Annotated in this window: 47 protein-coding genes (2 of these 47 only partly in view); 17 read left to right on the top strand and 30 right to left on the bottom strand. The window is 68.7% G+C overall.

Annotated features, from left to right (window positions below):
• Positions 1-330, top strand: partial view of a barstar family protein gene (locus ISN75_RS07480; RefSeq protein ID WP_167255672.1) — the 3' portion only. It extends 108 nt beyond the left edge of the window; only the last 330 of its 438 coding nucleotides appear in the window; its start codon lies off the left edge, out of view; its stop codon occupies positions 328-330.
• Positions 330-557, top strand: coding sequence for an RNA-binding S4 domain-containing protein (locus ISN75_RS07475; protein WP_167255674.1), 228 nt, complete (start codon positions 330-332; stop codon positions 555-557). Before ISN75_RS07480 ends, ISN75_RS07475 begins: the two co-directional genes overlap by 1 nt.
• A gap of 425 nt (positions 558-982) precedes the next feature.
• Here ISN75_RS07475 and ISN75_RS07470 read toward each other — a convergent pair whose 3' ends face one another.
• On the bottom strand, positions 983-1,819 hold the full coding sequence (locus ISN75_RS07470; protein ID WP_343818945.1) for an arylamine N-acetyltransferase: 837 nt from the start codon (positions 1,817-1,819) through the stop codon (positions 983-985).
• Positions 1,820-1,961: 142 nt separating this feature from the next.
• Here ISN75_RS07470 and msrA point away from each other — a divergent pair, with 142 nt between their 5' ends.
• Entirely contained in the window at positions 1,962-2,666 is a 705-nt protein-coding gene (gene msrA, locus ISN75_RS07465) for a peptide-methionine (S)-S-oxide reductase MsrA (protein ID WP_167255678.1), read from the top strand.
• 114 nt (positions 2,667-2,780) lie between these two features.
• On the opposite strand, the gene ISN75_RS07460 is transcribed toward msrA, so the two are convergent.
• From ISN75_RS07460 to hutU, 3 genes are all read right to left on the bottom strand, one after another.
• Positions 2,781-5,489, bottom strand: coding sequence for a putative bifunctional diguanylate cyclase/phosphodiesterase (locus ISN75_RS07460; RefSeq protein ID WP_343203596.1), 2,709 nt, complete (start codon positions 5,487-5,489; stop codon positions 2,781-2,783).
• Positions 5,490-5,592: 103 nt separating this feature from the next.
• A complete protein-coding gene (locus ISN75_RS07455; protein ID WP_167255682.1) occupies positions 5,593-6,366 on the bottom strand; it encodes a TenA family transcriptional regulator in 774 nt (257 codons plus the stop codon).
• Positions 6,367-6,617: 251 nt separating this feature from the next.
• Positions 6,618-8,288 (bottom strand): urocanate hydratase, encoded by a 1,671-nt coding sequence (gene hutU / locus ISN75_RS07450; RefSeq protein ID WP_167255684.1) that lies wholly within the window; start codon positions 8,286-8,288, stop codon positions 6,618-6,620.
• Positions 8,289-8,465: 177 nt separating this feature from the next.
• Here hutU and ISN75_RS07445 point away from each other — a divergent pair, with 177 nt between their 5' ends.
• The 3 genes from ISN75_RS07445 (at position 8,466) to ISN75_RS07435 (ending at position 11,290) form a co-directional block, all read left to right on the top strand.
• On the top strand, positions 8,466-9,041 hold the full coding sequence (locus ISN75_RS07445) for a hypothetical protein (protein ID WP_167255686.1): 576 nt from the start codon (positions 8,466-8,468) through the stop codon (positions 9,039-9,041).
• Between the two features lie 234 nt (positions 9,042-9,275).
• Entirely contained in the window at positions 9,276-10,784 is a 1,509-nt protein-coding gene (locus ISN75_RS07440) for a DNA-3-methyladenine glycosylase 2 (protein ID WP_168648600.1), read from the top strand.
• On the top strand, positions 10,781-11,290 hold the full coding sequence (locus ISN75_RS07435) for a methylated-DNA--[protein]-cysteine S-methyltransferase (RefSeq protein ID WP_167255689.1): 510 nt from the start codon (positions 10,781-10,783) through the stop codon (positions 11,288-11,290). Before ISN75_RS07440 ends, ISN75_RS07435 begins: the two co-directional genes overlap by 4 nt.
• Before the next feature lie 103 nt (positions 11,291-11,393).
• On the opposite strand, the gene ISN75_RS07430 is transcribed toward ISN75_RS07435, so the two are convergent.
• Positions 11,394-11,894 (bottom strand): hypothetical protein, encoded by a 501-nt coding sequence (locus ISN75_RS07430; RefSeq protein ID WP_168648599.1) that lies wholly within the window; start codon positions 11,892-11,894, stop codon positions 11,394-11,396.
• A 51-nt stretch (positions 11,895-11,945) separates the two neighbouring features.
• Between ISN75_RS07430 and ISN75_RS07425 the strand changes: the two genes are divergently transcribed.
• Positions 11,946-13,208, top strand: coding sequence for an ectonucleotide pyrophosphatase/phosphodiesterase (locus tag ISN75_RS07425; protein ID WP_168648598.1), 1,263 nt, complete (start codon positions 11,946-11,948; stop codon positions 13,206-13,208).
• A gap of 175 nt (positions 13,209-13,383) precedes the next feature.
• Here the strand turns inward: ISN75_RS07425 and ISN75_RS07420 are convergent, their stop codons facing one another.
• The 7 genes from ISN75_RS07420 to ISN75_RS07390 form a co-directional block, all read right to left on the bottom strand.
• The gene (locus ISN75_RS07420; protein WP_168648597.1) at positions 13,384-14,646 is read right to left on the bottom strand and encodes an MFS transporter; all 1,263 of its coding nucleotides are present in this window, start codon (positions 14,644-14,646) and stop codon (positions 13,384-13,386) included.
• A gap of 77 nt (positions 14,647-14,723) precedes the next feature.
• Positions 14,724-17,732, bottom strand: a complete 3,009-nt coding sequence (locus ISN75_RS07415) for a glycoside hydrolase domain-containing protein (RefSeq protein WP_168648596.1) — start codon at positions 17,730-17,732, stop codon at positions 14,724-14,726.
• Positions 17,733-17,819: 87 nt separating this feature from the next.
• On the bottom strand, positions 17,820-18,806 hold the full coding sequence (locus ISN75_RS07410; RefSeq protein WP_167255703.1) for a multidrug resistance efflux transporter family protein: 987 nt from the start codon (positions 18,804-18,806) through the stop codon (positions 17,820-17,822).
• Between the two features lie 62 nt (positions 18,807-18,868).
• Positions 18,869-19,360, bottom strand: coding sequence for a GNAT family N-acetyltransferase (locus tag ISN75_RS07405; protein ID WP_168648595.1), 492 nt, complete (start codon positions 19,358-19,360; stop codon positions 18,869-18,871).
• Positions 19,357-19,647 carry a DUF1778 domain-containing protein gene (locus ISN75_RS07400; RefSeq protein ID WP_168648594.1) on the bottom strand — a complete coding sequence of 97 codons (291 nt, stop codon included), beginning with the start codon at positions 19,645-19,647 and terminating at the stop codon, positions 19,357-19,359. Before ISN75_RS07400 ends, ISN75_RS07405 begins: the two co-directional genes overlap by 4 nt.
• A gap of 71 nt (positions 19,648-19,718) precedes the next feature.
• Positions 19,719-21,071, bottom strand: a complete 1,353-nt coding sequence (locus ISN75_RS07395) for a sensor histidine kinase (RefSeq protein ID WP_168648593.1) — start codon at positions 21,069-21,071, stop codon at positions 19,719-19,721.
• On the bottom strand, positions 21,068-21,754 hold the full coding sequence (locus ISN75_RS07390) for a response regulator (RefSeq protein ID WP_343818937.1): 687 nt from the start codon (positions 21,752-21,754) through the stop codon (positions 21,068-21,070). Before ISN75_RS07390 ends, ISN75_RS07395 begins: the two co-directional genes overlap by 4 nt.
• 150 nt (positions 21,755-21,904) lie before the next feature.
• On the opposite strand from ISN75_RS07390, the gene ISN75_RS07385 reads away from it, so the two are divergent.
• Entirely contained in the window at positions 21,905-22,402 is a 498-nt protein-coding gene (locus ISN75_RS07385) for a Spy/CpxP family protein refolding chaperone (protein WP_167255714.1), read from the top strand.
• 65 nt (positions 22,403-22,467) lie between these two features.
• Here the strand turns inward: ISN75_RS07385 and ISN75_RS07380 are convergent, their stop codons facing one another.
• The 4 genes from ISN75_RS07380 to ISN75_RS07365 are packed head-to-tail and all read right to left on the bottom strand — an operon-like array spanning position 22,468 to position 25,984.
• Complete coding sequence (locus ISN75_RS07380; protein ID WP_167255716.1) at positions 22,468-22,890, bottom strand: GlcG/HbpS family heme-binding protein; 423 nt, start codon at positions 22,888-22,890, stop codon at positions 22,468-22,470.
• Positions 22,887-23,738: an alpha/beta fold hydrolase gene (locus ISN75_RS07375; protein ID WP_168648592.1), complete on the bottom strand. Its 852-nt coding sequence runs from the start codon at positions 23,736-23,738 to the stop codon at positions 22,887-22,889. Before ISN75_RS07375 ends, ISN75_RS07380 begins: the two co-directional genes overlap by 4 nt.
• Before the next feature lie 12 nt (positions 23,739-23,750).
• The gene (locus tag ISN75_RS07370) at positions 23,751-24,869 is read right to left on the bottom strand and encodes an aldo/keto reductase (RefSeq protein ID WP_168648591.1); all 1,119 of its coding nucleotides are present in this window, start codon (positions 24,867-24,869) and stop codon (positions 23,751-23,753) included.
• A gap of 47 nt (positions 24,870-24,916) precedes the next feature.
• Entirely contained in the window at positions 24,917-25,984 is a 1,068-nt protein-coding gene (locus ISN75_RS07365) for an aldo/keto reductase (RefSeq protein ID WP_168648590.1), read from the bottom strand.
• A 97-nt stretch (positions 25,985-26,081) separates the two neighbouring features.
• Between ISN75_RS07365 and ISN75_RS07360 the strand changes: the two genes are divergently transcribed.
• Positions 26,082-26,984: a LysR family transcriptional regulator gene (locus tag ISN75_RS07360; RefSeq protein WP_167255723.1), complete on the top strand. Its 903-nt coding sequence runs from the start codon at positions 26,082-26,084 to the stop codon at positions 26,982-26,984.
• Here the strand turns inward: ISN75_RS07360 and ISN75_RS07355 are convergent.
• The 3 genes from ISN75_RS07355 to ISN75_RS07345 form a co-directional block, all read right to left on the bottom strand.
• Complete coding sequence (locus ISN75_RS07355; protein WP_168648589.1) at positions 26,975-27,130, bottom strand: hypothetical protein; 156 nt, start codon at positions 27,128-27,130, stop codon at positions 26,975-26,977. The two genes, ISN75_RS07360 and ISN75_RS07355, sit on opposite strands and share 10 nt — an antisense overlap.
• A gap of 228 nt (positions 27,131-27,358) precedes the next feature.
• Positions 27,359-27,766: a DoxX family protein gene (locus ISN75_RS07350; RefSeq protein ID WP_167255727.1), complete on the bottom strand. Its 408-nt coding sequence runs from the start codon at positions 27,764-27,766 to the stop codon at positions 27,359-27,361.
• A gap of 52 nt (positions 27,767-27,818) precedes the next feature.
• The gene (locus tag ISN75_RS07345) at positions 27,819-29,195 is read right to left on the bottom strand and encodes a formimidoylglutamate deiminase (protein ID WP_168648588.1); all 1,377 of its coding nucleotides are present in this window, start codon (positions 29,193-29,195) and stop codon (positions 27,819-27,821) included.
• Between the two features lie 71 nt (positions 29,196-29,266).
• On the opposite strand from ISN75_RS07345, the gene ISN75_RS07340 reads away from it, so the two are divergent.
• From ISN75_RS07340 to ISN75_RS07325, 4 genes are all read left to right on the top strand, one after another.
• Positions 29,267-30,838, top strand: a complete 1,572-nt coding sequence (locus ISN75_RS07340; RefSeq protein ID WP_168648587.1) for a bifunctional GNAT family N-acetyltransferase/carbon-nitrogen hydrolase family protein — start codon at positions 29,267-29,269, stop codon at positions 30,836-30,838.
• Positions 30,835-32,268 carry a chloride channel protein gene (locus ISN75_RS07335; RefSeq protein ID WP_168648586.1) on the top strand — a complete coding sequence of 478 codons (1,434 nt, stop codon included), beginning with the start codon at positions 30,835-30,837 and terminating at the stop codon, positions 32,266-32,268. Before ISN75_RS07340 ends, ISN75_RS07335 begins: the two co-directional genes overlap by 4 nt.
• Positions 32,265-33,488 carry an imidazolonepropionase gene (hutI, locus tag ISN75_RS07330; protein ID WP_343818932.1) on the top strand — a complete coding sequence of 408 codons (1,224 nt, stop codon included), beginning with the start codon at positions 32,265-32,267 and terminating at the stop codon, positions 33,486-33,488. Before ISN75_RS07335 ends, hutI begins: the two co-directional genes overlap by 4 nt.
• A gap of 382 nt (positions 33,489-33,870) precedes the next feature.
• Positions 33,871-34,968 (top strand): hypothetical protein, encoded by a 1,098-nt coding sequence (locus ISN75_RS07325; RefSeq protein WP_168648584.1) that lies wholly within the window; start codon positions 33,871-33,873, stop codon positions 34,966-34,968.
• Between the two features lie 93 nt (positions 34,969-35,061).
• Here the strand turns inward: ISN75_RS07325 and ISN75_RS07320 are convergent, their stop codons facing one another.
• From ISN75_RS07320 to ISN75_RS07310, 3 genes are all read right to left on the bottom strand, one after another.
• Complete coding sequence (locus ISN75_RS07320; protein ID WP_090450405.1) at positions 35,062-35,223, bottom strand: 30S ribosomal protein THX; 162 nt, start codon at positions 35,221-35,223, stop codon at positions 35,062-35,064.
• A 95-nt stretch (positions 35,224-35,318) separates the two neighbouring features.
• Positions 35,319-36,296, bottom strand: coding sequence for a cation diffusion facilitator family transporter (locus ISN75_RS07315; RefSeq protein ID WP_168648583.1), 978 nt, complete (start codon positions 36,294-36,296; stop codon positions 35,319-35,321).
• A 49-nt stretch (positions 36,297-36,345) separates the two neighbouring features.
• On the bottom strand, positions 36,346-36,768 hold the full coding sequence (locus ISN75_RS07310) for a MerC domain-containing protein (protein ID WP_168648582.1): 423 nt from the start codon (positions 36,766-36,768) through the stop codon (positions 36,346-36,348).
• Positions 36,769-36,875: 107 nt separating this feature from the next.
• On the opposite strand from ISN75_RS07310, the gene ISN75_RS07305 reads away from it, so the two are divergent.
• Positions 36,876-38,876, top strand: a complete 2,001-nt coding sequence (locus tag ISN75_RS07305; protein ID WP_343818927.1) for a TonB-dependent receptor domain-containing protein — start codon at positions 36,876-36,878, stop codon at positions 38,874-38,876.
• A gap of 119 nt (positions 38,877-38,995) precedes the next feature.
• Here ISN75_RS07305 and ISN75_RS07300 read toward each other — a convergent pair whose 3' ends face one another.
• From ISN75_RS07300 to gltX, 3 genes are read right to left on the bottom strand one after another with little or no spacing between them, the layout of a single operon-like run.
• Positions 38,996-39,478: a transcriptional repressor gene (locus ISN75_RS07300; protein ID WP_167255744.1), complete on the bottom strand. Its 483-nt coding sequence runs from the start codon at positions 39,476-39,478 to the stop codon at positions 38,996-38,998.
• 59 nt (positions 39,479-39,537) lie between these two features.
• A complete protein-coding gene (locus ISN75_RS07295) occupies positions 39,538-39,816 on the bottom strand; it encodes a hypothetical protein (protein WP_168648580.1) in 279 nt (92 codons plus the stop codon).
• Between the two features lie 15 nt (positions 39,817-39,831).
• Positions 39,832-41,232 (bottom strand): glutamate--tRNA ligase, encoded by a 1,401-nt coding sequence (gltX, locus tag ISN75_RS07290; protein WP_168648579.1) that lies wholly within the window; start codon positions 41,230-41,232, stop codon positions 39,832-39,834.
• Between the two features lie 244 nt (positions 41,233-41,476).
• Between gltX and ISN75_RS07285 the strand changes: the two genes are divergently transcribed.
• A complete protein-coding gene (locus ISN75_RS07285; RefSeq protein WP_343818924.1) occupies positions 41,477-42,031 on the top strand; it encodes a transporter in 555 nt (184 codons plus the stop codon).
• A gap of 128 nt (positions 42,032-42,159) precedes the next feature.
• Here ISN75_RS07285 and ISN75_RS07280 read toward each other — a convergent pair whose 3' ends face one another.
• A complete protein-coding gene (locus ISN75_RS07280) occupies positions 42,160-42,594 on the bottom strand; it encodes a DUF4399 domain-containing protein (protein WP_343818922.1) in 435 nt (144 codons plus the stop codon).
• Between the two features lie 169 nt (positions 42,595-42,763).
• Between ISN75_RS07280 and ISN75_RS07275 the strand changes: the two genes are divergently transcribed.
• Together ISN75_RS07275 and ISN75_RS07270 are read left to right on the top strand one after the other, a co-directional pair.
• Positions 42,764-43,924, top strand: a complete 1,161-nt coding sequence (locus tag ISN75_RS07275) for a glycosyltransferase family 4 protein (protein WP_167255754.1) — start codon at positions 42,764-42,766, stop codon at positions 43,922-43,924.
• Positions 43,893-44,465 (top strand): phosphatase PAP2 family protein, encoded by a 573-nt coding sequence (locus ISN75_RS07270; protein WP_167255756.1) that lies wholly within the window; start codon positions 43,893-43,895, stop codon positions 44,463-44,465. Before ISN75_RS07275 ends, ISN75_RS07270 begins: the two co-directional genes overlap by 32 nt.
• A 4-nt stretch (positions 44,466-44,469) precedes the next feature.
• Here the strand turns inward: ISN75_RS07270 and ISN75_RS07265 are convergent, their stop codons facing one another.
• From ISN75_RS07265 to ISN75_RS07250, 4 genes are all read right to left on the bottom strand, one after another.
• Positions 44,470-45,168 (bottom strand): 4'-phosphopantetheinyl transferase family protein, encoded by a 699-nt coding sequence (locus ISN75_RS07265; RefSeq protein ID WP_343818919.1) that lies wholly within the window; start codon positions 45,166-45,168, stop codon positions 44,470-44,472.
• A 227-nt stretch (positions 45,169-45,395) separates the two neighbouring features.
• Positions 45,396-46,790, bottom strand: a complete 1,395-nt coding sequence (locus ISN75_RS07260) for an MATE family efflux transporter (RefSeq protein WP_208399755.1) — start codon at positions 46,788-46,790, stop codon at positions 45,396-45,398.
• A complete protein-coding gene (locus ISN75_RS07255; RefSeq protein ID WP_343818916.1) occupies positions 46,787-48,271 on the bottom strand; it encodes a cytochrome P450 in 1,485 nt (494 codons plus the stop codon). Before ISN75_RS07255 ends, ISN75_RS07260 begins: the two co-directional genes overlap by 4 nt.
• Before the next feature lie 20 nt (positions 48,272-48,291).
• On the bottom strand, positions 48,292-57,195 hold the end of the coding sequence (locus ISN75_RS07250) for an amino acid adenylation domain-containing protein (RefSeq protein ID WP_343818915.1). The gene runs 22,887 nt beyond the window's last position; only the last 8,904 of its 31,791 coding nucleotides appear in the window; its start codon lies off the right edge, out of view; the stop codon is at positions 48,292-48,294.

The following is a 57,195-nucleotide window of genomic DNA, read 5'->3' as shown; positions in this document are numbered from 1 at the left end:
GGCCTGTTCGTCGCCCGCACCAGCCTCAAGGGCTGCACCGGCAAGGACGAACTGCTGCGCCGCCTGAAAGCCTCCTGGCGCCTGCCCGCCGAATTCGGCGACAACTGGGACGCCCTGGCCGACGCCGTCAACGACCTGGACTGGCTCGAAGGCACCGGCTACCTGCTGCTGTTCGACCACGCCGACGACCTGCGCGAAGCCAGCGAAGAAGACTTCGACATCCTGCTGGACATCCTCGACGAAGCCGCCGAGACCTGGCAGGAAGACAGCAAACCGTTCTTCGCTTTCTTCGCCATGCCCGAAAGCGCCTTCAACGACCCGGATTTCTGATGCAGTCCATCGATTTCGACCTCGACGACCGCCACGAGCACGTCGAACTCAACCAGCTCCTGAAACTGACCGGCCTGTGCGACAGCGGCGGCGCCGGCAAGGCGATCGTGGCCAGCGGCGCGGTATACGTCGACGGGCAGCAGGAACTGCGCAAGACCTGCAAGATCCACGCGGGCCAGGTCGTCGAGATCGACGACATCCGCATTCGCGTGAAGCGCGCGCCGTAAAGCACGCCCGAACAAACTCCGCCGCGAGCCCCGCCCCCTCACCCTGCCCTCTCCCCGGAGGGGAGAGGGGTGATGGCGTGAGGTAAGCAGGAACGAAGAACAAAAGCTGGCCTCAGTCCCTGAACATCCTCTTCGCCACGGCACGTTGAAGCACCCGCTACGTAAACGCACTGCCGTTTCGTGTAGACCCAGGTTAATCAGACTACCGCAGCCGCCCACTGCTCCTTCTAGTCGCGTCGCGAGCCGTTGCTCTAAGGCTATTTCTCTTTGGTTACTTTCTCTTTGAGCCAGCAAAGAGAAAGTGACCCGGGCGCCGGCAGGCGTCCGGAATGCCCGCTGCATAAGCGGCCCATTCGCGATAACGCGAAAACCAAGCGATACAGTTACTGGATCCCGGCCTACGCCGGGATGACGAGCAAAGAGGCCTACGCCGACACGCCAGGCGAAGGAAGCGGCATCGCATCAATCCGCGCCCGCAGATGCGTCACCTGCGGCACCCGCAACAGAAACTCGCGCTCCAGAACCTCAAGGATCTCCTCCGTATCGGTAAGCGTGCGCCGCACAGTCTCCCCACCCAACGTATGCACAGCGAAATCGCGACCACGCAAAGTCAACCTCCGCCCCGCCTCAGTACGCGCAACATTCAACCCATGCAAAAAATGCGACTCCGGAAACGTCGACGTATAGTGATTAGCCACCACATAATCGACATCATCCTTCGCCTGCAGATCGAAGCGATACAGCGTCTGCCACACCCCCCGCACCAGCGCCTGCATGCGCCAAATGCCCCCCTGCTCCAGCAGCCGATACGGCTCATGCGTACTCGCCTGCTCCACCAGCGGCACCAGCCTCAACGCCCCCGGCAACACCATCCCCCCGAACCCCACATCGGCCAGCCAGCTCTCGCCATCGATCTCGATGCGCAGCAGCATATGGCTCTGCGCGGTGACGTCATCGTCGTCACGCTGCCATAGCACGCGGGCGATCAGCCCCTGCACCGCATAGCCGATCGCACGCAGCACTTCGCGGAACACGAAATTCTGCTCGAAGCAGTACCCGCCGCGCCCGAACTCGACCAGCTTGCGCTCCAGCCGCCGCCGCTCCAGCACCACCGGAATACCCAGGAACGGATCGAGATTCTCGAACGGAATCGCCGCCACGTGCGCCACCGCCAGGGCACGCAAGGTCGCCGCATCGGGCTTCGCCTCCCCCTGGAAACCGATGCGCCGCAGATAGGCCGGCAGGTCGATGGCGTAGCTCATGGAAAACACCTTGGGGGGGTAGGCTGGGGAGGCGGCACCATAGCACCGCGGCCGGAGGTAACCCCGTGCCATTCGTGGGCGAAAACAGTTCGAACGGCGCCGCCCCGCGCGCCGCCCCTTTCGATCGATGGAGCCTCGCACCATGCGTACCCGCCTGCCCCGCCTCCGCCTGCTCGCCGGCCTGATGCTGGCCGCCGGCACCACCGCCTGCGGCGTCGTTGCCGCCGACAGCGCACCCGTCGCCGCACCGGCGCCCACCGTCGATGCCGCGCCCGCCCAGGGCGAGCAGATCGCCGTATTCGCCGGCGGCTGTTTCTGGGGCGTCGAATCGGTGTTCGAGCACGTCAAGGGCGTGAAGAAGGTCTGGTCCGGCTATGCCGGCGGCCAGGCCGCCACGGCCAGCTACGAGCAGGTCTCCGGCGGCAACACCGGCCATGCCGAATCGGTCAAGGTGGTGTACGACCCGGCCAAGGTCAGCTACGGCAAGCTGCTGCAGGTGTTCTTCTCGGTCGCCACCGACCCGACCCAGCTCAACCGCCAGGGCCCGGACACCGGCACGCAGTACCGCTCGGTGATCTTCTACGGCAACGACGAGCAGAAGCGCGTAGCCAGCGCCTATATCGCCCAGCTCGACCAGGCCCACGTGTTCCGCGCCCCCATCGTCACCCAGGTCGCGCCGCTGAAGGCCTTCTACATGGCCGAGGCCTACCACCAGGATTTCGCGCGGCTGCATCCGGACTATCCGTACATCGTGATCAACGATGCGCCGAAGGTGCGCCACCTGAAGGAGCTGTTCCCGGCGGAGTACAAGCCGGACGAAAGCGTCGTGGACGTGCAGTTGCACTGAGACGGACGGCGTGGCGGCGTAGGATGGGGTGAGCCGCAGGCGAACCCCAACGTTGCCGCACAGTTGGGGTTCGCCTGCGGCTCACCCCAACCTACGCACTACGCACAGGCATCCTCAACGCTGCTTCGGCGGCACCAGCCGCAGCTTCGCGGGCTTCGGGCTGCGCACCAGCTGGCGTGCGATCTCCTCGGCCGCTTCGGGGCGCGAGTAATAAAAGCCCTGGCCTTCGGCGCAGCCGGCCTTGAGCAGGAACTCGTGCTGCTCCTTGGTCTCGATGCCTTCGGCGATGGGCCGCAGGCCCAGGCTGCGCGCGATGGCGAGCATCGCCTCGGTGATCGCGGCGTTGTTGGAATCCTGCGGCAGGCCGTTGATGAAGGAGCGGTCGATCTTCAAAAAGGCGATGGCCGACAGCTTCAGATAGGCCAGCGACGAATAGCCGGTGCCGAAGTCGTCGATCGCCACACCCACGCCCAGCGCGTGCAAGGCGTGCATGGTGCGGTCGGTCTGTTCGCCCAGTCGCAGGATCGCGCTCTCGGTGATCTCTACCAGCAGGCGCTTGCCGTCCAGCTGTTCGGCATCCAGCGCCGCGCTGAGGCGCTCGATGAAAGTGCGGTGGCCGAAGGTGCTGGCCGAGACGTTGATCGCCATGCGCAGCGGCGGCAGGTGCGCCTGGTCCCAGCGGCGCACCTGGGCGCAGGCTTCGCGCATCACCCATTCGTCGATCTGGCGGATGAGACCCAGGCTTTCCGCCATCGGGATGAATTCGTCCGGCAGCAGCACGCCGCGTTCCGGATGGCGCCAGCGCAGCAGCGCCTCCACCGCCACGATGCGGCTGGTGCGCAGCTCCACGTTCGGCTGGTAGACCAGGTACAGCTCGCCGCGCACCAGGGCCTGGCGCAGGTCCACGCCCAGCATCAGGCGGCGGCGCGCGTCGGCATGCATCAGCGGCGTGTAGAAGCGGAACGCATTGCGCTCCTCGGTCTTGGCCACGTACATGGCTGCGTCGGCATTGGTGATCAGGGTGATCGGGTCGCCGCCGTCCAGCGGGAAGCCGGCGATGCCGATGCTGGCGCTGAGCGCGATCTCGTAGTCGCCCACCAGCACCGGCTCGGCCAGCGAGGACAGCAGGCGCGTGGCCATGGTGCGCGCGTCTTCGCGGGTGGGCAGGCGGCCCAGCAGCACGGTGAACTCGTCGCCGCCGATGCGCCCGGCCACGTCGTGCGGACCCAGCGCGCGGTCGATGCGCTCGGCCACCTTCACCAGCAGGCTGTCGCCGATCGCGTGGCTGTAGCTGTCGTTGACTACCTTGAAGGCGTCCAGGTCCACGAACAGCACCGCCACCGCATTGCGGCCGTGGGTGGCGCCGAGGATGGCGTGCTCGCACAGGCGCTCGAACTCGGCGCGGTTGACCAGGCCGGTGAGCGGGTCGTGCGTGGCCAGGTGTTCCAGGCGCAGGCGGTCGGCCTTGATCGCGGTGATGTCGGTCAGCACCGCCACGTAGTGCTGCACGCGGCCGTAGGTGTCGCGGATGGCGCTGATGCTGAGCAGTTCCGGATAGCTGCTGCCGTCCTGCCGCCGGCTGGACACTTCGCCCTTCCAGTTGCCGCCGTTGGCGACGGTGTCCCAGATCGAAGCCGGCAGCGGCGAGCCGTCGAGCTGGGTGCGCGTCTCGTCGAAGCGCCGCGTGCGCACGGCATCGGCGTCATAGCCGGTGATGCGGGTAAAGGCAGTGTTGACCGTGGTGATGCGGCGCTCGGCGTCGGCGATCACCACGCCCTCGGCGATGCCGGCCAGCGCTTCGGAGGCGATGCGCCGCTCGTGCTCCATCGACAGCCGCTCGGACACGTCGCTGATGATCGCCTGCCGCACGAAGCGCTCGCCCCACAGCGCCAGCGCGCTCTGCGTTTCCACCGGGCGCGCCTCGCCGGCGGCATCGCGCAGCAGGGCGACGTTGCTGTCCTGCGGCGCCTCGCCGGAGGCGAACAGGCGCGCGAACGACTCGCCCAGCAGTTCGTCCGGGCCGCGCCCGGTCCAGCGCGCGGCGGTGCGGTTGGCGTCGAGGATCTGCCCGGAGGACTCGTCCACCATCACGATGGCCGAGGCGGCGCTGTCGAACAGCAGCCGGTAGCGTTCCTCGGTGCCGCGGATGCCGGCCAGGATGCGGCGCGCCATGCGCAGCCACAGCAGTCCGGCCACCAGGGTGATCAGGGCCACGCTGGCGAACAGCACCCGGCCCATCCAGGTGGCGCCGTTGGCGATGTGCAGCGAGAAGCTGCTGCTGCGCGGCTCGATGAAATCGTTGAGCTGGTGGATGCGGTCGCGCTGCCGCGCCAGCTCGGCCGGGGCCAGCGCGCCGGCGGCGTAACTGCGTTCGAGTTCGCCGGCGATCACGTTCAGTTCGGCGATCTGGCCGTCCACCGAATGCCAGTCGGCGAGCGCCTCGCGCATATGCGGGGCGGCGGAGAAATACTGCAGGATGAAAACCATGCCGGGGATCGCCGAGGGGATCACCCCGCCGCGGCGGAAGGCCTCGATCACTTCGGCCCGGTCGAAGTCGCCGCTGTCGATCTTGTCGCGCGCATAGCGGTCGGTCACCAGCACCGCGTAGTTGCGGCGGAAACCCTGCAGGTAGACCGGATCGCCCTTGGTGGCGTAGTTCTCCAGGTCCACCACCGCCTGCTTCTGCGCCTTGGACCAAAGACTCTCGCCGTTGAGAAAACCGGCGAGAGTCACCTGGAGCTGCAAGGCTCCCCATGTAAGGGCGAGGACCAGCCCGAGCATTGCCGCCAGTGCGTAGGCCAGCGGCAGCAGCCTTTGCAGCAATGGTCTTCGCAAGCCAGTACGAGCGTTACGCATAGCGTCCCGTGTCCTCATTCAAGCCGACATCCACTGCCTGCGATGCGTCCCGCCCGGCAAACGCGTTGCGTCAGGCTGCGGCTTCACTGACTGACCACGGATCCTGGCGCACGTCCAGGCAGCGGTCCAAGGTGATCTGCATGCTGACGTAGCTGCGTCGCACGCATTCCCCCAGATAAGCCACCTCGGCCGGCGTCGGCGCCGTCCCCATTAGCGTACACACAATTTCGAGCGCTTCCCAAGGATGAGTATCGTCGTAGGCCGCGTGAAGTTGGAGCCAACGCAAACCCTTGCCCCGGGTCTCGGTCGCAAAGGCCTCCTTGTAGGGACTCTCGAACACCTTCTGGGACCACTCCCCGGTTGCACCTTCCACCGCGTAATTGGTGGCGATCATGCCGGCGGCGAGGGAAGCCTTGGTGCTCACCTGTTCGCACCAGTCGGGCAAGGCTCCCGTGCCATGGGGCGGCAACCCGTGCAGGACCTCGTCGCGGCTGATCCCCGCGGCTTCGGCCCAATCCAGCCAGTACTCGGCGTGGTTCTGCTCCACGCGGATGTTCCGCACCAGCCAGCGCCGGGCCAGGTTGTCGCCCTGGGTCCGGCCGTACTGGGTCTTCAGCAGGTTCAGCGCCATGTAGGCCGGGAAACGCTCGATGACGGGCCAGATCCCCACCATGAAGTCTCGCGTGGAGGCAGCGTGAAGACGACTGTTCATCATCAGCTCCCATACCTCGTGGTCCACCACCGTGCGCTTGGTCTCCTCGGCAGCGTGGACGATGTCCTGCGCCCAGTGCGGATAGCTGCTCAGCTCGGTCAGCGCGCCAGTGCGTTCGAATTGCGTAGTCATGATGCGATCTCCAGTGTTTTGACTGACGTCGGCCGAATGGCCGACGCCCCGGCGCCAGAAAGGTGCCGGAGATCACATAATCTTCGGACTGGAGGTGGCAGGACATGGAAAATCGTCCGGCCCTTCGGGGTAGGGCTATTGGCCGGGTGACGATTGGGGGGACGGGGAACAGGGAACAGGGAACGTGCGGGTTGTAGTGGAAGCGAAGCTTGCGATCCTTCCCCCCGTTCCCCGTTCCCCGTTCCCCGCTCTCAAAGCATCGGCAGCTTCAGCCCCTGCTCCTTCGCGCACTGCACGGCGATGTCGTAGCCGGCGTCCGCATGGCGCATCACGCCGGTGCCGGGGTCGTTCCACAGCACGCGGGCGAGGCGCCGGTCCGCCGCCTCGCTGCCGTCGCACACGATCACCACGCCGGAATGCTGCGAATAGCCCATGCCCACGCCGCCGCCATGGTGCAGCGACACCCAGGTGGCGCCGCCGGCTACGTTGAGCATGGCGTTGAGCAGCGGCCAGTCGGACACGGCATCGCTGCCGTCGCGCATGGCTTCGGTCTCGCGGTTGGGGCTGGCGACCGAGCCGGAGTCCAGGTGATCGCGGCCGATCACCACCGGCGCCTTCAGCTCGCCCTTGCGCACCATCTCGTTGAAGGCCAGGCCCAGCTTGTGGCGCAGGCCCAGGCCGACCCAGCAGATGCGCGCCGGCAGGCCCTGGAAGCTGATGCGCTCGCGCGCCATGTCCAGCCAGCGGTGCAGGTGCGGATCGTCCGGAATCAGTTCCTTCACCTTGGCGTCGGTCTTGTAGATGTCTTCCGGATCGCCCGACAGCGCCACCCAGCGGAACGGACCCACGCCGCGGCAGAACAGCGGGCGCACATAGGCCGGCACGAAGCCGGGGAATTCGAAGGCGTCGGCGCAGCCTTCGTCCTTGGCCATCTGGCGGATGTTGTTGCCGTAGTCGAAGGTGGGAATGCCGGCGCGCTGGAACGCCAGCATCGCTTCCACGTGCGTGCGCATGGAGTGCTTGGCCGCCTTGGCGGTGCCGGCCGGATCGCTCTTGCGGCGCTCGAACCACTGCTCCACCGTCCAGCCGCTGGGCAGATAGCCATTGACCGGGTCGTGCGCGCTGGTCTGGTCGGTGACCGCGTCCGGCTTCACGCCGCGGCGCACCAGTTCCGGCAATACGTCGGCCGCATTGCCGAGCAGCGCGATCGACTTCGCTTCGCCGGCGGCGGTGTACTTCGCGATGCGCGCCAGCGCGTCGTCCAGGTCGGTGGCCTGCTCGTCCACGTAGCGCGTCTTCAGGCGGAAATCGATGCGGCTCTGCTGGCACTCGATATTCAGCGAACATGCGCCGGCGAGCGACGCCGCCAGCGGCTGCGCGCCGCCCATGCCGCCCAGGCCCGCGGTGAGGATCCACTTGCCCTTGAGGCTGCCGCCGTAGTGCTGGCGGCCCATCTCCACGAAGGTCTCGTAGGTGCCCTGCACGATGCCCTGCGAGCCGATGTAGATCCACGAGCCGGCGGTCATCTGGCCGTACATCATCAAGCCCTTCTTATCGAGCTCGTTGAAGTGCTCCCAGTTCGCCCAGGCCGGCACCAGGTTGGAATTGGCCAGCAGCACGCGCGGCGCATCCGGGTGGCTGGGGAACACGCCGACCGGCTTGCCGGACTGGATCAGCAAGGTCTCGTCGTCGTTCAGTTCGCGCAGCGCGCGCAGGATCGCGTCGAAGCATTCCCAGTTGCGCGCGGCGCGGCCGATGCCGCCGTACACCACCAGCTCGGCCGGGTTTTCCGCCACCTCCGGGTCGAGGTTGTTTTGCAGCATGCGGAACGGCGCCTCGGTGAGCCAGCTCTTGCAGCTCAGCTCGCCGCCGCGCGGCGCGCGGATGGTGCGGGTGGTGTCGATACGCGTCGGGGCGTTCATGGGAAATCCTGGCCTGCGGGGGGAAACGTCGATTATGGGCGCGGGTTTTCGGGACCGCCAACTGCACTGCGGCAAAACCGTCCGTTTGGCCGATTGTGGCGGTATCCGCGGCGGGACCAGACTTTGCGCGGGGGAAGCCGGGCCATGGCCGCGTCGCGGCTCGAACGGGAGGGTCCCATGTACGCGACACGCACCATCTACCTCGCGGCGCTGATCGCCGCCCTGCTGGTCACGGCAAGCGCGAATGCCGCCGACAAGGCCGCGCCGAAGAAGGCGCCAAGCGATGCGGAACTGATCGCCAGCGCGATGCGCGCCGCGCCGCCGGGCGTGGCCAAGGGCGCCACCATCATCGCGATGAACGCGGACGGCAGCGCGCGCATGCTGCGCAAGGGCACGAACGACTACACCTGCATGCCGGACAACCCGGAAACGCCTGGGCCGGATCCGATGTGCATGGACAAGAACGCGATGGAATGGGCGCAGGCGTGGATGAGCCACAAGCCGCCGCCGGCCGGCAAGATGGGCGTGATGTACATGCTGTCGGGCGGCACGGATGCGAGCAACACGGATCCGTATGCGACGAAACCCGACGCGAGCAACCACTGGATCAAGACCGGCCCGCACATCATGGTGGTGGGCGCGGACGCGGCGTTCTACGACGCGTATCCGAAAGGCGCGGATCCGGATACGTCGGCGCCGTATGTGATGTGGGCGGGGACGCCGTATCAGCATCTGATGGCGCCGGTGAAATAGCTCCGCTTTGCCCCCTCTCCCCTCCGGGGAGAGGGCCGGGGTGAGGGGGACCTACGGAGCAGTGAAGCGGAAGCATAGAAGCGCGCGACGCTTCGTCGAACGTCCACCGCGAGCACCCGCCCCTCATCTGCCTGCCGGCATCTTCTCCCCGAAGGGGAGAAGAGTTTTCATAGCCGCTCTATTGATGTCCGAAAACGGCGAGTCCCCCGCCGCCCGCGGTGCTAGCCTGCATGCATGGCCACCGTCCCCGCCCCCAGCGCGCCCCTCCCCGACCGCCTCTGCGAACAAGCCCGCCTCAGCCGCGATGCGCGCTTCGACGGGCTGTTCTTCACCGCCGTCACCAGCACGCGCATCTATTGCCGCCCGGTCTGCCCGGCGCCGTCGCCGAAACCGGAGAACATCCGCTACTACGCCAGCGCCGCGGCGGCGGAAGCGGCCGGTTTCCGCCCCTGCCTGCGCTGCCGGCCGGAGCTGGCGCCGGGCAACGACAGCTGGCAGCGCGGCGACCACGTGATCGCACGCGCGCTGAAGCTGATGGAACAAGGCGTGCTGGAAGACGATTCGCTGGAAGACATGGCGCAGCGATTGGGCGTGGGCGCGCGCCAGCTGCGCCGCGTATTCGTCGAGCGCCTGGGCGCGCCGCCGATCAGCGTGCACACCACGCGCCGCCTGCTGTTCGCGAAGCAGCTGCTGACCGAGACCGACCTTCCGGTAACCGACGTCGCGCTCGCATCCGGCTTCCGCAGCCTGCGCCGCTTCAACGCAGCGTTCCAGCAGGCGAACCGGATGCCGCCGCGCGAACTGCGCCGCCATCCGGCGAAGGCGGCGGACGGCGGCCTGGCGCTGCGCCTCAACTACCGGCCGCCGTACGACTTCGAGGCGATCCTGGCGTTCCTGCGCACGCGTGCGCTGCCGGGTGTGGAGCAGGTGGACGAGCGCAGCTATGCGCGCGTGTTCGGTCCGGCGGATGCGCCCGGCTGGCTGCGCCTGAGCGCGTGGCCGAACGGCGAGCACGCGCTGAAACTGGAACTGCAGTGCCCGCAGCCGGCGCGCATGCTCGGCGTGGTGTCGAAGCTGCGGCGCATGTTCGACCTGGATGCGGACCCGCAGGCGATCGGCGCGGTGATGCATGCCGGCGGCGTGCTGAAGCCGCTGCACCAGCGCCGCCCCGGCCTGCGCCTGCCGGGCGGCTGGGACGGTTTCGAGATCGCGGTGCGGGCGATTCTCGGCCAGCAGGTGAGCGTGGCGGCGGCGCGCACGCTGGCTACGCGCATCGTGCAGCGCTGGGGCACGCCGGTGGCGGGCATCGTGGCGCCGGGGCTGGAGCGCCTGTTTCCGGGGCCGGAGATCCTGGTCGACGTGGACCTGCGCGAAGTGGGCCTCACTACGGCGCGCGCCAATACCGTACAAGGCGTGGCGCGCGCGCTGCTGGACGGGCGCATCGATTTCCGCAGCGAACAGCCGCTGGATGCGTTCGTGGCGAGCTGGGTGGAGCTGGCCGGCATCGGCGAATGGACCGCGCACTACATGGCGATGCGCGCGCTCAGCCATCCGGATGCGTTCCCCGCCGCGGACCTGATCCTGCGCCGCGCCGCCGCCGGCGACGGCGCGGAACTGAGCACGAAAGCGCTCACCGCGCTGGCCGAAGACTGGCGCCCCTGGCGCGCCTATGCGGTGATGCATCTGTGGCGCGCCGCCACCGACGCGGCCGAACGTGCCAGACCGAAGGCAAAGAACGCATGAGCGAGACGATCTGGTACGACGTGCTGCCCACCCCGATCGGCCAGCTGCTGCTGGTGGCGGATGCGCAGGGGTTGCGCGAGGTGTGGTTCGAGACCGGCCGGCAGCGCAAGTCGCCGCAGCCGGCATGGGTGCATGCCGCCAGGCCGCTGGCCCAGGCGCGCCGCCAGCTGGAGGAATACTTCGCCGGCGAACGCACGTCCTTCGAACTGAAGCTGCATCCCGTCGGCACGCCGTTCCAGCTCGCGGTGTGGGAAGAACTGGGGCGCATCCCCTATGGCGTGACGATCAGCTACGCGGAACTGGCACGGCGCATCGGCCAGCCCGCGGCAATGCGCGCGGTGGGCGCGGCGAACGGGCGCAATCCGATCCCGATCATCCTGCCCTGCCACCGCGTGATCGGCAGCAACGGCAGCCTCACCGGCTTCGGCGGCGGGCTGCCGACCAAGCGTTTCCTGCTGTCGATGGAAGACCGCGTTGCGCACGGTGACCTGTTCGCGCTGCCGTAGGCTGGGGTGAGCGCCAGCGAACCCCAACGGGCACCGCACGACATGGCCAGGCACTTTAGCGTTGGGGTTCGCTGGCGCTCACCCCAAGCTACGCGCTGCGCGCTCAGCGCTGCGGCTGGTTCTGCGGCTGCGCCTGCGGCGCGGGATGCAGCTGATCGAGCGCGGACGGCGGCGGCTTCTTCGCCGTCGACGACGGCCGCACCGGCTGCGGCAGCACCAGCGGCGCGCTGGACGACGCGGCGCGGTACTGGTCCACGGCCGCGCGCTGGCGCGCATCGAAGCGGTCCTGCTGGGCCTGGCTGGACAAGTCCAGCCCCTGCGCCGCGGCGGGGTTGTTCGCCTGCGCCTGGCGCACCGCCGCCGCATTGAGCTGGCGCTGCTGCTCCTGCAGCTGGCTGGTGCGCAGCTTGTCCTGCAGGATCGCCTGCTGGTTCGCCTGCTGCGCATTGATGGCGTTGTAGTTGGGCTGGTAAGTGGGCTGCTGCGCCTGCTGGCGCTGCTGCTGTTGCTGTTGCGCGGCGGCCGGCGCCGCGGCGGCCAGCACCGCCAGTCCGAGCAGGGCCGGCCGGACAAGACGCTGTATGGACAGAGATGTAATGGTCATACGAGTGCGCCATCATGGTGGGATTGCCTGGAACATCGTATGGACTCGCGTATGAAAATCCTGTTTCGCCTGCTGCTCTGCTCCGTTGCCGCATTCAGCGCCGGGTGTGCCACCCATCCCCCGGCTAAACCCGCGCCGGTGGTCAAGGCCGCGCCGGCCCCGCTGCTGCTGATCTCGATCGACGGCTTCCGCGCCGACTACATCCAGCGCGGCCTCAGCCCCACCCTCGCCGCGCTGGCCCACGAAGGCGTGCGCGCCCAGGCGATGCAGCCGTCGTTTCCGTCGCTGACCTTCCCGAACCACTACACCATCGTCACCGGCCTGCGCCCGGACCATCACGGCATGGTCAACAACACCATGTTCGACCCGGAGCTGGGCGAGTTCTCGCTGAGCAACCGCGCCGCCGGCGCCGACGGCCGCTGGTGGGCCCAGGGCACGCCGATCTGGGAAACCGCCGGCCGCCAGGGCCTGAAGACCGCCACCATGTTCTGGCCCGGCAGCGAAGCGCCGATCCACGACTACCGCCCCGACCACTGGCTGCCCTACGACGGCGCCATGTCGCCGGAGCAGCGCGTGGACACCGTGCTGAGCTGGCTGGACCTGCCGGCCGGCGAGCGCCCGACCTTCCTCACCCTGTACTTCGACGACGTCGACCATGCCGGCCACGGCTACGGCCCGGATTCGAAGCAGGTGAACGAATCCATCGCCAAGGTCGACGGCGCGCTCGCCCACCTGGTCGACGGCCTGAAACAGCGCGGCCTGCTCGACCGCATCAATATGATCGTGGTGTCCGACCACGGCATGGCCAGCGTGCCGGCCAAGCACAACGTGATGGTGGACAAGCTGGTGCCGCTGAACCAGGTGCAGGTGGTGAGCCTGGGCGTGCTGGCCGGCTTCAACGCCAAGCCGGGCCATGACTTCGCCAAGATCGAGGCGAAGCTGGAGAAGCCGCAGCAGCACATGCAGTGCTGGGACAAGACCCGCATCCCCGCGCGCCTGGCCTACGGCAAGAACCCGCGCGTGCCGCAGCTGGTGTGCCTGGCCGACGTAGGCTGGCGCGTGACCACCAGCGACTACGTGGCCAAGAAGCTCAAGAAGGGCGACAAGCTGAGCCTGGGCGAGCACGGCTACGACAATGCCGACCCGACCATGCAGGCGCTGTTCGTCGCGCGCGGCCCGGCGTTCCGCCAGGACACCGTGCTGCCGGCGATCTCGAACGTGGACGTGTATCCGCTGATGACGCAGCTGCTGGGTGTGACGCCGGTGCAGAACGACGGCGATGCGCAGGCGCTGAAGGCTGCGCTGAAGCCATAACGCCTGTCGTAGGTTGGGGTGAGCCGCAGGCAAACCCCAACATCAAGGCCTCGCACTGTTGGGGTTACTGGCTGCATCAGCAGCCAGCCCTTTGGGCCATCCGCTACGCGGATGTTCGCTACGGCATCCTGCCTTCGCAGTCGCCTGCGGCTCACCCCAACCTGCGCCAAAGCGATCAAAGCTCCGCCAGCGGCGGCTCGTCGCCCTTCGACGGCGGCCCCGGCAACGGCGCCAGATGGCGCAGCCGCCACGCGATCAGCAGCCCCGCCAGCACCAGCGCGCCGACAAAGGCCGCCACGCCGTTCCAGCCATGGGACGCATAGAACAGCCCGCCGCCCGCACCGGCCACGCTGGAACCCATGTAGTAGGCGAACAGATACATCGACGACGCCTGCGCCTTGGCCAGGCCCGCGCGGCGCCCCACCCAGCTGCTGGCGATCGAGTGCCCGCCGAAGAAACCGAAGGTAATCGCCACGATGCCCAGCACGATCAGCGCCAGCGGCGCGGCCAGGGTCAGCAGCACGCCGGCCAGCATCAGCGCGAAGGCGGTCCACAGCACTTTGCGCCGCCCCAGCTTGCCGGCCAGGTGTCCCATCCAGGCCGAGCTGAACGTACCGATCAGATAGACGCTGAAAATCAGCCCTACTACCGCCTGGCTCAGCCCGTACGGCGGCGCCAGCAAGCGATAGCCGATGAAGTTGTAGACAGTGACGAACGCGCCCAGCAGCAAAAAGCCCTCGGCGAACAGCCACGGCAGGCCCGCGTCGCGGAATGCGCCGGCAAAGCGCTGCCGCAGGGCTTTCCAGTGAAACGGCTGCACCGTGAAATGCCGCGACGGCGGCAGGCTGCGCCAGAACACCAACCCCGCCAGCAGGCCGATCGCGCCGACCGCGCCGACGCCCGCGCGCCAGCCGACGAAGTCGGCCATCACGCCGGCCACCAGGCGTCCGCCCATGCCGCCGAGCGCATTGCCGCTGATGTACAGGCCCATCCCCAGGCCGATCGAATCCGGATGCATCTCTTCGCTGAGATACGTCATCGCCACCGCGGGCAGTCCGCTAAGAGTGAGCCCGAGCAAGGTGCGCAGCACCAGCAGCATGGGCCAGTCGCGCACCATCGCGGTGGCGATGACCAGCAGCGAGGAGGTGAGCAGCGACACCGTCATCACCGACTTGCGGCCCCAGGCATCGGACACCGCGCCGGCCACCAGCATCGCGACCGCCAGCACGCCGGTGGTGACCGACAGCGACAGCGCCGCGCCGGCCGCGCTCACGCCGAAGTCCTTGCTGAACTCCGGCATCAGCGGCTGCACGCAATACAGCAGGCCGAAGGTGGCGATGCCCGCGGCGAACAGGGCGAAATTGGTGCGCCGGAACAGCGGCGTGCCGTGGCGGATGAACTCCTCGCCCGCGCGGTTCGCGGCGGCCTGGGCTTGCATAAAGATCCTTGGCGGCGCACCGGGGGACTGGTGCGTCCGTCAAGGATAGAGCCATCGTGCGGTGCGATCGACCGGACTTATTCCAGCCGCAGCAGCCAGCCCTTGCCCGGCTCGACCGGAATCGCGTCGCCCGGCTTGAACGTCGCCGCCGGCTGGAAACCCGGGATCGCCGGCGCCACCAGTTTCGCCTTGGCCGGATTCAGGCCCAGCGCCTTCCAGTCGATGGCGAGCTTCGCCTCGGTCCGCTCCGGCGCCCACGAGGCCAGCGCCACCAGGGTGCCCTGCCCTTTGCGCACGTAGCTGGTGGCGAGCACGTCGTCGCGGCCGGTCTTGACCGGCGCATCGTGCACCCACCAGCCGATCATCTCCGCCTTGGCGATGCCGACGTCGTCCCACAGCTTCCACAGCGGACGCGGATCGCTCTTGGGCGACCAGCCCAGCCGGCTGGTCATGCCGAACACCATGCCGCGCCACGGGTTGCCGTCGTTCTGCAGCATCTCGCCCATCAGGCCGTAGGGAATGCCGGAGATCTCGGTCAGCCAGTACGCCGGCGTGCTCTTCTCGTAGTCGAAGTATTCGCCGAACCACAGGCGGTCGATGTAGGGGAACAGCTCCATGTACAGCAGCGAGCTGTTGATATAGCCGTCGCGCGGGTTGTACTGGTTGGCCGAATGCAGGTCGATCAGCGGATCCTGCCGGCGTGCCTGCAGCACCTTGCGCACGCGCTTCATGGTGGTGCGGTCGTAGGCGACGTCGTCCAGATACAGCCCGTCGATGCCTTCGTTGCGCGCCAGCCAGTCCAGGCCCTCGATGTAGTAGTTGTGCCAGCGGCTCTGTCCGGCATTGATCACCGCCGCGTCGCGGTTTTCCGGCACGTGCCAGGCGGGGATGTAATCGCCGTCCAGGTGTTCCTGCAGCCAGGAGAAGCCGCCGCCCTTGCCGGCGCTGATCACCTCGTGGCCCAGCGATTCGAGCATGGGCAGCTCGGGCGCGCGGTCGGACAGCTCGCGGATGGTGTCGTAGATCTTCACCCGCATGCCGCGCTGGTGGGCCGCATCGATGTATCTGCGCATCGCCTCGGCTTCCAGGAACGGATAGTTGATCCACGGATTGATCGGCGTGGCGTGATGGATGTTCACCACGTTCGCGCCGTCGGCCTTGATCGCGTCGAGGTCGCCGTACTTGTGGAAGAAGCGCTCGCCGAACTGCTGGGCCGGCTGGATGGTCTTGAACGGCGTCACGCGCAGGACCACGTCGTAGCGCAGCGTCTGCCCCGCCTTGAGCGTGCGCGAGCCGCTGAAGGCGCGCACCAGGTAGCGCTCCTTGCCGCGCTCCAGGTCGATGCCGCCCTGCCCGCCATTGTCCCAGGACTGCGGAATGCGCAGCGGCTGCTGCTGGTAGAAGTTGGTGTTGAGCGGGCGCAGGTAGTGCTCGTCGCGCAGGTGGAATTCCAGGCCGGCGTTGACCGCGCCGATCCACGCGCCGTCCTGGTTGTTGCGCACGTTCCAGTGCCAGCTGAAACCGGCCGGCGCTTCGCCGCCCTGCTGGCCGAGGCCGAGCTGGTAATGGGCCACCTCGTTGCGCAGCGGCATTTCCAGGCGGATGTCGCCGACCTGGGTTTCCCGGTCGGCCTGCAGCTCGATCGCGTACTGCAGGGTGCCGTCCGCTTCCAGCGAGGCCTTCACTTCACCGCGCAGCGGGCCGGCGTTGCCGGTCACCGTCCAGTGCACCTTGCCGGGTCCGTCGGTCTCCACTTTCGGCATGCCCTTGCCGGCCAGCGCATGCACGCCCGAGCCGTCTTCCACCAGCAACTGCATCGGCGCCTGCAGCAGTGCCTGCGGCTGCCTGGCGAAGCCGGTCATGCGCTCGTCGAAGCGGCTCTGGATCTGTGCGGGCAGGCCGCTGTCGGCGAGCGCGATGTCGCGGCCGAGAATGTCCAGCGTCGCGCCCTTCACGGCGATGGGCGTGAACGGCTTCACTACGGCGTCGTCCTGCGCCAGGGTGGAATCGAGCCAGCGCAGGCGGGTGAGCTTGAACGGATCGTCGTCGCCATGCGCAACCGCCACACCGTCGCCTACCGTGATGGAAAGCGGCACGCGCTGCGCATCCACGCCATCGGCGCCGATGCTCACTTCGCCCTGGTACACGCCGGGCTTGGCGTCCGCGGGAATATCCACGCCCATCCACAAGGGCTGCACGCGGCCCTTCGCCACATCCACGCGCGTGCCGAACGGCTGGCCGGTGTAGTCGATGCCGCGCAGATTGAAGCAGGTCAGCGCGGTGGCGGGGATGACCGCGCCGTCGGGACCGTGCAGGTCGCCGAAGGCCACGCGCACCGCGTTTGCCGGCGCGCGCGCTGCCCACAGGCCGATCTGGAAGCTGAGGTATTCGCCGCGCAGTGCGCTGTCGCTCAAGTCGCCGCCGGGGCCGCGCTGCGCCCACGAAGCCGGCAGCGTGTCGAACATGCGCACGGGATTGGCGCGCGTTTCCGGAAACAGCAGCAGCGGCCCTTCATGCTTCGCCAGCAGCGCGTCGAGTTCGGCCGGCGTGGCGGTGCGTTCCATCTCGGTATATGCATCGAAATCGTCCACCGCTTCGTAGCGCAGCACCTGCGCCTGCGGCAGGCGGTTCCAGGCCGAGGCCTTGCCGAGCTTGCCGGCCCAGGCCGAGTCGGCGATGTCGCGCGCCGCGGCGTAAGTGACCACCGGGTAATTGCTGCGGCCGCCGCCGACATAAGGCTGGTAGTACACCGCGTAGGTGCCGGCCTTCGCAGCCTGGAACACCAGTTCGCCGGATGCGCGGTCGATCTTGCCGGTGACGAGGTTGGCCACCGGCGCACCGTCGGGATCGGCCACGATCACCGCCAGCTTCTCCGGATGCGCATCGCGCCGGCGCCAGGGAATCACTACGTGCACGGCCTCGGCCGGCGCGTCGACCTGCACGAGATAGCGATGATTGCCCAGCTTGGCAGGATCCCAGCGCAGCACGGGCGCGCCGTGTTCGTCCGCATTGGCCACCGGTGCCAGCGCCAGCGACGCTCCCGCCATCATGCAGGCCAGCACTGCCCGCGCGTAGAACTGCCGCATCGTCCACCTCGCCCATGCTGCCAAACGGAAGTGTTTAACCCGATGCATGCGGGCGAGGCAAGTTCCGGACGTCTGGACGGCCGCGATTCAAGCGCCGCGGTCGGTGCGCAATGTGCGCAGTTCCTCATCGTGGCCGGCCGCGCCGCGGCCGCTGATCCAGCCGAACAAGGCGATGCCCGCGACGATCAGCACCGCGCCGCAGGCGGCATAGCCATGCGGCCAGGCCTCGCCCAGCAGCAGGCCGCCGAGCAAGGTGGCGAACAGCAGCTCGGCCGCCTGCATTGCCTCCACCGCGGCCAGCGCGGTGGGTTCGCTGCGCACCATGTCGGTGGCGCGGAAAAACAGCACGGTGGCGATCACACCGGAGGACAGCGCCACGCCGCCGGCCAGCAGCACGTCGCGCCACGACGGCGGGCCGACCGTGGCCCACGCGATGCCGGCGAACAGCAGCCACAGCGGCCAGCTGCACAGCGTCATGCCGAACACGCGCTGCACCGCGCCGAGCCGCGCCTGGCCATGCTCCAGATGCAGCAGCAGCATGCGATTGCCCAGCGGATACGCGAACGCCGACACCACCACCGCGCCGATCGCCAGCCAGTCGCCCGCGCTCAACCGTCCCTGCGCATGCCCCCACTGCAGCGCGAACACGCCGGCCACGATCAACGCGCCGATCGCCAGCGTGCGCCAGGCCAGCCGGCCGCGCGCATCGCGGTAGATCAGCGGCGCCATCAGCGGACCGGCCAGCACGGTGGTCTGGAAGCTGCCGGCGATCAGCCACGACGGCCCGCTGCTGGCGGCCCAGGTCAGCGGCACGCCGAACAGCACGAAGCCCACGCTGCTCCACAGCAGCCAGGTGCGCGGATGGCGGCGCAGTTCCCGCGGCAGCTCGCCCAGCCCGCCCTGCCACGGCAGCACCACGGCGAGGAGCGGCAGGGTGATCAGATAACGCAGGATGCCCGCCCACGCCCAATGCCCGCCGCCGGCGACGAAGCTGCGGTTGAGCACATAGGTCAGCGTGAAGAACAGCGCCGAGCACAGGGCGAGCCCGACGGCGGCGAGAGCATTGGAGCGCATGGGGAACTCAGGACGGGTGGCACGAAGATCGATGTTAGGCGATGCGGCCGGCATGCCGGCGTCTACAGGTTCGCCTGCAGATCGGCCAGCGTGATCATCAGCAGCATCGGGTCGAGCGGCGAAGGATCGAAGCCCACGTGGCAGTAGAACGCGCGCGCCTCGTGGCTGAGCGCATGCACCAGCATGCCGCGGATACCGATCGCATCGGCGGCGTGGCCCATGCGCAGGCAGGCGTCGCGCACCAGGGCGCGCCCCAGGCCCTGGCGCTGCCAGGCCCGATCGACGGCCAGCCGCCCCAGCACCACCACCGGCACCGGGTCGTGCATGTTGCGGCTGAAGCGGCTGGTGGCGAGGTCGCCGGCCACCGCGCTGGACGCCAGCGCGTAGAACGCGGCCACGCGTGCGCCTTCGCAGGCGACGTAGGTGCGCGAAGCACCCGTCGCCTGGTTGCCGGCGGCCCGCCGCCTGAGCCAGCGGTCGAGGCTGTCGACGCCGCAGGCGAAGGGTTCCAGCTGATGGTGCGCGGACAGCGGTTGCGGAGCGGCCAGCGTCACGCCTTGTCCCAGGGGGCCTTGCTGCGCAGGGTCTGGCGCAGGCGTTCGTTGGACTGGGGGGGCGCGTCCAGGCGTTCCAGGAAGGCGGTGTACGCCTCCGGCGTGGCCATGACGACCGCCTGCTCCAGCAGGGCTTCCTCGGCGGCCGTGCGGGCGGCGTCGAGGACGAAGTCGGTGCGGGTCTTACCCCGGACCTGGGCGGCTCGGTCGATCAAGCTGCGGTCCTCCGGTTTGATGCGAAGGTTCAGCGTATCCCGCTTGGCGGAAGGAGCGTCGGGTTTGGTCATGAGTTTCAGACTCCAGGCAAGGCGCCAGCCTACCAGGACGTACTGACAATGTCATTACTTATAGCCCGCCCTTACCCCAGCAGCGGCAAGCTCAGGCGCACTTCCAGCCCACCGCCTTCGGCGTTGCGGGCGCCCGCCTCGCCGCCGTGCACCTGCGCCACCCGGCTGACGATGGCCAGGCCCAGCCCGTGCCCTTCCGCCTTGGGCGCATTGCTGCCGCGGAAGAACGGCCGGAACAGCTGGGACAGCTCCTCCTCCGGCACGCCGGCGCCGTGGTCGCGCACGATCACTTCGGCGTGCCCGTGCTCCGCGCGCACCGCCAGTTCCACGCTGCCGCCTTCGGGGCTGTACTTGAGGGCGTTGCCGAGCAGGTTGTCCAGCGCGCGTTCGAGCAGCTGGCCGCTACCGGAAACCCAGGCCGGCGCCTCGATCGCCGCATTCAGGCGCAGGCCGCGCGCCGAGGTCTCGATCGCCGCCTTGGCCACGCATTCGCGCGCCAGTGCGGCCAGGTCCACCGGTTCGCGCTCCATCCCCGGCAAGCCGCCTTCCAGGCGCGACAGGGCCAGCATCTCGCCGGTCATGCGGTCCAGGCGGACGATCTCGCGCTCGGCCTGGGCGAAGTACGCGTCGGCCTGCTCGCCGTCGCTGCGCCGGGCCAGGTCGAGGATCAGCTGCAGCCGCGCCAGCGGCGAGCGCAGTTCGTGCGAGAGGTCCTGCAGCACGGCGCGGTCGTGCGCCACCAGCGCTTCGATGCGCACGGCCATGGCGTCGAAATCCTGCGCCAGCTGCGACAGCTCGCCCGGCCCGCGCCGCCCTTCCGGGCCGACCCGCGTCGACAGCTCGCCCGCCGCCATGCGCCGCGCCGCGCGCTGCATCGCTTCCACCGGCCGCGCCACGCCGCGCGCGAACCACCAGCCGATCAGCACGATGAACAGCAGCGAGAGCGCGAACTGCACGGCCAGGTAGATCTGGTTGCGCGTCTGCATGGGAATGCGCGAATGCGTGCGGCTCAGGGCGACGAGCTGCCGCGCACGGCCATCGCTGCCGGTGACCTGCTGCACGGCCAGGTAGATGCGCGGATACGGCTGCATCACCAGGTCATGCCCCGACGCCAGCCACTGCGGCAACTGATCGCGCACGCTGCCGGGCAGGCGGATCGGCACCAGCGGCTCGCCGTTCTCGTACAAGGTGGCGTCGACGCCGTCGCGGCGCTGGTCGCGGATCCATGCGTCGAGGCCGCTGGCGCCTCCGCTTGCATAGGCTTCGTTCGCGCTGTCGGCCAGCGCGGTCCAGTTGATCTCCACCGCGGTGTTGTATTCGATGAAGCTGCGCGTGACATAGCCGCCCAGCAGCAGCACCGTCAGGTTGGCCAGCACGAACCACACCAGCAGGCGCCAGAACAGCGAAGTCTTGAACGGATTCATGCCGCGCCCGCCACCAGCACGTAGCCGGCGCCACGCACCGACTCGATCCGCGGCGCCTGCTCCGAAGCCTCCGCCAGCTTGTGGCGCAGGCGGCTCACGTGCACGTCGATGCTGCGGTCGAAGCGCTCCAGCTCGCGCCCCAGCGCCATGCGCGTGAGCGTGGCCTTGTCCACCAATTGTCCGGCGCGCTGGGCCAGCGCCAGCAGCAAACCGAATTCCGCGCCGGTCAGCGACAGTTCCGCCTCGCCCGCATACGCGCGCCGCTCGCCCGGCAGCAGGCGCAGCACGCCCACTTCCAGCGTGCCCGCGGCGGCCGGCGAATGGCGGCGCAGCTGGGCGCGCACGCGGGCCAGCAGTTCGCGCGGCAGGCAGGGTTTGGAAAGGTAGTCGTCCGCGCCGAGTTCCAGGCCGATCACCCGATCCACCGGCTCGCCGCGGGCGGACAGCATGATCACCGGCAACCGGTGCTGCAGGCGCAGCTCGCGCAAGGTCTCCAGGCCATCGCGGCCGGGCATCATCACGTCGAGGATCAAAAGATCCGGCCGCTGTGCCGGAGGGCTCAGGCGCGCCAGCGCTTCCTCGCCGTCGTGGGCCACGTCGACCGTGAAGCCCTCCCGGCGCAGGTATTCGGCCAGCAGGTCGGTCAGGGCGCGGTCGTCGTCGGCAAGCAGGATTCGTTGCATGAGTCGCTGGCGTGGGTTTTTGCGCCATTCAAACGGCGCGGGAGCCGAGGAACCACGGGCTTTACGCTTCTTTACCCATCGGCAAAAAACATACACGCGGGCTTGTCGTCAAATACTCCGCAAGTCCCCCCAACCCGAAAGGTGAAGAACATGCGCAAGTCCCTCTTCCTCGGCCTGGCCCTCGCTTCCGCCATGACCCTTGGCACCGCGGCGTTCGCGGCCGGCCAGGACGGCGGCCAGCATTTCGGCGGCCATCGCGGCGGCCACGGCTTCATGGCCATGCAGAAGCTCAACCTCACCGACGCGCAGAAGGCCAGCATCCACGACCTGGTCAAGAACAGCTTCAGCCAGAACAAGGCCCAGCGCGACGCCCTGCGCGCCCAGCGCCAGTCCTTCGAATCGATGACCCCGGACCAGGCCGGCTACCAGGCCGCCGCGGCCCAGCTGGCCCAGGCCGAAGCCGCCGCCACGCAGACCCGCGTGCAGCAGCAGGCCCAGCTCAAGGCGCAGATCTACGCCCTGCTGACCACGCAGCAGAAGGCGCAGTGGGCCGCACTGAAGCAGGAGCGTGAACAGCGCCGCCAGCAGTGGATGCAGTTCAAGGCGCAGCAGAAGGCCGCCGGCTCCAGCGCGTCGACGGCCCAGTAAGACCTTCTCTGGAAGGGTAGTGCCCCGGTGAAAGCCGCGTCCGCCCCGTGCGGACGCGGCTTTTTTTACGCCTGCATCAAGGCCGCGCCGGCGGCGGCCACCTGGGCGTCCTGGGTGGATTGCATGCCGGAGACGCCGATCGCACCGGCTACCTTGCCGTCGCGGTACAGCGGCAGGCCGCCATCCAGCGGCAACAGGTGGTCCATGCCAAGGAGGCGCAGGCCCAGCCCGCCGTCGCGCACGGCGTCCTCGAACAGCTTCGACGGGCGGCGGAAATTCACCGCCGTTTCGGCTTTCGCCTGCGCCACCGCCACGCTCGCATGCTGCACGTCGTCCAGCGCATGCAGCATCACCAGATGGCCTCCGCTGCCGACGATGGCGATGGCCATCGGCCAGTCGTTGCGCTGCGCCTCGGCCTGTGCCGCGGCCATCACGCGGGCGGCATCGGCGAGCGTGATCGGCGCACCGTACGAAGGCGGGCGGCTCATGCGCGCACCGCGGCGAGGAACTCGCGCAGCAGCGGCAGCACCACGTCGGGCCGCTCGATATTCACGTGATGGCCGGCATCCGGAACGCGCACCAGGCGCGCATCGGGCAAACCGGCGGCGAGGCGTTCGGACAGCTCGATCACTTCCGGCTGGTCTTCCTCGCCCACGATCAGCAGCACCGGCATGCGCAGTTCCGCCAGCCGCTCCGGCGCGGGGACCGGCGGATTGCGCTGCAGCGAAGCGTGCTTCCAATAGCCGTCCGCACGGCCGAAGTTCCATGCGCTCATGGCGGCGATGCGTGCGCGCGCTTCCTGGTTGCTCTGCTGCGGCGTGCGGCGCGGTCCATCCACGAAGGCGCGCAGCGAGGTATCCAGCAAGGCATCGGCATCGCCGCCCTGCACCGCCGCCCAGAACGCCTGTGCCTCCGGCGTGCGCGTGGCGTAGTAGCCCCAGTAGCCCGCGCCGATCAGCGCCAGCGCAGTCACCCGCTGCGGATGCGCCAGCGCGAAATCCAGCGCCGTGCCGGCGCCGCCGGAACAACCCAGCAAGGCGCTGCATTCGATGCCGCGGTCGTCGAGCACGCGCTGCAGGTCTTGGTGATGCGCGAACGTGGTATCGGCGGGCATCGACGAGCGGCCGAAGCCGCGCAGGTCGTAGCGCAGCACGCGGTGCTCATCGGCCAGCGCGGCGAATGCTTCGTCCCACTGGCCGCTGTCGACCAGGAAGCCGTGCAGCATCGTCACGGCATCGCCGCGTCCCGCTTCTTCGGCATGGAAATGCACGCCGTCCGCCTCGATCCAGCGCGCCTGCGGCGCGCCGGTCTTCTTGTGCAGAAAAGTCGCTGACATGGAGGCGTCTCCTCAACGGCTGGCGCGCACGTCGCGCGCTTCCACCGCATCCACCCACACCGGCGGCGCGTAGCCGGCCGGCTTGTCGCCCACCGCGACGCCGCCGTGGATGCGGGTCTGCTGGCGGTCGGCGAACATGTAGTACGGGAATGGCGCATCCGGTGCGCTGGCTTCGTCCAGCCGTGCACGCAAAGCATCCGGCAGCGTGAAGTCGAGTGCGCCGAGGTTGTCTTCGAGCTGCGCCAGCCTGGTCGCGCCGACGATCAGCGCCGCGATGCCCGGCCGGTTCGCCGCCCAGTTCAAGGCCACCTGCGCCATGCTGCGGCCGCTTTCGCGCGCCACTTCCTCCAGCGCGGCGACGATGCGCCAGTTGCGCTCGGTGAAGCGCTCGAAGCCCGGCGCCGCGGTGACTTTGGCCAGACGCCCATCGCCCTCGCCGCCGGCCTGGCTCGGCCGGTACTTGCCCGACAGCAGGCCCATGCCGAGCGGACTCCACGCCGTGATGCCCATGCCCAGCCCGGTGGCCAGCGGCACGAACTCGTGCTCGATATGCCGCTCCACCAGCGAGTACTCCAGCTGCATGTTCACCAGCGGCGTCAGTGCATGCGCTTCGGCATAGGTCTGCGCACGCGACGCATACCATGCCGGCGTGTCGGACAGCCCGGCGTAGCGGATCTTGCCGGCGCGGACCAGGTCGTCGAGCGTGCGCACCACTTCCTCGGCCGGCGTGATGCGGTCCCAGGTGTGCAGCAGATAGAGGTCGATGTAATCGGTGCGCAGGCGGCGCAGCGAGCCTTCCACCGCGCGCAGGATGTTCTTGCGCCCGTTGCCGCCGGCATTGGGATTGCCGGGCTGCGCGTTGTAGCTGAACTTGGTGGAGATCACCACGCGGTCGCGCACGCCGGCCTGCTCCACGAACTTGCCGAGCAGGCTTTCGCTGCTGCCTTCGGTGTACATGTCGGCGGTGTCGATGAAGTTGCCGCCGGTGTCGAGATAGCGGTCGAACATGGCGCGCGCGGTGTCTTCCGCGGCGCCCCAGCCCCAGTCCTCGCCGAAGGTCATGGTGCCGAGCGAGAGGCGGCTGACGCGCAGGCCGGAGCGGCCCAGGGTGTAGTACCGGTCGAGTGACATCGTTCTGTTCCTTGAAAGCGTGGGCGGGGAGATCGTGGAAGGGAAAATCAGGGGAGACGGCCGACCTTGGCGTTGCCGAACAGCACCTGGCGGGTCTGTTCGAGCTGCATGAAGTCGTGCGGGAAACCGAGTTCGATGGCGCTGGCCTGGTCCAGGCGGCGGCGCTGTTCGTCGCTGAAGGCGATCTCCAGCGCGCCGAGGTTGTCCTCCAGCTGCTCGAGCGTGCGCGCGCCGACGATCGGGCCGGTGACGGCGGGATGCAGCAGCGTCCACGCCAGCGCCACCTGCGATGGCGTGCGTTCCAGTTCCTGCGCGATCTGCTTGACCACCTCGGCGATATCCAGGGCGCGCGGCGTCAGTGCGCCGATCGCCGCGGCGACATCCTTGCGCGTGCCGGTGACGTCGCTGCCGACCACCTGGCCGACGTGCGCCAGGTCCGCGCGGCTGTACTTGCCGGTGAGCACGCCGCTGGCCAGCGGCGACCAGGCCAGCACGCCCAGACCCAGTTCCTTCGCCATCGGCAGCAGCTCGCGCTCCACCGTGCGCTCGGCCAGGTTGTACTGCACCTGCAGCGCCACCAGCGGCGCCCAGCCGCGCAGGTCGGCCATGGTCTGCATGCGCGCGACCTGCCAGGCCGGCGCGTCGGAGATGCCGGCGTACAGCACCTTGCCGGAACGCACCAGGTCGTCGAAGCCGCGCATCACTTCGTCCACCGGCGTCAGGTCGTCCCAGGCGTGCAGGTAAAGCAGGTCGATGTAGTCGGTATCGAGGCGGCGCAGGCTCGCTTCCACCGAACGCAGCATGTTCTTGCGGTGGTTACCGCCGCCGTTCGGATCGTCCGGCCGCATGTTGAGCGAATACTTGGTGGCCACCACCAGCGAATCGCGGCGCTCGCCAATGAACTGGCCGAGCAGGCGTTCCGAGCTGCCGCCAGTATAGAAGTTGGCGGTGTCGATGAAATTGCCGCCGCGCTCCACGTAGAGGTCGAAGATGCGGCGCGACTCGGCGGCGTCCGAACCCCAGCCCCAGTCCTCGCCGAAGGTCATGGTGCCGAGCGAGAGGCGGCTGACGCGCAGGCCGGAACGGCCGAGGGTGTAGTAGCGATCGAGCGGCATGGGCGGAGTCCTCCGGTGGTGATGGAGGCAGTCTGGCCCTTGCCATTGCGTAGAAAAATACGGATTCTTTTGAAGCGTTATTTAGAGAATCTAATCAATGCGCGACGACCACTCCCCCGCCCTGCGCGCCTTCCACCTGATCGCCCGCTACGGCAGCTTCACCCGCGCCGCGGCCGACATGGAGGTCACCGCCTCGGCGCTGAGCCAGACCATGCGCCAGCTGGAGCAGCGCGTCGGCGTGCGCCTGCTGCAGCGGACCACGCGCAAGGTCGGCCTGACCGAAGCGGGCCGGCAGTTCCTGGAGCGCATCACGCCGGCGCTGGCCGCGATCGATGGCGCCCTGGACGAACTGCGCCAGCACGGCGACCGCCCCGCCGGCACCTTGCGCGTGACCGTGCCGGAGATCGTGCTGGACTGGCTGGTGGCGCCGCTGCAGGCGGACTTCCTGCGGCGCTGGCCGGAGCTCACGCTGGATGTCGGCGTTACCGGCGGCCTGGTGGATCTCGTCGCCGAAGGCTACGACTGCGGCATCCGCCTGGGCGAACGCCTGGCGCGCGACATGGTGGCGGTGCCGCTGGGCGGCAAAGTGCGTTCGATCGTGGCGGCCGCGCCGGGATACCTGGACAAGCACGGACGGCCGCAGCATCCGCGCGATCTGCAGAACCATGCCTGCATCCGCAACCGCTACGTGACCAGCGGCGCGATCTATCGCTGGGAGTTCGCCCAGCGCGGACGCTGGTTCGATCTCGACGTGGGCGGGCCGCTGATCGTCAACCATCCTTCGCTGGCGATCCGCGCCGCGCTGGACGGACTGGGCCTGACCCATACGCTGGAGCCGGCGGTGCGCGAACACCTCACCGCCGGCCGCCTGGAAAGCGTACTGGACACCTGGCTGCCGCCCTACGACGGTTTCTATCTCTACTACCCCAGCCGTTTCCAGGTGCCGCCGAAGCTGCGCGCATTCATCGACTTCCTGCGCGAGCGCATGGCTCAGCGATAGCGGTAATGCCCTTCGACCCATACGTGCGGGCCGGACCAGTAGCCGGGCACCCATACGCGTCCCCGTGCGGGAACGACGATGCAGCCGCTGAGCGCCGTGGTGGCGGCAAGCAAGGCAGTGCAGAAGAAGATCCTGGTCCGGCCCATGACGTGCTCCGAGTGGGAGAGGTGGGCAGGAAAACGGCGGCTGTGAAACGCCGATGACGAAGCGGCGCGGCGCACGATGCCGTGCGTTCAGGCCGCGGAGGGACGGCGTTCAGAGAAAGACAACGCTTCAAACTTGTTTCCTTCTCCCCTTGGGAGAAGGTGGCGGCAGCCGGATGAGGGTGCGGGCAAAGCGTAACGCCCCAACCCGCCCGCACCCTCACCCTAGTCTCAGGTCCAGCGACTGTACGGCTTGCCCAGCGCAATGCGCCCCGCACCCAGCAGCATCACCGCGATGGCGCCGCCCAGGTACATGCCCTGCAGCTCCAGCGCCCAGCCGCCGGTGTCGGCCAGCGACAGGAACTGGCTGGTGTGCACCAGCAGCAAGGCCACCACCATGTTGACCGCGACGATCAGCGCGCCGATGCGCGTCCACAGGCCCAGGATCAGCAGCAGCGGCGCCACCACTTCGCCCACGTACACGCCGTAGGCGAGAAACGACGGCAAGCCCTGCTGCGCCAGCACCTGCACGACGAAGCCCGGTCCATGGATCAGCTTGGACACGCCATGGAACAAAATCAGCGCGCCCAGCACCACGCGCAGCACCAGCTTGCCCAGTTCGTTGGATGAGGACTGCATGGAAAGCTCTCCGTCGATATAGCGGCCGCCCCGCGCGGCCGGGCGTTGCAGCTCAGCCGCGCGCCAGGCGCTCCACCACCGCACGGTAGCGTGCGGCGATGCCGGCTTCGTCCTGATGATGGAAATCACGCACCACCCAGCGGCCGCCGCACATCACGTGGCGCACCAGCGGCGTGTTGCCGGCGAACAGGAAGCTGTCCAGCAGCGAGCGCGTGTCGCGCGCCGCGAGCAGCGGCGAGGCCTCGTCCAGCACCAGCAGGTCGGCGCGCGCGGCGGTGTTCAAGCCGCCCACCGGCAGCCCGGCCGCGCGTGCGCCGCCGCGCAGCGCGGCGCGCCACAAGGTCTCGCCGACGCTGTCGCCCTCGTGCCGCGCCGCGATGTTGCGGTGGCGCGTGGACAGGCGCTGGCCGTATTCCAGCCAACGCAGTTCTTCCACCGGCGAGATCGAGATGTGCGAATCCGAACCGACGCCGAGCACGCCTTTGGCGTCGAGATAATCGCCCAGCGGAAACAGGCCGTCGCCGAGATTCGCTTCCGTGGTCGGGCACAGCCCCGCCACCGCGCCGCTGCGCGCGAGCCGCGAGGTTTCGTGGCCGGTCAGGTGGGTGGCATGCACCAGGGTCCAGCGCGCGTCCACCGGTGCATGGTCGAGCAGCCATTCCACCGGGCGCGCGCCGCGCGTGGCAAGGCAGTCCTGCACTTCGCCGATCTGCTCGGCGATATGGATATGGATGGGCAGGTCCTGCGCGATGTTCGTAGCCAGCAGGCCGCGCATCGCTTCTTCCGGCACCGCGCGCAGCGAATGCAGCGCGATGCCGATGCGCAGGCCGTCGCCTTCGTGGCGGCGCAGGGCTTCGAGCATCTTCACGTAGGAAGAAAGGTCATGGCCGAAGCGACGCTGGCGCGGGCCGAGCGGACGCCCGTCGAAACCGCCGGTCATGTACAGCACCGGCAGCAGGGTCAGCGCGATGCCGGTTTCGCGCGCCGCTTCGATCAGCGCCAGCGACATCGCCTCCGGTTGCGCATACGGCGTGCCGCCGGGCTGGTGGTGCAGATAGTGGAATTCGCAGACCTGCGTATAGCCGGCCTTGAGCATTTCCACGTACAGCTGCGCGGCGATCGCCTTCAGTTCCTCCGGACCGATCGCGGCGGCGAAGGCATACATGGTCTCGCGCCAGGTCCAGAAACTGTCATCGCTGCGTCCCTTGCGCTCGGCCAGGCCGGCCATGGCGCGCTGGAACGCGTGCGAATGCAGGTTCGGCATGCCCGGCAGCACCCAGGCGCCGAGCCGCTCGGCCTCGCCCCCGCCATGCTCGCCGAGGGGCGGCGCGACATGGCCGGTGGCGTCCACCGCGAAGGCGCCGTCGGCGCTCCAGCCATCGGCCAGCCACAGCTGGTCGGCGCTGTAAGTACGGGTGGCATCGCTCATCGACAAGGCTCCGGCTGCGTTGCGCGGAGTGTAACCGGCCCTGCACGGATGGCTACGGCATAATGCGCGGCATGGCCAAGAAGAATGAACACACTCCCAAGCTGCTGGTGCGCCAGGCGCAGCCGGCCGACGTCCCCGCCCTGGTCGCGCTCACCGGCCGCGTCTACACGCCCGAGTGGGGGCATTCGGCCGAGATGCTGCGTTCGCAGCAGACGCACTTTCCCGAAGGGCAGTTCGTGGTCGAGTACGAAGGGCGCATCGTCGGTTATTGCGCCACCTTCCGCATCGACGAGGCCAGCGCGCTGGCGCCGCATACCTGGATGCAGATCACCGGCGGCGGCATGGGTTCGCGCCACAAGCCGGACGGCAACTGGCTGTACGGCATGGAGGTGGTGGTGCATCCGGATTACCGCGGCATGCGCATCGGCCAGCGCCTGTACCAGGCGCGCAAGCGGCTGTGCACCGACCTGAAGCTGCGCGGCATCGTGTTCGGCGGCCGCGTGCCGGGCCTGGCCCGCGCCATCCAGCGCTACGGCAGCGCCGAGGCCTATGTGCAGGCGGTGGTGGAAGGCAAGCGGCGCGATCCCACGCTCAGCTTCCAGCTGTCCAACGATTTCCAGGTGATCGGCGTGCTGCGCGGCTACGTGCCGTCGGATTACGAATCGCTGGGCTACGCGGCGCATCTGGTCTGGCGCAACCCGCAGCTGCTGAACCAGCCGGACGTGCCATCGATCCCCTCGCCGCAGCGCCTGCCCGACTCGGTGCGCGTGGCGTCGGTGCAGTACCAGCAGCGGCGCATCAAGTCGTTCGAGGAATTCGCCACCCAGGTGGAATACTTCACCGATATCGCAGCGGACTACAGCGCGGATTTCGTCACCTTCCCCGAGCTGATCACCCTGCAGCTGCTGTCGATCGAGAACGCCGAACTGTCGCCGGTGGAGTCGATCCGCAAGCTCAGCCAGTACACGCCGCAGGTGAAGGAACTCTTCAGCCGGCTGGCGGTGCACTACAACATCAACATCATCGCCGGCTCGCACCCCACCGAGCAGCCGAACGGCGACATCCACAACGTCTGCTACGTATGCCTGCGCGACGGCTCGATCCACGAGCAGGAAAAACTGCACCCCACGCCCAGCGAACGCACGGTGTGGAACATCACCGGCGGCGACAGCGCGGCCACCATCCAGACCGACTGCGGCCCGATCGGCGTGATGATCTGCTACGACTCCGAGTTCCCGGAAGTCGCGCGCCACCTCACCGACCAGGGCGCGCTGATCCTGTTCGTGCCGTTCTGCACCGACGTGCGCGAAGGCTACCTGCGCGTGCGCTACTGCTCGCAGGCGCGGGCGATCGAGAACCAGTGCTACGTGGTGCTGTCCGGCAACGTCGGCAACCTGCCGGGCGTGAACAACTTCGACATCCAGTACGGCCAGAGCTGCATCCTCACACCCAGCGACTTCCCGTTCGCGCGCGACGGCATCGCCGCCGACTCCACGCCCAACATCGAAACCGTGCTGTTCGCCGACCTGCGCCTGGAAAGCCTGGCGCGCGCGCGCAACGCCGGCGCGGTGCAGAACCTCAAGGACCGCCGCTTCGACCTGTACGAAACGCGCTGGACCACCAAGCGCGACGGCAAATCATGAGCGAACCGGACACCGGAACACCGGCCAGCCGGCTGCGGCGGCTGGCCGGTTCGGATCTGTTCTCGCCGGTGCAGTGGCGCCGGCGGGTGCTGTTCTGGAGCGGCGCGGTCATCGTCGGCCTGGCCGCGGTCGGCTTCGCGCAGGCGGCGGACTACGCGTTCGGCCTGTTCCACCGCATGCTCGAACACAGCCGCTGGTGGGCTTTCCTGGTCACGCCGGCGATGTTCGCCGTGCTGGCCTGGCTGACCTCCGGCGCGCTCAAGCCCACGCGCGGCTCGGGCATTCCGCAAGCCATCGCGGCACTCAAGGTGGAAGACGACGGCTTCCGCGGCAGCCTGCTGTCGCTGCGCGTGGCGCTGGGCAAGATGGCACTCACCCTGGCCGCCTTGCTCGGCGGCGCCTCGGTGGGACGCGAAGGCCCCACGGTGCACGTCGGCGCGGGACTGCTGTATTCGCTGGGCCGGCGCTTCGGTTTTGCCGACGCGGCCGCGGCGGGCCGCTTCATCCTGGCCGGTTCCGCCGCGGGCCTGGCCGCCGCCTTCAACACGCCGCTGGCCGGCGTGGTGTTCGCCATCGAGGAAATGAGCGGCGCGTTCGAGCACCGCATGAGCGGCATCCTGCTGACCGCGGTGATCATCGCGGGCGTGGTGTCGCTGGGCATCCTCGGCAACTACGCGTATTTCGGCCGCCTCGACATCGGCTTGCCGCTGGGCCGCGCGTGGTGGGCGGTGCTTGCCACCGGCATCGGCTGCGGCCTGGCCGGCGGGCTGTTCGCGCGCCTGATCCTGCCGCACGACCAAGGCCTGCGCGGCGCGATGGGCCGCCTGCGCGCACGCCATCCGGTGCTGTTCGCCGCGGCCTGCGGCCTCGCCCTGGTGCTGCTCAGCCAGCTCACGCAGACCGGGCTCTACGGCACCGGCTATGCGCAGGCCCGCGCCATCCTGGAAGGGCACCAGGACACCGTCAGCGCATTCGGCGCGCTGAAATTCCTGGGCAATATCGCTTCGTACTGGGCCGGCATTCCCGGCGGCATCTTTTCGCCCGCGCTGGCGGTGGGCGCCGGACTCGGCCAGAACATCGCCGCGCTGCTGCCCGGCGCGGACGTGCCGGCAGTGGTGCTGCTGGCGATGGCCGCGTATCTGTCCGGCGTGACGCAGGCGCCGCTCACCGCCACCGTGATCTCGATGGAACTGACCGCCAACCAGCAGATGGCGCTGCCGATCATGGCCACCTGCCTGCTGGCGCGCGCAGCCTCCTCGCTGCTGTGCCGCAAGCCGGTGTACCGCGCGCTGGCCGACCGGTTGATCGAAGGCTATGAGCAGGAGCTGGCGCGGCGCGACACACCGCCCGCCGCTACCGGCGACAACGACGCGGCGCTGGTGGAAGACCCCGCCACGCCCACGCCACCCGAACCACGCGAGACGCCATGAACACGCAAGCCTGGGACCTGTTGCTGACCGGCGCCGCGCTCGCCACGTTCGAAGGCGCGCAGCCCTATGGATTGATCGAGGACGGCGCCATCGCCGTGGCCGGCGGACGCATCGCCTGGATCGGCCCGCGTGCGCAGTTGCCGGCCGATGCGCTGCAGCGTGCAGCGCACGTCGAAGAGCTCGATGGCGCGCTGGTCACGCCCGGCCTGATCGACTGCCACACGCACCTGGTGTTCGGCGGCGACCGCGCGCACGAGTTCGATCTGCGCCTCAACGGCGCCAGCTACGAGGAGATTGCGCGCGCCGGCGGCGGCATCGCTTCGACGGTGAAGGCGACGCGCGAGGCCGATGAAGACAGCTTGTTCGCGCAGGCGCTGCCGCGTGCGCGTGCGCTGCTTGCCGATGGCGTCACCACCATCGAGATCAAATCCGGCTACGGGCTGGAACTCGAAAGCGAGCGGTGCATGCTGCGGGTGGCGCGCCGGCTCGGCGAAGCGCTGGGCATCACCGTGCGCACCACCTTCCTCGGCCTGCACGCGCTGCCGCCGGAATACCAGCAGGACCGCGACGCCTACGTCGCGCTGGTGTGCGAACGGATGCTGCCCGCGCTGGCGGAGGAAGGGCTGGTCGATGCGGTGGATGCGTTCTGCGAAGGCATCGGCTTCACCCGCGAGCAGACGCGCCGCGTGTTCGAACGCGCGGGTGCGCTGGGCCTGCCGGTGAAGCTGCATGCCGAGCAGCTGTCCAATCTGGAAGGCGCGGCGCTGGTAGCCGAATACGGCGGGCTTTCCGCCGATCATCTGGAATACCTGAGCGACGACGGCGCGCGCGCGATGGCGGCGAAGGGCACGGTGGCGGTGCTGCTGCCGGGGGCGTTCTATGCGCTGCGCGAAACGAAACTGCCGCCGATCGCCGCACTGCGCGAGCATGGCGTGGCGATGGCGGTGGCGACGGACTGCAATCCCGGCACCTCGCCGCTGCTGTCGCTGCGCATGGCGGCGGGGATGGCCTGCACGCTGTTCCGCCTGACGCCGGAAGAAGCCTTGCGCGGCGTCACGGTGCATGCGGCGCGCGCGCTGGGGCTGGACGATCGCGGCACGCTGGCAGTGGGCAAGCGCGCGGATCTCGCCGTGTGGGAGGCAAAGCGGCCGGCGGAGCTGTGCTACTGGATCGGCGGCGAACTGGTGCGTGCGGTGTATCGCGGCGGACGGAAAGCTTGAGCTGCCATTGATTTTCAGACCACTCTGATCGCGTCTCCCGCTAGCCTTGGTCTGCGGTCCCACACGGAACGTGCGGGCGCATGCGGGAGGCGCGATGGTGGATTTCAGTCAGTTTTCGAACATGCGGTATGTCGGTTCCGTGCCGGTGCTTCCGGGCGTGGATGGCGCGGGCTCGACGGCATGGGCGCCCCTGCCCGATCCTTGCCGTGAAGGCTGGTGCGTGCGCGTATCGACGAGCCGCGAGGCGACGGCGGAGTTGCCGCCGGATCCTGCCGCGGCGACCGACGGTCGCATTCTTCCGCTTATCTCCCACCTCCAAGCGGTGGCAAGGGCCATCGCACCGGACGTTTCCGTCGCGATCGAAAGCGCCGCGGACTTTGCCATGATCGAATCCGCCGATCCGGCCCTGCTGCCGGCGGCCCTGCTCGATGCCTGGCAAGCAGCCCTGCTCGACGCCTGCGATGCGGGCGACGATCAAGCACGCTGGCTGCTCGTCCAGGTGCTCTCCATGCAGATGGACCGGGCCGGCATGCCGCAGGTGCATGCACTGCATCGCGTTGCGCAGGCGCATGCCCTGCATGGCGAAGAGCAGGCGCAGGAGGACGCGAGACCCGAGTGGCAGGCGCGGCGCATCGAGCTGGATCTGGCGCTGGCCAGGCGGCTGAGCGGCGCATCGAGACGCTTCGCGCTGCACGACATGGACCTGCGCCACGCAGCGGCGGTCGAGCAAGGTTCCGGCGCGGTGCTCAAGGCCTGGATCGAAACGCTGCTCTACACGGCCGAGCAGCAGCTGGGCGACGTCGCGCGGAGCAAGCTGACCGAAGCCATGCTGGCAGCCCGGCGCCTGTGCGCCGTGCCGGGCATGGCCGACGCCGGAGAGTACCTGCTGGCGCGGGTGCTGCTGCGCCTCGCCGGCCGCGAGCGCGGCGAAGTGCGCCTGCAGATGCTGGCCGAGGCACAGCACCTGCTGGATGCGCTGTTTACGCGCACCTCCAGCGCGCGCGTCGCCATGGCGGTAGCCGAAGCCTCGCTGGAACACGGCCGCGCCGCCCCCGTGGAATCGGCGAAGCAGATCTTTTCCCACGCGCTCGCCCACGCCTTCATCGCCGGCTGCGAGCCGCGCTGGCAACAGGCCAGCCTGCGCTGCCGCCTCGCCATCCAGCTCGCTTACGAAGCCTTGCCGGAAATGTCGCCGCAAGGCCATGTCGCGCTCGACCTGGCGCGCAAGCTGGAGCGCCAGCCGCTGCCGCCGGCCGAAGCGATCGAAGGCATGGCCCAGACCTTTATCCGCCATGGCGAATTCGCGCGCGCCTGCCGCCTGTGCGCAAAGGCGTGGCTGGCGGGCATGCGCTTGCGCGCCTTGTCTCCAGCGTGGCGGCAGGCCGCCACGGCCTGGCGGAACCAGCTCGCCTCCGCCCGCGAGCACGCCGACTGGCAGGAAAACGAACGCCACCGCCGCATCGCGGCCCAATGGCAATGAGCACGCGTGTGGCGCCGTCGCCCCAAAGAAAAAGCCCCGCCGTAGCGGGGCTTTTCGAGCGGAACCCGTCTCTGCCCGAGACAGGCCGGCGCTTCAGGCCGACTTCTTCTTCGGCGCGGCCTTCTTGGCGGCGGCCGGCTTGGTCACGGTCTCCTTGGCGCCCACCACGGCAGGCTGCGCGCCGTGCACGCGGGTGTTGCCGTAGCTGCCACGGTAAGTCTTGCCGCGACGGGTCTTGCGATCGCCCTTGCCCATGGGGAACTCCTTGGTTAGACGTAAGTTGAACGGCCGATCATCCTAGCAGTGGCCGCCCAAAGCGCAATAGGCGCCCGGAGCGCGGCCAGGCAGGTTCAATCGCGGCGCTGGCCGGCGCAGCCGCGGGTGTGATCCGGGCACGGGCCGGGGTCGATCTGCACCGTCACATGCCGTATGCCGAAGCGCTCGCCGAGCACGCGGTTGATCGCCGCGATCGCGGTGGCGCCGCTGCCCTCGTCGTGCAGTTGCGCATGCACGGTGGCCATGCGCGAACCCGAAGCGAGCTGCCACACGTGCAGATGGTGCACATTGCTGATGGAGACATCCGATTCGCGCAAGGCGATTTCGATCTCGCCCGTATCCAGCCCTTCCGGCACGCCTTCCAGCAGGATGTGCGCGGAGCGGCGCAGCAGGCGCCAGGCGCTGTTGAGGATCAGCAGCGACACCAGCAGCGACAGCACCGGGTCGGCCCACAGCCAGTCCATCCAGCGCACCGCCAGGGCAGCAAGCACCGCGGCCACCGAACCGAGCAAGTCGCCCAGCACGTGCAGCGCCGCGCCGGCCACGTTCACGTCGTCATGGTCATGGCCATGCAGGGTGCGCAGCACCACCAGGTTCACCACCAGGCCCACCAGCGCCACGATGAACATCACGCCGGAAAGAATCGGCGTCGGCGTGAACAGGCGCTCGATCGCCTCGTAAGCGATAAAGGCCACCAGCGCGAACTGCGTCAGCGCATTGAGGAAACCCGCCAGCACTTCCACGCGGCCGTAGCCGTAGCTGCGCCGCGCATCCGCGGGGCGGCGCGCCATCCACGCGCCGAGCACCGCCAGCAGCAGCGCGAGCGCATCCACCAGCATATGGCCGGCGTCGGCCAGCAGGGCCAGCGAGCCTGACCACAGTCCGCCGACCGCCTCGGCGATCATCATCAAGGCGGTGAGCACGAAGGCGAAGGCGAGCTTGCGCTCGCGGCCGTTCAAGCCGGCGCCTGCGTGCGCATGATCGTGGCCGTGCGCGCCGTGCTCGTGCGCGTGATCGGCATGATCGTGGGAATGGCCGTGCGTATGACTCATGCGCGAATGCTAGGAAGCGCGCTCGCCGTTACACAATCACGAGGCCGCATCAGTGCGCGCAATCCACGCTGTGCACGTGCCCCTGCTCGCGGTCCGCGCGCAGGTTGATGAAATGCGCGGCCGCCACCAGCAGGCCGCCGCAGGTGACCAGCACGCTGTGCACGCCGATCGAATAACCCTCCGCCACGGTGACGCCGAGCACCAGCAAGGCGAGTCCCGGCAATGCCAGGCGCAAGGGCAGCACGCGATGGTGGCGGCGATAGCCGCTGAGCAGGCTGACCAGCGCCAGCACGCAGGCGAACAGCACGAAGGCGCGCTCGAAACGGTGATCGGCGAGGAAGCCCAGGCCGAGCAGCGGCAGCAGCGCCAGCACGAACGGTAGCGCGGCGCAGTGGATCGCGCACAGGAACGACGCCGTCGCACCGATGCGATCGGCGATGCGCCACCAGTGGGTTTTGCTCTCCTGGTCCATCGGTCGACTCGTAAAAAAATGCGCCAAACGTGACTTCTTGCCTGGGCGACGGGAAGTGATGTTACTTTATAACACTCATGGAATCCACTCCCCAGGAACAACCCAGCATGCGCAAGACCATGATCGCCATCGCCCTCGCCGCCAGCCTGGCCGCCATCGCCCCGCCGCTGCAGGCGGCCGACGAAACCACGGATATCGCGGCGGACAAGGACAACCACAAGCCCAAGGCCAAGGATCTCGACGCGATCACCGTCAACGCCGTGCCCCTGGGCCAGCAGGCCGATCAGATCGTGGCCCCCGTGGCCGTGCTGGCCGGCTCGGCGCTGGACGAAGTGAAGGCCGGCACGCTGGGCGAGACAGTCTCCGCCATCCCCGGCGTGCAGACCACCGGCCTGGGCAAGGCGGTGGGCCGGCCGGTGATCCGCGGCATGGACGGCCCGCGCGTGGCGGTGCTGGAAAACGGCCTGGGCTCGCAGGACGTGTCCAATATCAGCCAGGACCACGCCACCTCGGTCGAGCCCTTCCTGGCCGACCAGATCGAAGTGCTGAAAGGCCCGTCCACCCTGCTCTACGGCTCCGGCGCCATCGGCGGCGTGGTCAACGTGGTCGACGGCCGCATTCCGATGGCCGCGCCGCAGAACGGCTTCAGCGGCCGCGCCGAAGGCCGCTACGACACCGGCACCCAAGGCAAGACCGGCGTGTTCCGCGCCGACGCCGGCAACCAGCAGTTCGCCCTGCACGTGGACGGCATGCGCCGCGACGACGGCAACTACGACATTCCCGGCGGCACCCAGGCCAACAGCCAGGTGAAGACCACCTCCGGCGCGGCCGGCGCCTCGCTGCTGGGCGACTGGGGCTACTTCGGCCTCTCCGTATCGCGCTACCTGGACAAGTACGGCAGCCCCGCCGAGCCGGGCAACGCGGAAGAAGGCGAGCCGCCCGTGCACATCAAGCTGGAACAGACCCGCTACGACATGAAGGGCGGCTTCAACCAGCCGCTGCCCGGCATCGCCAAGGCGGAAGTCAGCTTCGGCCACAACGACTACCAGCACGTGGAATACGAAGGCGAGGCCGCCGGTACCACGTTCAAGACCAAGGCCAACGAAGGCCGCCTGCTGTTCACCCACGACCCGCTGGCCGGCTGGGAAGGCGCCTTCGGCCTGCAGTACATCCATCGCGACTTCTCCGCCGTCGGCGAGGAGACCTTCGTGCCGCCCACCTCGACCAAAGCCTGGGGTTTGTTCCTCACCGAGCAGCGCCAGTTCGGTCCGCTGAAGCTGGAACTGGGCGCGCGCACCGACCGCCACACCGTCACGCCGGACGACCAGCCGCGCCGCAAGTTCTCTCCGTCCAGCTTCTCCGCCGGCGCGTCGTGGCGGTTCACCGAACGCTGGCACCTCAGCCTCAACCTCGATCGCGCCCAGCGCGCGCCGGCCGAGGAGGAACTGTTCGCGCACGGCCCGCATGCCGCCTCCAACAGCTACGAAATCGGCGACGCCAACCTGAAGAAGGAAACCGCCAACCAGGCCGAGCTCGCGCTGCACTATCACGGCGATTTCGTCGAAGGCAAAGTCGCCGTCTACAGCAACCGCTACCACGACTTCATTTACCTGGCCGACACCGGCGAAGTCGAAGACGGCATGCCGGTGCGCACCTGGTCGCAGCGCGACGCGAAGTTCCGCGGCGCCGAAGCCGAAGCCACCTTCCATCTGGCCCGCAACGCCAGCGGCGCCTGGGATTTCCGCGCCTACGGCGACACCGTGCGCGCGGAGCTGGAACACGGCGGCGGCAATCTGCCGCGCATCCCCGCCGGGCTTCTCGGCGGCCAGCTGAGCTGGAGCCGCGACGACCTGCGCGCCAGCGTCGGCGCCGTGCGCTACTTCGCGCAGAACCGCACCGCCGCCTTCGAAACGCGCACCGCCGGCTACACCCTGGTGAATGCGCATGCCGCGTGGACCTTCCACAACGGCGAGCGCAGCCAGTGGGAAGCCTTCCTCGACGGCAGCAATCTCACCAACCGCAAGGGCCGCCTGGCCACGTCGCTGTTCAAGGACCAGGTCCTGCTGCCGGGACGCAGCGTGTCGATGGGTCTGCGCGCGTTCTTCTGAGCACCACCGCGTTCTCGGCCGCGCCAGCCCCTCTCCCCCCTCGATGGCGCGGCCGAAACCAAGGGGCGCGATGTGCAATACATCGCGCCCCGCCTTTTATCCGAGACAGAAAACGGGCCTCAGCCCTTGCGGCAGTTCTTGCAGATGCCGTGCACTTCCAGCGTCTGCGCCTGCGGACGGAAGCCGAACGCCTTGGCCTGCGCCTCGATCAGTTCGGCCACGCGCTCGTCGCACACTTCCTGCGCGCTGGAACACACGTCGCAGATCAGGAACGGCACCTGGTGCGCCTCCGCCGGATGGTGGCAGGACACGAACGCGTTGATCGATTCCAGCTTGTGGATGAAGCCGTGCTCGAGCAGGAAATCGAGCGCGCGGTACACCGTGGGCGGCGCCGCATTGCCATGGCGCTCGCGCAGGTGGTCGAGCAGGTCGTAGGCCTTCACCGGCTTGCCGGCGGCAGCCACCAGTTCCAGCACTTCCTTGCGCAGCGGGGTCAGGCGCAACCCGCGTTCCTCGCTCGCGTTTTCCACCGCGCGCACGAAGCCCTTGGCATCGTCGTGATGGTGGTGATCGTGCGGCTTGTCGGTAGCGGAATGGCTCATGGGTTCACCTCGGGGCGCGATGATACACCGGCCCGGGTAAGAGCCCGGCAAGAGCCCGTTCAGGGCCGCCGGCGCGGCAGCGGCGGCGGCAACAGCCGCCTGGGCCGCAGCAGGATCGCCACCCAGCCCAGCGGCCCCAGCACCGCCGCCCACACCACGCCTTCCCAGGTGCGCCCGCGCCACCAGCCCAGCAGCGCGCCGACCGCCACGAACACCAGCGACCACCAGAACAGCGCCGCCCACGGCACCATCGCCATGATGTTCCAGAAGATGTGCCAGCTCGCGTCCGGCGCATCCATGTCCACGCCCTGGGTGGCGCTGGCGAGCAGCTCGTCCACGGCGGCGCGCGCGCCTTAGCCGCGCGCCCGCGCGATGGCGTCGTCGATGCGCTTGAGCGCTTCCTCGCGGCCGGCCAGGAACACCGTGTGATCGATCGACGGCGACACCTGGGTGCCGGTCATCGCCACGCGCAGCGGCTGGGCGATCTTGCCCATGCCCAGCTCCAGTTTCGCGGCGATCTGCTCCACCGCCTGGTGGATCGCTTCCGGCGTCCATTCGCAGGCGGCGAACAGCGCCCTGGCCTGCTCCAGCACCGCGATGGCGCTGTCGTTGCGCAGGTGCTTGGCCACCGCCTTGTCGTCCCATTCGACGATCGGGCCGTACCAGATCTTCGCGCGCTCGGCCATTTCCTTCAGCGTCTGCACGCGGTCGCGCAGCGCCACGATCACGTCGGCCGGCGCCGGGCCCTTGCTGTAGTCGATGCCGGCCAGCTGCAGCTGGTGCTCGAATTCCGGCGCGATCGCCTGCGGCTCGTCGGTCTTCAGGTAATGCTGGTTGAGCCAGGAAAGCTTGGTGACGTCGAAGCGCGAAGCGGCCTTGTTGACGTCGCCGATATCGAACAGCGCGATCATCTCCTGCGCGGAGAAGATCTCCTGGTCGCCATGCGACCAGCCCAGGCGCACCAGGTAGTTGAGCAGCGCGTGCGGCAGGAAGCCGTCGTCGCGGTACTGCATGACGCTCACCGCGCCGTGGCGCTTGCTCAGCTTCTGGCCGTCGGGGCCGAGGATCATCGGCAGGTGCGCGAACTCCGGCACCGGCTTGTCCAGCGCCTTGTAGATGTTGATCTGGCGCGGCGTGTTGTTGACGTGGTCGTCGCCGCGGATCACCTCGGTGATGCCCATGTCGATGTCGTCCACCACCACGGCGAAGTTGTAGGTCGGCCAGCCGTCGGAGCGGAAGATCACCAGGTCGTCCAGCTCGGCATTGGCCCACTCCACGCGGCCCTTCACCTTGTCGTCGAACACCACCGAGCCTTCCAGCGGGTTCTTGAAGCGGATCACCCGGTTGGGATCGTCGCGCAGCGGCTCGTTGCGGTCGCGGTAATAGCCGTTGTAGCGCGGCTTCTCGCCGCGGGCCATGGCGGCCTCGCGCATCGCCTCGATCTCTTCCTTGCTCTCGTAGGCGTAGTACGCCTTGCCGGCCTTGAGCAGCTCGTCGGCCACCTGCTTGTAGCGCTCCAGGCGATGGGTCTGGTAGACCGGGCCTTCGTCGTGGACCAGGCCCAGCCAGCGCATGCCGTCCAGGATGGCCTGCACCGCCTCCTGCGTGGAGCGCTCGCGGTCGGTATCCTCGATGCGCAGCACGAACTGGCCGCCGCGGCGGCGCGCTTCCAGCCAGCAATACAGCGCGGTGCGGGCGCCGCCGATATGCAGGAAGCCGGTAGGACTGGGGGCGAAGCGGGTGCGGACGGTCATTGGATCTTCTTGGGGTATGGAGCGAAACGATGGATTTTAGCCGATTCGGCCGGTGGCACCGCGCCCTGCTGGCGGCCCTTCTGGCCAGCGGCGCCGCCGCGGCGCTGGCTGACGACGCCCCGGCTTCGACCGCCCCGGCTGGGGCTTCGCCACCAACCCGCTGCACGCCGGCCAGTTCGCCTACGAACAAGGCCTGCCCGACTGGAGCCGCCAGCGCGACGCCGGCGCCCGCAGCGACCTGTCCATGTACGACAGCCTGCTGCGCCTGGGCCTGGGCGGCGGTACCGAACTGCAGCTCGGCGGCACGCCGTACAACCGCCTGCGCCAGACCGGGCAAGCGTCCGTGCACGGCCGCGGCGACACCACGCTGGGCCTGAAATGGGTCCCCGTCACCGGCGACGTATGGTCGTGGGGCCTGCTCGGCACTGCGGAATTCACCGACGGCGCGCGCGCCTTCCGCAACGACCATCCCGCCTACACCTTGGGCTTCGACGCCACCCAGCAGACCGGCGGCAAAGTGGCCTTCGGCTATTACGCGCAATGGCAGCGCAGCGGCGGCAAGGACAGCGTCCAGTTCGCGCCCAGCATCGGCTACCAGTTCAATCCGCAGTTCGGCGCGTATCTCGAAGCCATGGCCCAGCACGACGGCAGCCAGGGCTTCGGCAGCGAAGCCGGCACCGACCTGGCCTGGCAGCCGCTGGCCAATCTGCAGTTCGACAGCTGGGTGCGCCACCGCCTCGGTGGGCATGCGCCGAGCTGGGAGGCCGGGCTCGGCGTGGCGATGTTTTTCGGGCGCTGACCCCGAACCTGTGGCGTAGGTTGGGGTGAGCCGAAGGCGAACCCCAACGTTGCAGCACACGCATCGCACGAATGTTGGGGTTCGCCTTCGGCTCACCCCAACCTACGCCGGAGGTGTCAGCCGTTGCCTTACTTCACATGCACGGTGATCTTCTTCGAGACCACCGCCGGATCGAACGGAATGTGGTTCTCGTCCGCCAGCTCCAGCTGCAGCGTGTGCGTGCCGGGCTTGAGCTTCACCGTGGTCTCGGTCTGGCCGTTGCCGAAGTGCAGGTGGTTCTCGTCCTTCGGAATCACCTGGCCGGCGGCCGGCAGGTCCTTCACGTCGACCAGCAGGTGGTGATGGCCGGTGCCGTCCTTCTTCACCCCGGCCGGGGCCACGCCCATGCCCTTGAGGCCGAACGTGACGGTGAATTCCTGGCCCACGGTGGCGCCGTCCTTCGGGCTGATGATGTAGACCTCGGCGCCGGCGGGGGACTTGGTCACCGGCAGGCCGCGAGCGTCGGCGGCGATCGCGGCGGCGGCCGTCGAGGCCAGGGCCAGAGCGAACAGGATGCGCTTCATCGTGGGATCTCCTTGGCATGAAGGGGGACGGCCAGTGTAAGCGCATCGTCATGCGGAAAGCGCCCTAAGAACTCTTAACTGGGAGCAGTCGTAACGCGGGCGTCATGAACGCGCCACGCCCCCGCAACGCCCCAGGACGAATCTATGCCGGGCCAGCACAGGTATCGCCATGCGCATCGGCATTGTCACTGAGACGTATCCGCCGGAAATCAACGGGGTCGCACTTACCGTGCACAGCCTCGCCGCCGGCCTCGCCGCTCGCGGCCACACCGTCGAGCTGACCCGGCCGCGCCAGGCCGAACCGTTCCACGACGAGCCGGGCATCTTCCCTGTCGAAATGCGCGGCGCCGCACTGCCGCGCTATCCGGGCCTGCGCTTCGGCCTGCCGGCCGGCCGCAACCTGCGCGAACGCTGGACGCGGCTGCGCCCCGACGCCATCTACGTCGCCACCGAAGGCCCGCTGGGCTGGTCGGCGGTGCGCGCGGCCAAGGCGCTGGGCATTCCCGCGGCCACCGGCTTCCACACCCGTTTCGATACCTACGCCAACCACTACGGCGTGGGCTTCCTTACCCCGGTCGTGCGCGGCTACCTGCGCCGCTTCCACTGCCGCGCCGCCGCCACCCTGGTGCCGACCGACGCGCTGGCGCGCGAACTGGCGGACCTGGGCGTCGACACGGTGCGCCTGCTGCGCCGCGCCGTGGACACCCAGCTGTTCCATCCCAGCCACCGCGATCTCGAACTGCGCGCCTCCTGGGGCGTCGACGGCAATACGCCGGTGGTGCTCTACGTCGGACGCATCGCCGCGGAAAAGAACCTGGACCTGGCCGTGCGCACCTTCCGCGCGATCCAGCGCGACGTACCCAAGGCCCGCTACGTGTGGGTGGGCGACGGCCCCTCGCGCGCGGCGCTGCAGGCGGCCAATCCCGACTTCATCTTCGCCGGCGTGCAGCGCGGCGAGGCGCTGTCGCGCCACTACGCCAGCGCCGACGTATTCCCCTTCCCCAGCCTCAGCGAAACCTTCGGCAACGTGATCCTCGAAGCGCTCGCCGCCGGCCTGCCGGTGGTGGCCTACGAGGAAGGCGCCGCGCGCGAGCATCTGTCCTCCGGCATCAACGGCTTCCGCATCGAGGCCGGCAACGAGCGCGCCTTTATCGACGCTGCCTGCACGCTCACCGCCAACGCCAGCCTGATCCGCCACATGGGCCGCGCGGCGCAGGCCAGCATCGCCAACCTCTCGCCGGACGCGGTGATCCGCGAATTCGAATCCCTGTTGCGTGAACTGGCCAAGGAGCATCGCGATGAACACTCTGCCGCCGCTGCACACGCCTGAGCTTTCCGCCGGACCACGTTTTGCCATCGACCGGCGCATCTGCGTCGCCGCCAACCACTGGGGCGCGCGCCGCGCCGTCGGCGTGTTCTTCGGCCTCGTCAGCCGCCTGGGCGACGGGGTGTTCTGGTATTCGCTGATGCTGGCCCTGGCCCTGTTCGACGGCCGCCGCGGCCTGGCCGCCGCCGCGCAGATGGCCATCACCGGCCTGACCGCCCTGCTGCTGTACCGCCTGCTCAAGCGCTGGACCCGCCGCCCGCGCCCGTTCCGCGCCTGCCCCGGCGTGATCGCCCACGTGCCGCCGCTGGACGAATTCAGCTTTCCGTCCGGCCATACCTTGCAGGCGGTGAGCTTCACCATCGTGGCGCTGGCCTGGTATCCCCTGCTGGCCCCGCTGCTGCTCACCTTCACGGCGCTGGTCGGCGCCTCGCGGGTGATCCTGGGCCTGCATTATCCGAGCGACGTGATCGCCGCTACCGCGATCGGCGGTGCGCTGGGTTCGCTGTCGCTGTGGGTGCTGCCGCTGATGCATTGGATGCACTGAGCGGTCAGCGGTTCCATGCGCAGCTGGTGATGGCGGTGCTGTCGTCCAGTAGCGAGTAGCCCAGGCGGAAGCGCATGCCGGCCGGTAATGCTGGAATTAATGTCTGCGCGATTTCTGCTTCGATCGTTTCTTCATTCAAATTGAAGATCTTGAGCGCGTTGAAATCGAAGACCCGGCTGACCGCCGCTGCCGTCGCCTTGTAGAAACTCTCCTTCGCGGAGAACGCGACGGTCAGCGCCATCGGTTCGCCGAACCGCCGCGCAAGTGCGGCCAGCACCTTGCGCTCCGCCGCATCGACCACCGATTGCACGATGGCATCGAACGCGCCTGGCGCCACCACGTGCTCGATATCGATCCCGACGCCGCGCACCGCGTTTTCGCGCATGGCCACGGCCGCCGCGATTCCCACCGCATGCGTGATGCTTCCGATAAAACCCTGCGGCCATGCAGGCGCACGCGACGGCCCGATCGCCAGGTCGCCCGCCTCAGCGCCAGCTTCCGAGAGCGCCGCCATCGCAGCACGCCGTCCGGCAAGATATTCCGCCTTGCGCTTTGCCACGCTTCGCGCGATGGATGGCGGGCAAGCGATGCCGTAATGGGCGAAATGCGTGTCGTCGCTTTCGTCCACATCAAACGGCAACGCGAATGCGTCGGGCAGATTCCCTGGATGTCGCTCCAACGACAGGCGCCGCAACTCCTGCATGCCCTCTCCTTTGCACATCGCCTCTACGCAAGCCCCTCTCCCTCCGGCGACCCGAAGGTAGTCCCTGTGGGAGAGAGGGGTTGGGGTGAGGGTTCGGGCGGAGCGCAGAAGTGATGTGCATGGCTCCGCCCGTACCCTCATCCGGCTGCCGCCACCTTCTCTCCCACGGGGACTACCTTCGGATCGCCGGAGGGAGAAGGGTTCAAACTTGGAAAGTAACGACGACTTCAGGCCTCCACTTGCGGCCGCAACACAATCTCATTCTGCCGCCGCCGCACCGCCACCCAGATCCGCCAGAAATACAGCACCCCGATACCCGCCTCGAACGACGACCCCACCACCCATGCCGTCGGCAGATACTCCGCATCCCCCACATGCCCCAAGGTAATCAGATAAACCGTGGGAATGCTCAACACCCACATCATCACGAAGCGTACCGCGAACAGGAACCGCGTCAGTCCGAACGCTTCCAGCACCGCCTGCCCCGTCATCGAGAACGCGAACGCCAGCGAATACGTCCATAGCACTTTCGAGGTGGCCACCGCCGCGTGGCGGATCTCGTCGGGCTTGTCCGCCAGCCCGAACGGATCGAGCAGCACATTCGGCGTGACGATCTGCAGATACGCCGTGAACGCCACGTACGCCAGCTCCAGCGCCAGCGTCACCAGCATGATGCGCGGCACCTGCTCGAACTCCCCCTGCCCCAGCGCATTGCCGCACAGCACGCTGCAACCGATGCCTAAGCCCAGCAGCGGAATCACGCCGATATAGCTCACCGTGAGGTTGACGTTGTTGGCCGCCAGCGCGATCGCGCCCAGCCCGGCGATGATCCAGATAAACGCCGCATTGCCGAAGTTGCCGATGCCCGCCGTCACGCCCAGCGCCACGCCCTTCCTGATCCGCGGCATCAGATCGCCGCGATGCAGCCCGCGCGCAGCCACCAGCCGCCGCACGTCGCTCCACACGTCCTTCGGCATGTACGCCACATAGATCAGCGTGATCGCCAGGGTGCCGGCCAGGGTGCCCAGCGCCGAACCGCGCATGCCCAGCTCCGGCAGGCCGAAGCGGCCGAACACCAGGCCGATGGTCGCCACGATGCCCACCGCCTGGCCGATCAGTCCCGCCACCAGGGTGATGCGCGTCTTGCCGATGCCGTTGAAGTACGACGACAGCGCCATGTTGAAGGTCATCGCCGCGCCGAAATACGCCGACCAGTAGAGAAACTGCGCTTCCAGCCGCGTGAGGTTAGCCGGCCGGTCGCTCAGCGCCGGGATCCACGCCATCAGCGGCGCCATCAGCCACAGCAGCAGCGCGAACACCACGCCCACCACCACGCCGATCGCCGCCTGCCACGCCGCATCCGCGTGCCCCGAGCGGCCATAGGCCTGCGCCACGCAGGAACGCGAGAAGCCCACCACGGCGACGAAGAAGCCGACGATCGCCATCGCCGTGTACACCGCGGGGCCGGACGCCGCCAGCGTATCGGCCGAGTACCGCGCCAGGCAGATGCGGTCGACCAGCATCATGATCAGGTTGCCGATCATCGAGCCCATCAGGGGCAGCGACACCTTCAGGATGCGCCGCGCGATGGCGGCACTGGACGCGGGCGCGATGGCGTTCAAGCCGCGCCTCCCGCCGGCGGCACGCGCAGCTTCAGCCGCACCGGTACGGAACTCGGCGCCATGAAGAAATTCAGCAGCTCCTTCGCGGGCGGCGCCTTGGGGTCGGGCTCCAGCTCGAAGTTGCGCATGATCATCGACACCACCACCTTGATCTCGGTCAGCGCCAGGAACCGCCCCGGGCACAGCCGCGCACCGCCGCCGAACGGAAACAGCTTGCGGCTGGGGTCTTCCTCGCCGGGCTCGCGCAGTTCCGCCACCCAGCGCTCGGGCCGGAAGCGATCCGGCTCGGGGAACTGCGCCGCGTCGTGCCCCTCGCCCGCCGTCGCCACGATGATCGCGGTGTTCTTCGGAATGAACGTGTCGGCCACCACGCAATCGGCGTTCGCGGTCAGCCCCAGATACGGCGCCACCGCCTTCAGCCGCTGCGTCTCGCTGTGCGCCGCCTCCAGATAATGGAAGGCCTTCATCTGCTCCCACTCGCGCGGCAGCGGCGCCGCGCCCAGCACCTGGTCCGCTTCCGCCGCCAGCGCGGCCGCGGCGGCCGGATTCTGCGCCAGCAGGCACAGCATCCAGCCGATCGAGTTGGCGGTGGTGTCCTCGCCGCCGATCACGCTGAGGATGGCATTGGCCACCAGTTCCTCGTCGGTGAATTCGGATGCCGGATCCTCGCTGGCGGCGATCATCGCCTCCAGCATGTTGGCCGGCTTGCGCTGCAGTTCGCGCTGCTGCTCCATGCGCTGGCGCGTGTTGCGGATGAACTCCTGCACCCGCGTCTCGATCTCGGCGAAGGAGCGCTCCGCCGCGCGGTCCACCGGCAATCTGAAGTAGCGCCAGTACGGAAACGCCGCGGTGGTGCGCTGGCCCAGGCGCTGGAACATGCTGTCGATATCGCGCTGCAGCGGATCGCCGTCCTGGTTCACCGCGTCGATATCGTGGCCCATGGCGATGCCGACGATGGTATCCAGCGCCATCGCCTTGAGATCGCGGCGCAGGTCGATGGCGCGGCCTTCGAGCACCGCCTTCTTCCAGCGTTCGAGCATGCGCTCGGTCAAGGTCACCATCTTCGGGAAGAAGTTGCGGATCACCTCGGCATTGAGCCCGCTCATCACCAGCTTGCGCTGCTTGCGCCAGGCCGCGCCCTCGGCGGTGAACACGCCGCCGATGTTGAGCTCGTTCATGATCGTCTTCAGCCCGCCGTTGCGGCGGAAGCCGTCGGGACGCTCGCGCATCACGCCGTGCGCGGTGGCCGCGTCGGAGACGATCACGATGGTGTGGCCGAACACCTGCAGGCGGAACATCGGTCCGTACTCGCGCACCCAGGCGCTGAACTTCTGGTGCATCTGGCGGCCGCTCAGCTGCAGCGCATTGCCGACCACCGGCTGGCCCTTCGGCGCGGGCAGATCCTCGATGCGGCGCGTGTAGCTGAGCTCGGCCGGGGCTTCTTCAGGCAAGGCCAGTGCTTCGGAGATGGTTTCGTTCATGGCATTCCCCTGTTGAGCGCTCACGGACTGGCCGCGGTGAAGGAAAGATTCGGCGTGTAGCGGCCGATCCGCGCCGAGATATCGCGCGCCAGCTTTTCATTCAGCGGCGCCGACACGATCGACAGATGCGAACCGCCGATCCGCGACACCTCCAGATGCCGCCCCACCAGGTCGCGCCAGCCGAGCGAGACCTCGTCGCCTTCGTGGCGATCGGCGGCGAAGTACGTCACCGGCAGCTGCGCCGCCGGCGGACGATAGTCGTCGGCCGCGCGGCCGCAGGCTTCGTACAGCGCCACCGTGCGCTTCACCTCGTCCGCATCCAGCCCCGCCGGCACCAGCCCCGCGCCCATGCACAGCGCAATCACGCCGTCGAGATCGCCGCGGATGGCGCGCGCCATCAGCTCGGGATAGTCGGGATGGGTGCGCCAGTCGCCGGCCAGGTTCAGGTCGAGCAGCCAGTTCAGCAGCGCGCGGCAGGCGTCGTGCTGCACCGGATGCCGCTCGCGCTCCCTGGCGCGCAGCGCCGGCGCGCTGGTGTCGATCATGCCGACGAACTGCACGTCCTCGCCCGCCGCCAGCAGGCGGTGCGCGATCTCGTACGCCACCATGCCGCCCAGCGACCAGCCGGCCAGCAGATACGGACCGGACGGCCGCACTTCGCGGATCGCATCCAGATACGCCGTGGCCATGGCGTCGATGCTCCGGTGCAGCGTCTCGCCCACCGCCAGGCCGTACACCGGCTGGTTGGCATCCAGGTGCTGGGCCAGGTCGAACGCATACTGCACGCCGCCGCCGATCGGATGGATCAGGAACAGCGGCGCGGCCGTACCCTTGGCGCGGATCGGCACCAGGTTCGGATGCAGCCCGCCCTGCTTGCGCGTATCCACGAACGAGGCCAGCGCGCCCAGCGTGGCGTGCGAGAACAGGTCGCGCAGCTCGATCTCCGCCACGTGCCGCTTGCGCAGCTGCGAGACCAGCTGGGTCGCCAGCAGCGAGTGGCCGCCGAGTTCGAAGAAGTCGTCGGTCAGGCCGACCTTCTCCACCTTCAGCAGCTCCGACCACACCGCGGCAATGGCCTTTTCCATCGCCGTGCGCGGCGCGACGTGCTCGCCTTCGTCCTGCGCCATCTCCGGCGCCGGCAGCACCTTGCGGTCGACCTTGCCGTTGGAGGTCAGCGGCATCGTCGCCAACCCCACGAAGTACTCCGGCACCATGTAGTCGGGCAGCGTCTGCGCCAGGGTGCGGCGCAGCACCGCCGGATCCGGCAGCGCCTGCCCGTCGTGCGCCACCAGGTAGGCCACCAGGCGCTGCACGCCGCGCTCGTCCGGCCGCGCCAGCACCACCACGTCGCGCACCGCTTCCAGCGCGGCCAGCGTGGATTCGATCTCGCCCAGCTCGATGCGCAGGCCGCGGATCTTCACTTGGTGGTCGCTGCGGCCCAGATACTCGATATTGCCGTCCGGCAGATAGCGCGCCAGGTCGCCGGACAGGTACATGCGCGCACCGTCCTCGGCGCTGAAGGGGTTGGGGATGAAGGTCTGCCCGGTGAGATCCGGCCGGTTCACGTAGCCGCGCGCCAGGCCGACGCCCGCGATATACAGATGGCCGACCACGCCCACCGGCACCGGGTTGAAGTAGTCGTCCAGGATATGGATCTGGATGTTCGCGATGGGCTTGCCGATCGGCACGCAGTTGAGCGCGCTGTCCTTGCGGCACTGCCAGTAGGTGACGTCGACCGAAGCCTCGGTCGGGCCGTACAGGTTATGCAGCGCCACGTGGTCCCAGGTGGCGAAGAAGCGCTGCTGCAGATCCATCGGCAAAGCCTGGCCGCTGCACATCACCTGGCGCAGCGAGCGCCCGCTGCCGGGTTCCACTTCGTTGAGGAACACTTCCAGCATCGGCGGCACGAAGTGCGTGGTGGTGATGCGCTCGGCGTCGATCAGGCCGGCCAGGTAGGCCACGTCCTGGTGGCCGCCGGGCTTGGCCACCACCAGGGTGGCGCCTTCCAGCAGCGGCCAGAAGAACTCCCACACCGAGACGTCGAAGCTGAAAGGCGTCTTCTGCAGCACGCGGTCGGCGGCGGTCAGCGGATAAGCCTCCTGCATCCACTCCAGGCGGTTGACGATGCCGCGATGGTCGATGCCCACGCCCTTGGGCTTGCCGGTGGAGCCGGAGGTGTAGATCACGTAAGCCAGATCGCCCGGCTGGGTGGCGTTGACCGGATTGCCGGCATCCTCCATCGCCCAGCTCGCGGCGTCGCCGTCGATGCACAGCACCGGCAGGCCGGGAATCGCCGGCGCGGCGTGGCGCAGGTGCGTCAGGGTGAGGATCGCCGCGGGCGCCGCATCCTCCACGATGGTGGCCAGGCGGTCGGACGGATAGGTCGGATCCAGCGGCACGTAGGCGCCGCCGGCCTTCTCGATCGCATACAGGCCCACGATCATCTCGATCGAGCGCTCGGTGCACAGGCCGACCAGCACGTCCGGCCCCACGCCGAGATGGCGCAGGTGGCGGGCCAGGCGATTGGCCTGCGCATTGAGCTCGGCATAGGTCAGCGAGCGGTTCTCGTACACCACGGCCACGTGCTCGGGCGTGCGCGCCACCTGCGCCTCGAACAGCTGGTGCAGCGTGTTCGTCTCCGGCGTCACGCACGGATAGGCCTTGGCGGTGTGGTTGAAGCCGTAGACCAGCTGCCGGTATTCCGCCTCGCCGATCATCGGCAGCTCGCCCAGCGGCCGCTCCGGCTCCGCCACGATGGCCTGCAGCAGGTTGGCGAAGTGCTCGCCCATGCGCTCGATGGTGGCGCGGTCGAACAGGTCGGTGTTGTACTCGAAGCTGCCGTACAGGCCTTGCGGGCCTTCGCTGAAGGTCAGCGTGAGATCGAACTTGGCGGTCACCGTCTCGTGCGGCACCAGTTCCAGCTCCAGCCCCGGCAAGGCAAGATTCAGCGGCGCGTTCTGCAGCACCAGCATCACCTGGAACAGCGGCGAATAGCTGGTGTGGCGTTCCGGCTGCACCGCGCCCACCAGCTGCTCGAACTGCACGTCCTGGTGGGCGTAGGCGTCCAGCGTGGTGGCGCGCACCTGCTTGAGCAGGTCGGTGAAGCCCGCGCTCAGGTCCACCTGGTTGCGCAGCACCAGGGTGTTGACGAAGAAGCCGATCAGGTCCTCGATCTCGCTGCGGTTGCGGTTGGCGATCGGCGTGCCGATGCAGATGTCGTTCTGCCCGGAATAGCGCGCCAGCAGCACGTTGAAGGCCGCGCACAAGGTCATGAACAAGGTGCCCTGCGACTTGCGGCTCAGCGCCTGCAGCTTCGCGCTGAGCTCCGCCGGCAGCGCATAGGGCAGCGCGGCGCCGTCCTGGCCCTGGGTGGGCGGACGCGGGCGGTCGGTGGGCAGGGTCAGCAAGGTCGGCGCGCCGGCCAGCTGCTTCTTCCAGTAGCCGAGCTGCCGCTCCAGCACCTCGCCGCTCAGCCATTCGCGCTGCCAGCGCGCGAAGTCGACATAGCGCATCGGCAGCTCCGGCAGCGCCGCCGGCGCACCGAAGGCGCGGCTGGCGTACAGCGTGCCCAGCTCGCGCACCAGGATGCCCATCGACCAGCCGTCGGAAACGATGTGATGCATGGTCAGCAGCAGCAGATGCTCGTCGTCGGCCAGGCGCAGCAGGCTGCCGCGCACCAGCGGCCCGCCGTGCAGGTCGAACGGCGTGCTCGCCTCGTCCAGCATCAGCTGGCGCGTCTGCGCCTCGCGCTCGCCCGGCGCGCTGGCGCGCAGGTCGTGCAGCGCCAGCGCCAGCTCCACGCGCTCGGCGATGTACTGCACCGGCGTGCCGTCCACGCTGCCGAAGCGCGCGCGCAGCGCATCGTGGCGCAGCACGACGTCGTTGAGCGCGCCTTCCAGCGCGGCGGTATCCAGCCGGCCCTTCAGGCGCACCGCGGCGGGAATGTTGTAGGTGGGGCTGTAGCCTTCCAGCTGATCCAGGAACCACAGGCGCTGCTGCGCGAACGACAGCGGATAGCTTTCTTCCCGCACCGCGGCCGGCGCCGCCACCGTGCTGGCCGGAGCCGTAACAGGGGCGGCCGCGGCCACCCATGCAACCAGGGCGGCGACCGTCGGCGCTTCGAGAATCGCCGCCACCGGCACCTCCACGCCGAACTCGTCGCGGATGCGCACCGCCAGCCGCGTCGCCAGCAGCGACTGGCCGCCGAGCTCGAAGAAGTCGTCGTCGAGCGCCACCGACGGGCGGCCCAGCAGCTCGCACCAGATGCGCATCATGGTGCCGGTGGCATCGGTGGCCGGAACGTCGGCCGCGGCGAGCGCCAGCCCTTCCTTACGCACCGCTCGCAGCGTCGGCAACGCATCGACGGCATCCGGATAACGCACGTCCGTCCAGCACACCTCGCGTGCGAACGGATAGCTCGGCAGGCTCACGCGGCGCGGCTTGGCGGCGCCGGCGTACAAGCCGTTCCAGTCGAACGCGAACCCCTTCACCCACAGGTCGAGCAGCTTGCCGTACTTGCCCTTGGCCACCCAGGCTTGCACCGCGGCCTGCATGTCCTCGTCGTCGGCCAGCGCGGAGAACGCATTGCGCTTTGCCTGTCCCGCATAGACGTCGTCCACGTCCTTGCCGCCGGCGAGGATCGCCGCCAGCTTGCCGCGCAGCTCGTCCAGCGATTCCACCAGCAGGGCCAGGCGCTCCTCCATCGCCTCGCGCCCCACCTGCAAGGTGTAGGCGATATCGGCCAGCGCCAGGTCGGAGGCGTGCCGCTCCGGCGCCAGCGCCGCGAGCAGCCGTTCCACTCGTGCCTTCAAGCGTTCCGGATCGCGTGCGGACAGCACGATCATGGCCGGACCAGGCAGGCTGCCGCGCAGCGACGACGATGGCTCGACGTACTCCTCGATCACCAGGTGCGCATTCGCGCCGCCCGCGCCGAACGAAGAGATGCCCGCGCGCCGCGGAAACTCCCGGCGGCGCCCGTCGACGTCCAGCTGCGGCCGCGTCCACGGCGCCAGCGCCTGCTGCACGAAGAACGGCGTGTCGGCGAAACGGATCTCCGGATTCGGCGTGGCCGCATGCAGGCTAGGCGCGAGCATGCCGTGCTTCATCTGCATCAGCACCTTGCTCACCGCGACGAAGCCGCTCGCGCTTTCGCTGTGGCCCAGGTTGGACTTGGCCGAACCCAGCGCGCAGAACTGCCGGTCCTGGGTCCACTGGCGGAACGCCTTGGCCAGGCCCGCCACCTCGATGGGGTCGCCCAGGTGGCTGCCGGTGCCCTGCGCTTCCACATAGCTCACCGTGCGTGCATCGATGCCGGCGCGGCGCAATGCGTCGCCTACCAGCTGCGCCTGCATATTGGGGTTCGGCACCAGGTAGGCGTTGGTCTTGCCGCCCGAATTGATCGCGCTGCCCTTGATCACGCCATAGATATGGTCGCCGTCGGCCACCGCGCGATGCAGGGGTTTAAGTACCAGCGCGCCTACCGCCTCAGCGTCGACGAAGCCGTCCGCGCCGGCCGCGAAGGACCTGCACTTGTCGTCGGCCGACAGCATCGCCATCGAGGCCAGGTCGATCAGCTGGGTCGGCGCCACGATCAGGTTCACGCCGCCGGCGATCGCCACCTCGCTGTCGCCGCTGCGCAGGCTTTCCAGCGCCAGATGGATGGCCGTCAACGAGGACGAGCACGCGGTATCGACCGCCAGGCTCGGCCCCTGGAAATTGCACAGGTGCGAAATGCGGTTGGCGATCGACCAGAAGCGCGCGCCGGTGGCGTAGTGCTCATTGGTGACGCCGACGAACACGCCGACCTTGCGCGTGGCGCTGAGGCCGGCGGCCGTATAGCCCGCGTCCTCGATGCTCGCATGCACCTCCTGCATGAACAGCCGCTCCTGCGGGCTCATCAAGCGCGCCTCGCTGGGCGCGATATGGAAGAACAGGCGATCGAAGCCCTGCACGTCGTCCAGCAACCCGGCCCAGCGCGTGTAGGTCTTGCCGGCCTGGCCCTTGCGCTCGTCGAAGAAGCGGCCATGCGCCCAGCGTTCCGGCGGCACTTCGCTCACGCTGTGGCGGCCGGCAGCGAGGTTGTCCCAGAACTGGTGGACGTCGTTGGCGCCGGGGTAGCGGCCGGAGAGGCCCACGATGGCCACGTCGAACGGCGCCACTGGGGCGGGCACGGTGGGGATGGTGGCCTCCACCGGCTGCACCTCGCGTGCCGCAGTGCTGGCTGTCTGTACCACGGTGGCCGGCGCTGCAGCCGGCGCGGCGGCGGCCATGCCCGCCCAGCGCGACAGCGCCGCCGGATCGGTACGCAGGAAGTGATCGACCAGCGCTTCGATATCGTGGTGCTCGAAGAACAGCGTCGCGCCGATCTGCTCCGCGCCGAACACCACGCGCAGCGCATCGGTCAGTTCCATCACCAGGATCGAATCGAGTCCGTACTCGTCGAAGCCCACCGTCGCCCCGATCGCCTCCAGCGGCAGCGCCAGGCGCCGGCTGATCAGCTTGCGGAACTGCAGGATGCTCTTTTCGCGCAGCACGGCGCTGGCCGGCTGCGTGTCGGTGGCGTGGCCGTGGTGCGAGGTGAAGTCCTTGGAATCGTTCATGGCAGGTGAGTTCCGTTCGTGGTTCGTGTCGCGTGACAGCGGAGGTGCCGGCTTGAGATGGACCGTGCGCAGGCTGAGTTTTTCGATGCGCACGCAGACCTGGCCGTGCGCATCGCAGAGATCGATATCGAGTTGGCGGATGTCGCCGGCGGCTGCGGTGCCCGCGGCGTGGCGCACGTAAGCCCACATGCCGGCGGTGCAGGCCGCATGTGCCTGCACGCCGTCGACGGCAAACGGCAGGGCCAGCGCGATGCCCTCTTCGCCATGCGTCGCCAGATGCATGCCGAGCGACGACTGCAGGGCGGCATCGAGCAGGCTGGGATGCAGCGCGTAATGCGGCAGCGTGGCGGCGACCGGGGCTGGCAGGGAAATCTTCGCCAGCACTTCGCCTTCGCCGACGAACAGCTCGTCGATGCCGCGGAAGGCCGGGCCGTACTGCAGGCCCTTGCTTTCGAAGATGGCGTAGCAGCGCTCGTGGCCGACCTGCGCCACCGTGCAGCGGGCGCGCAGCGCGGCGAGATCGTGCCGTTCGGCGGCAGCCTGCCCCGCGGACGCGATGCCTTGGCTGTGGACGGCGCCGTCCTCGCCGCGCAGTTCGAAGCGGAACGCGCCGTCCGGCTCGGCGGTCAGCGCAAGCTGCAATGACAGTCCGCTGTCGTCCGCTACCGCCGGGCGGATCCATGCGACCTTGCCAAGCCGGACGCCGGATCCCGGCATCGCCTGCTGCGCGGCGGCGCGGGCCATTTCCAGCTGGGCCACGCCGGGCAGCACGCGGCGCCCTTGCACGCGATGGTCGGCGAGGAAGAACTCGCTGCCGTCGAAGCGGCTGCCGAAGCGACCGGCCGCCGCATCGGCGGTCTGCAGCAGCGGATGTTTGCGGGGTGGCGGCGCGACGCGCACGTCGACTCCGGTCCAGCGCCCCATCGCTTCCGGCTCGGCCGCGATGAAATGATCGGCCAGCGCATCGATGCTCGCATGCTCGAAGAACAGCGTGGAGGAAACCCGCTCCTCGATCCCCAGCTCCTCGAACGCCGCACGCAGCGCGTTGGTCAGCTCCAGCACCAGGATCGAGTCCATGCCGTAGCGGTCCAGCCCCGTCGCCGTATCGATCTCGCCGGCCGGCAGCTTCAGCGCCTTGCCGATCAGCTTCGCCAACTTCGCGCGGCAGCGCTCGCGCAGCGAAGCGGCATCCGCCGGCGCAGCCGCTTCGGCTGGACGCGAGACCGTGGCCGCTTCCACCCGTGCCGGCGCGCTCGCCTTGGCCGCGGGCTTCTGCAGCACGACACCGTCGCTCTCCGCGACGATCACCTGCTGCCCCAGCCCATGCGCCGGCTCCGCCGGGAAACGCACCTGGCGATAGCCCTCCTCGCGCAGCACGGCATGCCAGCGCGCCGGCGACAGGCTCGGGCAGCCAGGAATACGCAGCGCCTCGTCCTCGTACAGCCACCAGCCATCGAGCAGGCCGAAGGTCAGATGCGACCACAGCTCGCAGCTGGCCAGCTCGTTGAGCACCAGCTGCCCGTTCGCACCCAGCAGGGCCTTGGTGTTGCGCAGGCTCTCGCGGATGTCTCGCGTGGCGTGCAGCACGTTGGTGGCGATGGCCAGGTCGTAGCCGCCGGCCTCGACCTCCTGCCCTTCGAGCGGGCTGCCGATATCCAGCAGCCGGTACGAGAGATAGGGATACGACGGCCCGTACTTGCCCTGCGCGTGCAGCAGGAAGGCGCGCGACAGGTCGGTGTAGCAGTACTCGCCGATGTGTTGTGCATACGGCGCCAGCCGCGTCATCACGCGCGCGCTGGTGCCGCCGGTGCCGGCGCCGATCTCGACGATGCGGATGCGCGCCGCCGGATCGCGCGCCACGCGGGCCGCGACGAAGGCGAGCACCGCCTCGCATAGCACGTCGTTGAAATGATCGGCGACGGCATTGCCCTGGTAGACGCCCTCGACCAGCCGCATCGACGAGTCCGGGAACATCACCGCGGTGGCTTCGACCTCGCCGCGCAGGATCGCCGGCAGCGAGCGCAGCATGGCGTCGACCAGGGTTACCTGGGCCTGCCGCACATGGCCTGCGGCCTGCCATGCCACTTTGCGCGCGTTCCATTCGGACCAGGCGCCTTCCAGCGAAGGGAACACCGTGAGGCCGGCCTGCGCGATCATGCGCAGGCTGTGCTTCAGCCAGCGTGCGTAGCGCGGGGAAGCAGCCGCCGCATCCGCCAGCCCCAAGCCCTGCAGCTCGCCGCGCAGGATCGCCAGCGCCAGCCGGTCGATCTCCCGGCCCTCGGCCGCGAGATGCGCCGCATCGCCCTGGAATGCCGGCGGCACGCT

The organism is Dyella marensis (assembly GCF_049532885.1).
GTDB classification, from domain to species: Bacteria; Pseudomonadota; Gammaproteobacteria; order Xanthomonadales; family Rhodanobacteraceae; genus Dyella_D; species Dyella_D marensis.
This window is presented reverse-complemented; position numbering and strand designations above follow the sequence as displayed.

Coding starts and splice junctions, on each gene's coding strand:
- ISN75_RS07475 (WP_167255674.1), top strand. CDS start 330: ATGCAGTCCATCGATTTCGACCTCGACGACCGCCACGAGCACGTCGAA.
- ISN75_RS07470 (WP_343818945.1), bottom strand. CDS start 1,819: ATGAGCTACGCCATCGACCTGCCGGCCTATCTGCGGCGCATCGGTTTC.
- msrA (WP_167255678.1), top strand. CDS start 1,962: ATGCGTACCCGCCTGCCCCGCCTCCGCCTGCTCGCCGGCCTGATGCTG.
- ISN75_RS07455 (WP_167255682.1), bottom strand. CDS start 6,366: ATGACTACGCAATTCGAACGCACTGGCGCGCTGACCGAGCTGAGCAGC.
- hutU (WP_167255684.1), bottom strand. CDS start 8,288: ATGAACGCCCCGACGCGTATCGACACCACCCGCACCATCCGCGCGCCG.
- ISN75_RS07445 (WP_167255686.1), top strand. CDS start 8,466: ATGTACGCGACACGCACCATCTACCTCGCGGCGCTGATCGCCGCCCTG.
- ISN75_RS07440 (WP_168648600.1), top strand. CDS start 9,276: ATGGCCACCGTCCCCGCCCCCAGCGCGCCCCTCCCCGACCGCCTCTGC.
- ISN75_RS07435 (WP_167255689.1), top strand. CDS start 10,781: ATGAGCGAGACGATCTGGTACGACGTGCTGCCCACCCCGATCGGCCAG.
- ISN75_RS07430 (WP_168648599.1), bottom strand. CDS start 11,894: ATGACCATTACATCTCTGTCCATACAGCGTCTTGTCCGGCCGGCCCTG.
- ISN75_RS07425 (WP_168648598.1), top strand. CDS start 11,946: ATGAAAATCCTGTTTCGCCTGCTGCTCTGCTCCGTTGCCGCATTCAGC.
- ISN75_RS07420 (WP_168648597.1), bottom strand. CDS start 14,646: ATGCAAGCCCAGGCCGCCGCGAACCGCGCGGGCGAGGAGTTCATCCGC.
- ISN75_RS07415 (WP_168648596.1), bottom strand. CDS start 17,732: ATGCGGCAGTTCTACGCGCGGGCAGTGCTGGCCTGCATGATGGCGGGA.
- ISN75_RS07410 (WP_167255703.1), bottom strand. CDS start 18,806: ATGCGCTCCAATGCTCTCGCCGCCGTCGGGCTCGCCCTGTGCTCGGCG.
- ISN75_RS07400 (WP_168648594.1), bottom strand. CDS start 19,647: ATGACCAAACCCGACGCTCCTTCCGCCAAGCGGGATACGCTGAACCTT.
- ISN75_RS07395 (WP_168648593.1), bottom strand. CDS start 21,071: ATGAATCCGTTCAAGACTTCGCTGTTCTGGCGCCTGCTGGTGTGGTTC.
- ISN75_RS07390 (WP_343818937.1), bottom strand. CDS start 21,754: ATGCAACGAATCCTGCTTGCCGACGACGACCGCGCCCTGACCGACCTG.
- ISN75_RS07385 (WP_167255714.1), top strand. CDS start 21,905: ATGCGCAAGTCCCTCTTCCTCGGCCTGGCCCTCGCTTCCGCCATGACC.
- ISN75_RS07380 (WP_167255716.1), bottom strand. CDS start 22,890: ATGAGCCGCCCGCCTTCGTACGGTGCGCCGATCACGCTCGCCGATGCC.
- ISN75_RS07375 (WP_168648592.1), bottom strand. CDS start 23,738: ATGTCAGCGACTTTTCTGCACAAGAAGACCGGCGCGCCGCAGGCGCGC.
- ISN75_RS07370 (WP_168648591.1), bottom strand. CDS start 24,869: ATGTCACTCGACCGGTACTACACCCTGGGCCGCTCCGGCCTGCGCGTC.
- ISN75_RS07365 (WP_168648590.1), bottom strand. CDS start 25,984: ATGCCGCTCGATCGCTACTACACCCTCGGCCGTTCCGGCCTGCGCGTC.
- ISN75_RS07360 (WP_167255723.1), top strand. CDS start 26,082: ATGCGCGACGACCACTCCCCCGCCCTGCGCGCCTTCCACCTGATCGCC.
- ISN75_RS07355 (WP_168648589.1), bottom strand. CDS start 27,130: ATGGGCCGGACCAGGATCTTCTTCTGCACTGCCTTGCTTGCCGCCACC.
- ISN75_RS07350 (WP_167255727.1), bottom strand. CDS start 27,766: ATGCAGTCCTCATCCAACGAACTGGGCAAGCTGGTGCTGCGCGTGGTG.
- ISN75_RS07345 (WP_168648588.1), bottom strand. CDS start 29,195: ATGAGCGATGCCACCCGTACTTACAGCGCCGACCAGCTGTGGCTGGCC.
- ISN75_RS07340 (WP_168648587.1), top strand. CDS start 29,267: ATGGCCAAGAAGAATGAACACACTCCCAAGCTGCTGGTGCGCCAGGCG.
- ISN75_RS07335 (WP_168648586.1), top strand. CDS start 30,835: ATGAGCGAACCGGACACCGGAACACCGGCCAGCCGGCTGCGGCGGCTG.
- hutI (WP_343818932.1), top strand. CDS start 32,265: ATGAACACGCAAGCCTGGGACCTGTTGCTGACCGGCGCCGCGCTCGCC.
- ISN75_RS07325 (WP_168648584.1), top strand. CDS start 33,871: ATGATCGAATCCGCCGATCCGGCCCTGCTGCCGGCGGCCCTGCTCGAT.
- ISN75_RS07320 (WP_090450405.1), bottom strand. CDS start 35,223: ATGGGCAAGGGCGATCGCAAGACCCGTCGCGGCAAGACTTACCGTGGC.
- ISN75_RS07315 (WP_168648583.1), bottom strand. CDS start 36,296: ATGAGTCATACGCACGGCCATTCCCACGATCATGCCGATCACGCGCAC.
- ISN75_RS07310 (WP_168648582.1), bottom strand. CDS start 36,768: ATGGACCAGGAGAGCAAAACCCACTGGTGGCGCATCGCCGATCGCATC.
- ISN75_RS07305 (WP_343818927.1), top strand. CDS start 36,876: ATGCGCAAGACCATGATCGCCATCGCCCTCGCCGCCAGCCTGGCCGCC.
- ISN75_RS07300 (WP_167255744.1), bottom strand. CDS start 39,478: ATGAGCCATTCCGCTACCGACAAGCCGCACGATCACCACCATCACGAC.
- gltX (WP_168648579.1), bottom strand. CDS start 41,232: ATGACCGTCCGCACCCGCTTCGCCCCCAGTCCTACCGGCTTCCTGCAT.
- ISN75_RS07285 (WP_343818924.1), top strand. CDS start 41,477: ATGTACGACAGCCTGCTGCGCCTGGGCCTGGGCGGCGGTACCGAACTG.
- ISN75_RS07280 (WP_343818922.1), bottom strand. CDS start 42,594: ATGAAGCGCATCCTGTTCGCTCTGGCCCTGGCCTCGACGGCCGCCGCC.
- ISN75_RS07275 (WP_167255754.1), top strand. CDS start 42,764: ATGCGCATCGGCATTGTCACTGAGACGTATCCGCCGGAAATCAACGGG.
- ISN75_RS07270 (WP_167255756.1), top strand. CDS start 43,893: ATGAACACTCTGCCGCCGCTGCACACGCCTGAGCTTTCCGCCGGACCA.
- ISN75_RS07265 (WP_343818919.1), bottom strand. CDS start 45,168: ATGCAGGAGTTGCGGCGCCTGTCGTTGGAGCGACATCCAGGGAATCTG.
- ISN75_RS07255 (WP_343818916.1), bottom strand. CDS start 48,271: ATGAACGAAACCATCTCCGAAGCACTGGCCTTGCCTGAAGAAGCCCCG.